The sequence below is a fragment of the Amycolatopsis sp. NPDC051128 genome (assembly GCF_040682715.1).
Lineage (GTDB): Bacteria > Actinomycetota > Actinomycetes > Mycobacteriales > Pseudonocardiaceae > Amycolatopsis.
Window position 1 is genome coordinate 1 of the sequence record NZ_JBFBBN010000072.1, and the last position, 40546, is coordinate 40546.

A 40546-nucleotide genomic window follows, 5' to 3' on the forward strand; every position below is an offset into this window, starting at 1 on the left:
CGGCCGAGCGCATGTCGACCGAGGTGCCGTCGTAGGCGGCGAAGCTGACCGGCGAGATGTCGCGCAGGTACGAGACCTGCGTGTGCGTGCGTAGGCGGTCGCCCTGCTCCGTGAGGCCCCAGGTGTCGAGGCCGGGCAGGAAGCCGACGCTGGCGCCGGTGATGTCGCCGCGCTCGTGGAGCTCGCGCAGGTCCCGGCCGACGCTGGTGTTCGGGATGTCGAGCTCGTAGGACAGGCCGCCGGAGTCCGCGGACAGGCGGAGTGTGCCGGAGGACTGGCGGCCGAGCAGGTGGTCCGGGTTGTGGTTCCACAGCGCGGCCGTCAGCTGCTCGGCGATGACGTCGTCGAAGCTGCCCTCGGCGAACTGCTCGCGCCAGTTCTCGCCGGTCTTGTCGCTGACCTGGCCGAACACCGCGGCGTAGCCCTCGAAGGTGTTCCCCCGGATTTCGGACTCCAGCGACACCATGGCGCGCTGCAGCAGACCGGGCTGCGCGCGGTAGGCCAGCGCGCCGCGGGACACCAGGGCCCCTGCCCGGCCGCCCACGGACGCCGCCGTGACCTTGCGCCCGTGCTTCCTGCCAGCGGTGACCACCGGGCGCGCGGCCGCGCGGTTGATCACCGGCGCCGGCGCCTTCGCGCGGCCGGCGTACCGGAACTCGCCGCGGGCCGCGCGTTCCTCGAGGTCCTGTTCGGACGGGGCCGCGGCGTTGCCGTGGCGGCCGGGCAGCGCGACGTCGGCGAGCCCGGCCGCGACCGCCTCGCTCGGCGCGTACCAGGACTCGGCGCGCATCTTGCCGCGCCACGCCTCGGCGGTGCCGCCGGCCTTGTCCGCGTACAGCTCGGCGCCGATCTGCGAGATCGAGTCGATGACGTCGGCCTCCGCGCGCAGGTCGTCGGCGTTGCCGATCGCCACGGTCCAGGCGTCGTGGATCATGAGCTGCGAGGCCGGGCTCATCTCGATGGTGTCGCCGACCATGCTGATGATCGACGCGGCCGACGCGGCGAGCCCGTCGACCGTGACGGTGATCTGGCCGGGGTGGCGCGAGAGCAGGTTGTAGATCGCGAACCCTTCGAAGGCGTCGCCGCCCGGCGAGTTGATCCGGAGCCGGAGGTCGCCGGTGTGGCCGGCGATCGCTTCGGCGACCATGGCCGCGCTGACGCCGCCGAACCAGAACGATGCACCGATGCGACCGGAGAGAATCAGCTCCAGCTCGTCGCCGTTCTCCGCCGTCTCGACCGTGGCGTCTTCCTCGAAGCCGTCGTCCTCCGCGTCGGCTCGCCGGGCCCGGGAGGCCAGTGCGGCGGTCACCTGCTCCATCACGGCGGCGCTGAGCTGGTAACGGGTGCGCGTCATGCGGCAACTCCCAACGAGTCAGGGGTCGGTTCGGTGGCCGGCGGCGGAGCCCCCGCGCCAGCCGGGATGCGCAGGACGTCGCCGCCCTCGACCTTCGGGAGGTTCAGCCGGGCCCGGCCTTCGTTCGGGGTGATCAGCCCGGCGTTGACCTGGGCGATGATCAGGTTCACGTTGTCCTCGGGGGACGGCGCGATGAAGTCGCTGTAGTCGAACTTCGCGGTGCGGCGCGGGTTCGCGACCAGCCGGGAGAGACGCTGCTCGATGCGCTGCGTCCAGGGCTGCAGCGTGTACCGGGCCAGGCCGCGGTTCTGCTCGGCGATGCCCTGGCCCCAGCTGGTCGACTTCTCGGTCAGGCCGAGCAGGTGCGGCGGCACGCCGAACCAGCGGCCGACCTCGTCGACGCTGAAGGTGCGGGACTCCAGGAACTGCGCGTCCTTGGAGTTCATCTGCCAGGCCTGGAACTTCAGGCGCCGGTTGATGACCGGGATGTCGCCCGCGTTGTCCGGGCCGAGCATCTTCCGGTTGATCATCTCCTTGACCTGCTTGGCCTCGTCCTCTTCGATGTCCTCGTCACCGTCGGGCGTGACCATGCCGGCGATCATCGCGCCGTTGGAGAACTGCCGGTTGGCTGAGCGCTCCCCGGCCAGAGCCGTGCTGAGGGACAGTCGGGCGGCGCCGATCGCCGAGATGCCGCGGAGCCCGTCGAGGGTGAGGCCCATGAGCTGCGTCATCGAGGACGGATCGAGCGTCGCGGTCTGCGATTTCCGGCCCTCGGCGGCCGGGATCGTGACCTCGAACCGCTTACCGCCTGGGCGGGTGTCATCCCAGAAGACCGAGACGTTCTCCGGCAGTACCGGATTCAGCCACGTGATCTGGCCGACCGCGTTGCGCATGTGCTGAAGGAAGATCTCCCCGCGGATCAGCAGCGAGATCATGACGATCTCGGTCCACTCGAACGGCGTGTAGTACTCGCCGCCCGGGTTGTCCAGGAAGGACGCCACCGGGACCCGCTGGTCGGAGTCCCGGGCCTGCTCGATGGTGCGCAGCGTCAGCGACGCGATCGAACCGGACACAATGGACACCGCGCGGTAGACCGAGGACAGCGTGAGCGCCGTGGCCGGCGAGACGTCCAGGCCGGTCGTCGAGGTGTAGCCGAGCATCATCGCGAGCACGGGGTCGCCGATCGAGTACGACGCTGCGCGCTCCTCGACCTTGCGTTTCCGCCACCACCATGCCGCCACGGGCATATGCTAGCTCAGAAATATGCGAACCTGTGCACATGAGCATGTGTGCAGCTGTCGCGGCCGCGCTGGCCGGCGTCCAGCTCGCCCCCGCCGACGCCGCCGCCGTCGCGCTCGCCCAGCAGTACGCAGCCGCCATCGACGCCGCCGCGAAGGAGCCCAGCGAGGCCTCCGCCGCGGCCGAGAACGACGGGCGCGTCCGCGACCCGCTCGCCACCTACGGCCCCAAGCTGCTCGCCGTCCTCGACGCCCTCGGTCTCACCCCAAGGGGACGAGCGGCTTCCCCGCCGTTGAGGGGAGGCCAGCGTGACGGCACCGGACCAGCCGGCGAACCCGTTGATCCCCTCGACGAGCTCCGACAGCTCCGCGATACTCGGGCGCACCGAGCCGCGGCTGTGGACACCACCACTGCGTGAGCTGACGCCCGACACCTCCTACGGCTTCGAGCTCATCACCTTCGCCCGCGACGTCCTCAACACGCCGTTCGACCCGTGGCAGGAGTGGCTCTCCATCCACGCCGGCGAGCTCCTGCCGGACGGCCGGCCGCGGTTCCGGGTCCTGCTCGTGCTCGTCGCGCGCCAAAACGGCAAGAGCATCTGGGGACACGCCCTCCTCAAGTACTGGCTCTTCGTCGACCGCGCCGAGCTGGTCCTCGGCACCTCAACCGACCGGTCCTACGCGAAAAAGGCCTGGGCCAAGATCTGCGAGGAGGTCAAGGCCAACCCCTTCCTCGCGCGCAAGCTCGGCCCCGACGCGCAGCGCCTCACCATCGGCGAAGAAGCGCTCACCACGCTCGACGGGGCCCAGTACTACTTCGCCGCCAACAACGGGCGTGCCGCCCGCTCAGCCACCCTGCACCGGTGGCTGTGCGACGAGGTCCGCGAGCACCGCACCCGCGACGCCTGGAACTCCGCCTCGAACGCCATGAACGCCGTCGCCGACGCACAGATCGTCGGCATCAGCAACCAGGGCGACGCGACCTCGGTCCTTATCGACTCGCTCCGCGACCCGGCCATGGCCTACATCGAGACCGGCGAGGGCGACTCGCGGATCGGGCTCTTCGAGTGGTCCTCTCCGCCCGGATCCGAGCCGACCGACGTCGGCGCGCTCGCCATGGCCAACCCGAACTTCGGCCGGCGCCTCGACCGGGACGCGCTGATCGCCGCCGGCCAGCGCGCGGCGGAGGCCGGCGGCGAGGAACTCACCGGCTACCAGACCGAAGCGATGTGCATGCGCGTCGCCGCGCTCAACCCCGCGATCAACCCGGTCCGCTGGGACGCCCTGGCCGTCCCGGACGACGAGGCCGTCGACCTCGCCGAGCACCGCAACCGGCTCGCGCTCTGCCTCGACGTCTCCCTCGACGGCACCCACGCCACGCTCGTCGGCGCCGCGCTGCTGCCCGACCTCGACGACGACGGCGAGGTCACCGGCGCGCGCGTCCACCTCGAGGTAATCGAGTCCTGGAGCGGGGCCGGGTGCCTCAAGGCCCTGCGCGCCGACCTGCCGACGATCGTGCGCCGGGTGAAGCCGCGCGTCCTCGGCTGGTTCCCCGCGGGCCCGGCCGCCGGCGTCGCCGCGGCGCTCGCCGCCCGGAAGGGCCCGCAGGCCGAGCGGTGGCCGCCGCGCGGAGTGGTGCTGGAGCCGCTGACCGCCGAGACGACCGCGGTGTGCATGGGCCTGGCCGAGCAGGTCGACGCCGGCGAGATCGTGCACCCCGAGGACGAGCTGCTGCAGGCACACCTGAAGTCCGCGCAGAAGTTGAAGAGGGGCGACGCGTGGGTGTTCGGCCGGCAGGGCGCCGGACCGATCGACGGGTCTTACGCGGCCGCGGGCGCGGTGCACCTGGCCCGGACCCTGCCGCCGCCGAAGTCGCCGCTGACGGCCGTGTGAGCGGCCCGGCCGGAACACGGCCGAGCGTCAGCGCAGGTCCGCCTTGCGCCAGCAGCCGCGCAAAAAAAAGACAGGGCCGGGGTGTCCTGGAGCGCCGGGGAGCCCGAACTTTTTCGGGTCCCCCTCCTCCTACGGTCTCCAGGCCTCGTCGTAGTTGGGGTGGTTGGCGAATCGGGCCGCGGCCTGGCGGATCGGCGCGCACGGGTAGGTGCCAGGGCACCCGCTGACGCACGAGTAGGTGCCGGTCGGCTGGTCCAGCACGCCGTAGTGCTTGAGGATGGCGATCTCCTCGAGCTTCTCGGCGTCGGCGCGGCTGACCTCGGCGGCACGTGCGACGAGGAACGCCACGATCGGGTGTCCCTGCGGCAGGCCTGTGCTCAAGGCCGGAAGTCCTCGGTGTAGTCGGGGTGGTCGGCGTAGACGGTCGCCAGGTGTTTGATCACGGTGCGCGTCACCTCGCAGATGACCTTTCGGGCGGGGTTGTCGAGGTCGGCGCAGTGGCGCGCGTAGTCGTCGAGGATCGCGCGCTTCGCATGGACGTCCGGGGAGTCGGCCTGTTCGTCGAGCCTGGCCCAGTAGAACGCGAGCAGCGGGTCGACCGGGCCGGGCAGCTCGTGGCCTTCGCCGTCGAAGTAGGTGACGGTGCGCGTCACCTGGTGCTGGTCAGCCATGCCCCGAATGTAGGCCGCGGTGCCCGCCGAGCGCGACCCGGCGGGCACCACGATTGGGGCCTACCACTTGCTGAGCTTCTTGGGTTGGGCGTGCTGTCCGGGTTTGCCGATGTGCTGGTTGCAGGCTCGGCATGCGGCGACCATGTGCTTGGGGTCGTCGCCGGTGATGGCGCGGCCTTGGGTGTGGTGGACGCAGTCGGCTGTGCCGGTGCAGACGCCTGGGATGGCGAGGGTGCAGCGTCCGTCGTTGTCGCGTTGGTTGGCTTCGAGGATGGCTGCTCGGATCCTGCGCCAGGCCCTCGTGCTGCCCTTGTCCCAGGCGCCCACGGTCAGCCCAGGCCTGGCCAGGGTGAGGTGATCGGCACGGTGGTGTCCCGCGCGGCGATCGTGCCGTGCTTCTGCTTGATCCCGCCGTTCTCGTCCCGCTCGACCGTGGTGAAGGTGGCGTTGCCCTCGTGGATCCTGATGTGCGCGGGCATCAGGACGTCGTTGGGGTTGACGCCGTGGGACTTGATCCATTCGCGGATCAGCTCGAACTGTGGGTGCTTGAAGGTCACGGTGTGGACGATCGGGTGCTTGCCAGCGTTGATCACGCGCACGGCAGCGTCGTCGACGAACGCGGTGACGTTGCTGGGTGCGTGGGGCGTGAGTTCGTGGATGGCGTGGATCAGGGGGCGGAAGGCTGTCGCCTGGTCAACGTCGTCGGGGAGCTCGTACTCGACGAGCAGGGCCCATTGCCTCATCAGGGGTTTCTCCTAGCCGTGGTAGTCGGGCGGGTGGGACCGTCGAGTCCGATGTGGATGCGGGCGCCGATGGCGTCGCAGTAGCGGCGGACCTTCCCCACGGTGGGGTCGTGCATGCCGAGTTCGAGGCGCCTGACCACGGACTCGTGGACGTGCAGGCGTCTGGCGACTTCGGCGACGGTGAGGCCGCGCTCCTTGCGCAGCTGACGGAGCCGGACCCCGACGCCGGCGTCCTTCCGACGCGGGGGCTCCGCAGCTGCGGTCACCGCGGTCTCCGGAGCACGCGGTCGAGGGCGCGCCGCCACCGGGGCGGTCCGGGCCGGGTGGCGCGTTCCCAGGCGTCGGCCGAGATCCACGGGCCCTTGATCGCGTCGGCGAGCGGGGCCTGGCGGCGGTTTTCGGCGTGGGCTTCGTCGACCGCGTCGGGTCGCGGTCCGGCGGTGACGTGCTGCTCGGCGAGCTGCGTGAGCTGGTCGCCGGTCAGGTCGGCGACGTTCGGCCGCGGAGTCGGGCGCAGCAGGCCGCGTTGTTCGAGGGTCTCGATCAGCGTCTGGTAGGTGAGCGGGTCGGCCGGCTGTTCCGGCGGCGGGGTGTCGTTGACGACGGCTCGGAGCAGCGCGGCGACGAACTCTTCGTCGAGGCCTCCGTGGGTGTTGAGGTCGTCGGCCATGGCGATCAGCTCGACGGCGGGCGGGATCTTGATGCCCCAGCTGCGGGCCTCGGCGATGCTGACGATGCCGAACCCGGGCTTGGTGACGTCGACGGCCGGCGGGTCTGGCGGGGTGAGGAGGTCGCGGGGGACGTCGAAGGCCTCGGCCACGGCGGCGACGGTGGCGTCGCGCTCGTCGTCGTAGGCGCGGGCGGGGACGCTGACCGGCTGCTCGTCGTCGGCGAGCTGGCCGATGGAGCGGAGGTTGCCGGTCTTCGGCCAGCCCGCGGCCGGGCGGGTCCGCGGGCGAGGTTGCCAGGGCTCGGCCGCCGGGATCACGCTGTCGAGGTCCGGGTGTGCGGACCAGCGGCGGACGGGCGGGCTGGTGGGTTGCTGCTCGGTCATGCCGGGATCTCCAGGGTGAGCGGTCCGACGTCGGCCGGGCGGATGGGGGTGGTGTCGCGGATGGTGATCCGGCAGCCGGTCGGCTCGCCGAGTTCGGCGATGCGTTTGGTGGCGTGGACGTCGATGGCGGCGGAGTCGTCGGTCCAGACGCCGGCGGAGGTGATGGCGTCGAAGACGGCGCGGACGAGCTTGTCGAGGTCGGGTTTCTTGATCGCGGCCGGGGTGGCGCGGGTCTTCGGCGTGCCGACCGGCCGCTTCACGACGAAGGCGAGCTCGACCGCGACGGGCCCGTCGAACCGGGCGATCGGCTGGCCGTGCGGGTCGGTGAGGGCGTCGCGGATGTCGCTGCGCCACGGCTTCACGGCCTTCGAGGACTCGGTCTGGGCGACTTTGCCGGTGAACTCGCGGGTGTCGCCCTTGCCGCGGTAGATCGGGCGTGCGCGCTTCGAGCCTTGGGGTGCAGGGGATCCGGGGATGAACCGGGTCAGCTCAGCCACGGCTGGCCTCCTTGGGTGGGAGTTGGTCGAGCCAGCGGAGGACGGCGACGAGGTGGTCGAGGTCGAGGGCGCCGGTCCGTTCGAAGCGGGACATCGTGCTGGGGCAGACGCCGATCGCGCGGGCGACGGCGCGCTGGCTGAGGCGTCGCTGTTCGCGGGTTTCGCGGACGAGACTGGGGAGCTTGACGAGCAGCTCGGCCAGCTCGCCGTATGCCGTCGGTCGGTCAGCCACGGGTGCTCACCAGACCTTCCGGAGCTTCGATCCCGGCCGCGGGCCGTGGTCGCGGCAGTAGGTTCGCCGCGTGCGGCCGACCCACATCGACCAGCCGAGCGGTCGGGCGAGCCCTTCGAGTGCCTTCGTGCCTTCGAAGTAGCTCACCGGCTCCGGCAGCTCGATGATCTGGCCGCACCCACGGGCGTCGCAGCGAGCGCCCTCGAGGACGCGGTAGATCAGCTCAGCCACGGTCGTCCCCCGGGTCCGCGCTGGGGCGGCGGAGGACGGTCTTCTCGCCGTCGCACTGGTCGCACGGGACCGGCTTCACGAGCCCGGCCTTGACGGCAAGGTCGGACCCGGGCGGGAGGTTCTCCCAGGCGGTCCAAGGCTCGCGGTCGTCCGTGTCGGCGAGCTGCCCGCAGCCTTCGCAGCGCGGACACGGCACCGGCACCAGCCGGTCATCGTGCGGCGGGGCCTCGGCCGCCGCGCGCCGCTGACGGAGCTGGTCCTGCTCTTGGAGGCTCAGATCCTCGTGCAGCAGCTCGTCGAGCGCCTCGGCAACGGCCAGCATCGCGTAGCCGGTGCCGATCGTCGCGTCGAGCCCGATGGCCTGCTCCGGCGTGAGGTCGTACGTCTGCTTGAGCCCGACTCGCGCACTGGCGAGCAGCTCCGTGGCTCGGCTGAAGTGGCTCTGGGTCACGGGTTTTCCTGCTTTCGGCTGGGGTGGTAGCTCGGCTTGTGGTTGTGGTCGCGGAGTTCGGTGCGACCGGTGCCTGTGCGTCGGCTGGGGCGGGTGCAGGGCTGGCGTGGTGCGGCGCCGCATGCCGAGCAGGCGCGGAGCAGCGGGCTGGCTTCCTCCTCGAACCGAAGCTCGTGCGCGGGGACGTACTGCTGCTCGGCGGTGTCCTGCCAGAGGCCTTGGCGGAGGTTCGCCCGGTCCTTGTGGCGGGTCACCCGACGGCTCGCTGTTCGGGCAGCGGCCGGTGGTCGCACGGGCCGACGGTGCCGCGGTGTCGGCCGGCTGGGTCCCAGCGTCGGCCGTCGGCGTCGCACAGCTGGCAGGTGCGGGTTTCGGCGGTGCGGTCGCGGTCGAAGGCCTCGCCGGCACGGCGGGCCTCGGCGCAGGCGCCGCACGGCGGCGGCTGTTCGGTGTTCGCGTGTTCGGGGCATCGGTTTGAGGGGCGTTCGCGAGCCCGCGCGGTGCCTTGGTGACCTCCCCCTCCCAACTCCTCACCGGGGGTGAGGGTGTGGGTGAGGGTGAGGGAGTCGTGAACGTTCGCCGTTGGTTCGGACGACGTTCGGTCCGACGTTCGCCGTTCGTTCGGGCGAACACTGCCGGACCGGATGCGGGTCATCCTGTCCTTGGCCTTGCGTTTGTCGTCCTCAATGGACGCCGCGGACCGTTGTTTGTCGAGCCAGTCGTGGAACTGGTAGCCGGGCAGCCCGTGGCGGTGCTCCTCGCGCCAAAGACCCACTTGGACGAGTCGAGAAGCGAGCCTTTTTCCGTTCGGCCAGCTCTGCACGTAGTGCAGCGGGACCCATCCATCGGTGAGGTGCGCGGGGTTCATGCAATAGGCCCCGCCCATCGCCCAGACGCCCAGGGCGGCGGGCCCGGCGGCGCGCATCTTGGCGTGTTCGGCGGCCGTGTCGGCGACTCGGAAGTCGGGCATCAGGCAGCCCCTTTCGTGCTTGTGGGGTGCGCCGCAAGTCCGAGACGGGCTCGGATGCGACCGGTCGTGTAGGTGGTCATGGAGGTGTGCTGCGCGATTTCGACGTCGGTCCATCCGAGGCGCCAGAACCAGCGCACGAGGCGCGCGCGGTCGGCCGCGCTGAGGAGCTCGGCAGGTTCGTCTCCGCGCCGGCACGCCGCGATCAGCCGCGCCCGAGCGAGGGGCGCGGTGTCGGGGCGTCCGATGTGGATGGCCATGGTCACCTCCTCGTCGTTGGGTGCTCCGCCCCGGGCTGGCGAGCACACGGTCCGGGGCTGAGCGGTCGGGGTGCCGCTCGCCCGGCGCCGTGGCGGGAACCGGGCGGCCGGGGCGAGCGGCGGAGTGCGGGCCTGGTGGTCGGCCCGCGCGGGTCAGGTGATGTCGGCAGCGAGCAAGCCCAGATCGCCGGCGTCCGGCCAGGTGCTGTCCATGTCGGACTCTCCGATGAGGTCGTCGAGCTCAGCGAGCACGGCGCGCGTGACCGTCTTGACCTCGTGCTCGGTGGCGGCGGGCGCGGCTCGCCGGGCGGCGTCGAGCAGGCGGGTGACTTCGTCGCTCACTTGTCGTCTCCCTCGGTCTCGCCCTCGGCGTCCTCGTCGACGAGCTGAGCGTCCTCGGGCGACTTCAGCCCGGCGATCGCGGTGAGCACCGCGTCGAGCTGCTCGGGCCCGACGAGGACCTGGCGGCCGCGGAGGACACCGCTGGCAGGGCTGACGACACCGAGCCGGGACAGGTCCTCGAGGAGGCCTTCCGCGCGCTTGGAGTTGATCCGGAGCCCGCGCATCAGCAGCGTCGGGAGCGCGGACTGACCGGACACCACGATGTCCGCGGCGCGACCGAGGACGCGGGTGTCGCGGTGCAGCGCCGGGAATCCGGTGATGACGCCGGTGGCGTCCTTGACGCCGTCGGGGGTGAACAGCCGGGCAGGGTTGATGGTGCGGTTCGGCGCCGGCGGCAGGTCGGGGGCGTTGACGTCGGCCGACGGTTCCTCGCCCTCGATGAGCGAGACGTCGAGGTCCCAGCGGACCGGCGCGATCGCGCCGCGGTAGTGCTCGCCGATCTGGACGAGGAGGTACCTGTTCTGGTGGGTGCGGAACAGCTGGATCGGCGCGCCGAGCTTGGCGGCGACCTTGGTGAACGGGGCGAGTCGGGCGGCGCCGAGGTCGGTCCGGTTGGCCGCGGGGATGTGGCGGCCGTCGGTCGAGAGGTAGGCGTCGACGTCCACGTGGGCCAGGACGTGCCAGAGGCGGCGGGGGAAGTCGTCGACGGGCGCCTCGTGGAAACTCAGGCGCACGCCGTCGTCGTACAGGTTCGGGTCTTCGGAGACGGTGACCTGCCCGAGGTCGACGTCGACGAGCACCTGGTGACCCTCGTCGTCCTTGCTGCGCTTCGCCTTGCTCTTGAAGGTGGCGACGACGGCCTTGACGTCGTCGATGCCCCACAAGGTGGGGCGGGCGAGTTGGCCGTAGGCGACGACGTTGGTGTGGCCGGTCGCGAACCGGTCCGTGGACGTGCCGACGAGGAGGTCCTGGCGGCCGGGTTCGGAGCCGCGTTCGCCGCGTGCGGTGTGGAGCAGGATGCCGGCGGTGACGCCGTCCTCACGGTCGCTGCTGGCGGTGTGCTCAAGCAGCTGCAGGAGGTCGATCAGGTCGGCCGTTTCGACTCGGATGCTCAAGAGCGGTGTCCTTTCTGGACGGTTTGAATCGTGGGGAAGCCAGTCAGGACCTGGTCTTCGGGGAGCCGGTGGTGCAGGCCGCGGCCTCCACTCGCGCGGCCAGCGTTTCGCCGGTGATCACCGGGAACGCGTCGCTGTCGACATCGCAGACGAGCGGCTCGAAGATTTCCCGCAGCTGGTCGAGGTCGGCGTCGGGGATCATGCGTCCTCCGTCCATCACGGCTCACCGCCGATCTTCTCCAGCAAGTTGGGGCCGCCGTGCTGGGCGAGCAGCTCGAGCGCGGCCTGGCCGCCGCTGTGCCGGGCGACCTGACGGGCGAGCTTCTGCCCGACGTCGAGCTGCTCGATGACCGCCTGGCCGCCGTTGAGGAGGTTCAGCATCCGGGAGACGTCGTGCGTGCCGGTGACGACGAGCACGACGACCGGGTCGGGGCCGAAGCCTTCGTCGTTGGCCCTGTCGTAGGCGCGGGACTCGTACATCAGGCGTCACCGCCGAGGATGCCGCGTTCGTAGCCGACCGCCACCGCGTGCGCCCGGTCGCCGACCCCAAACTTCCGGAACAGCGTCCGGGCGTGCGACTTCACGGTGTCCTCAGCCAGGTACAGGGCCCGGCCGATATCGGCGTTCGACTGGCCGTGCGCCATGCCGTTGAGGACCTGCAGCTCCCGCTCGGTCAGCAGCGGGCTGACGACGTAGCGGGGCACCTCCGACGGTCCGACGCGGTCCAGGCGCACGGCCAGTGCGGCGCGGTGCAGCGCCGCCCGGACGGCCTGGTCGGCGTCCTTGGCGACGACGTACACGGCCACGGCCGCGTGGTCTGTCGGCGTTGCGGCGGGCGGGATGGCAGCGTCTACAGCCATTTCGGCCTCCTCTGGGCGGCGATGCGGTGCTCGGTGGCGGCCCACAGGTCGAGCTGCAGGCGCGGCGGGATCTCGGGCTGTTCCGGGCGGCGGCCGATCGCGGCACGGAGCCGATGCGCGAGCTGCCGCCACTGCGCGCGGGTCATGCGGCTTCCCTCGCGTCTCGCTCGAGAACGTCGAGCAGGTACCGGTACGCGGCCACGGCCTGGTGCTTGACCACGCCGTTGCCGGCGAGCTTGAGCTGCTGGGCGCGGGTGAGCCCGGGAACGGCGGTGATCCAGCCGTCGGGCAGACCCATCATCCACTCGGGAAGCGCGGGGTTCAGAACGCGCCCGCCTCGGGCTCCCAAAACGGTAGGGACGGGTGCGGGTCGTCCGAGGATGGCTTCCCACCGGCGGATGGCCGATGCGTACCCGGCCCAATCGAGCGCGCCGCGTCCGTCAGCGTCGTCCCGTGGCCCCAGGCCGGGTTCGCTCCGCTCGAGGAGTCTGCGTCCGCCGCGATCGGCGTTGGCAGCAGGGTCGGCGCCAAGCTGTTCAGGGACGGGCGCACCGTCGCCCCTGGCGACGGCGATTGGTTGTTGCCGTATGCCGTCGCTGTCGGCGTCGGCAGTAGATGCACCTCGGTCTCGAGCCGGTTCTTCGGGTTCCCCTCGGCGATCTCCCGCTGCGAGGCGCCGTTCATGCTCGCCAGCGGGGTCGGCAGCAGGAACTCGACCTCGTCGGCGAGCGTCGGCCCGTGACCGCCGGCCTTCCGCTTGTCGGGGTGCTGCGCTCCGCCGTTCACCGCCAGCTGCGCTGTCGGCGTCTTCAGCAACGGCGAGGAGGAAGATCCTCTCGCGGATATGCGGGGCGCCCACGGCGGCAGCGGGGAGGCAACACCACGCGAAGCGATACCCGCACGTGGCCAGGCTGGTCGCGACTCGCTCGAGTTCCCCAGCGGCAACGACAGCTGGGACGTTCTCCAGCAGCAGGTATCGGGGTCGAAGTGCGCGAATGGCTCGCTCGCACTCGGGCCAGAGCGCCCGCTCATCGTCAGCGCCTTTCCGCTTGCCAGCAAGGGAGAACGGCTGGCACGGCCAGCCGAGGGTGAGCACGTAGACCCAAATGAGCTTGGCGACCAGGTCCCAGTCGACCTTCGTGATGTCGCCGAGGTTCGGCACGTCCGGGAAGTGGTGCGCCAGCAGCGCCGCGGCGCCGTCGTCGAGGTCGGCGCACCAGGCCAGCTCGGCGCCGAAGATCTCGGCGGCGGCCATGTCCAGCGCCGCCGTGCCGGTAAACAGCGAGCCCGATCGTGGCGCCGTCACGACGCATCGTCCAAGCGGAGCAGCCCACGCGCGAACGCGAGCGCCAGGACTTCGTAGCTCATGCCGGCACCGCCGTCCGCCTGCGGGCGTACTGCTCGACCTCGCCGAGCACCAGCACGCCGGCGAGCCCGGAGGCGCGCAGCGCGTCGCCGGACGTCTCGACCGTGATCTGGACGACCTCGCCGGTGAGCAGCCGCCCGGACGCCTCGAGGTAGCCGGCCGGGCCGGGCGCGTGCCCGGCGAGGACGACGTCGTCGAGGGAGCGGCACCAGTCGACGAAGAGGTCGAGCTCGTCGTCCGGGAGCGCCAGCCCGGTCCGCACAGCGGACACGACGAGCTGCTTGATCCGCTTCGGGAGGTGCTGGTTGCGGGCGTGCGCCGCGACGTGCGCGACGGTGTCCAAGGTGGTCATTCGATGCCCGCCTTCCGGTTCAGGTGGCGGAGGTGGGCGTTGACGGTCCACGCGCCCGCGCAGAGGAGCGCGAGCACGGCGAGGGTGAACACCTCCGGCCCGGTCATGAGGTCGCCGCCGGGCGGTACTGCTCGATGAGCAGCTGCATCTCGCCGGCCTGCTCGACCAGGTCGAGGTGCCGGAGGATCGAACTGGCCTGCTCGCGGGAGAGCTCCCGGGTCGAGGTCAGGTTCGGGCGCCCGGCGAGCCCGGCGACGATCGCGACGCGGTGCTCTCGCTTCTTCGCGCCGTGCTCGGTCAGGCCGGCGTTCAGCACGGTCAGCTGGCCGCGGGTGGCGCGCTCTCCGGTCGTCGAGCCCATCAGACGTTCAGCCCCTGCGTCAGCGTCTCGACGGCTGCCTTGAGCGCCCGCTGCGTGACCTCCTTGGTGACGCCGGCCTTCGCTTCGATGACGGCCTCGCGCATGTCCTTGGAGATCACTTCGCGCGTGGCCTGCTCGACGAGCTGACGGAGGTTCGCCGGCTGCTGGTTGCCGTAGCGGTCTCGGCTCTCGGTCGTGCCGGACAGGAACGCTTCGAGCTGGGTGCGAACCAGTTCCAGGACCGTGGTCGGCTCGCCCTTCGTCTCGCCCCACGAGGTCATCTGCTGGATCGGCTTGGAGAGCGCCTCGCGGACGATCGCTCGGACCTCGCCGCGGACGGTCGAATCGACGGTCTCGCGGACGCTGCGCTTCGCCTCGTCGCGGACTTCCTTGACGAGCGTCGCGGCGGCGATCGCGACGACCTCGTCGCGGAGCTGGCGGCGACCGACGGGCTCGCCGTCCTCGTCGTACTCCATGCCGAGCAGCTGGTTCAGGTCGAGTTCGAGCTTCATGTGAAAGTCCTTTTCGGTAGCTGCCTGGTGCGCGATCACGGCGCGGTCAGGTCGGGGTCGTTCGGGAGGTAGTCGTTCGGCTCGCCGTCGTCGGGCGTGCTCGCTGCGGCGGCCGCGTCCTTGCCGGCCTTCGCAATCCGCTCGCCGAGCGCGTGGTTGTTCGGCTCCAGCTGGCCCGCCCGCTTGTAGAGAGCCTTCAACGCGGCGACGTCGCCGGCCGCGTTGGCGAGCTCTGCGTCCCAGTCGACCTGTTCCGCCGGGCGGCCCTCGGTCGTCTCGGCGAGCGGCTCCACGACGAAGATCGCGCTCCGGCCCTTCGCGATGAGGAGCGGCACCTGCTTCCGCTTCTTCAGGTGGCTGAGGTGGCTGATGCGGGTGCCGCCAACTGCCTGCCCGCCGAACCGAACATCGGGGTCGCAGTACAGGGTGACGCGGCGGCCGACATACGTTGCGGCGTCGCTCCCCCAGCACGCGACAAGCACGCGCCGCATCGACTTCCCCGGCCGCCACGGGCGCGGGAACTCGGCGAACATGATGTTCACCGGCTGCTCGTCGTTGCCCTCGCTAACCTTCGTGATGGTGAACGTGCGCGGCCCAGGGATCAGGTCGACCGCGTCGAGCTGGTCGCTCTTCGGGGCGATGGTTCCGGAGAGGTCCATCAGATTTTCAGCTCCATGTAAGGGATCCGCTTGGTGGCGGGCAGGCCTTCGGTCTTGGTCTCGTACTCGGCGACCATCGCCGCGGCTGTGGTCTCGAACTGCTTGACGGCGGAGATGATCGCTTCCTGCCACTCCGGGTCCGGGAACAATCGCTTGTGCCACATGGGCATTCCGCCGCTGAACGAGATGAAGTCGAGCCACTTCCGGCCGGTGACGAGCAGCCCGGCCTGGCACTGCGCCATGAACTCCGCGGGCACCTCGCCGGTGAGGATCGTGCGCAGCTGGAACTTCGAGCGGCGCGACTTCACTTCGATCAACCCGTCCGGGTCGACGAGGCCGTCGGGCGAGTAGCCGAGTTGCCAGGTTTCCTCCTGGCGCAACATGAAACCGACCTCGCGGACGGGGCGCTCGTACACCTCGGCGTACAGGTCGCGCGCCCGTGGTTCGTCCTCGATGCCGCGCAGCATGTCGTCCCCGATGTAGGTCGGGTCGGTGTAGCCGGTGATGCGCTCGGCGACGAGCTGCGCGGTGATACCGCGGCTGGTGTCGTTGTCGGCGAGTTTCTTGGTCTTCGGCGTGATGAGCTGTCCGACGACGGACGCGGTGACGATCCCTCGGCGCTGGTCGAGCCACTCGTCGGAGCCCTGGATCACGTCCGGGAATTCGATGAGGCTCACGACGACGACACCGCCGGCTCCCCCGCGTCGGCGACCTCGCGCGCGTGCGGCGTCTTCGACCAGTGCTCGGCCTCGGCCAGCTGCTCGTCGGTGATCCCGCCGGGCCGCGGCCGCTGGCACTTCGCGAGGGCTTCGACGGGGATGCCGCTGAGGTTCTTGTCCTCGGCGAACGCCTCGTCGATCGCGGCCGTCTCGGCGGACTCCGTGATCACGACGAGCTCGATGTGCGAGCCGCCGTTGACCTGGCCGGCCCCGTGGATGTGCCAGTCGTCCCTGACCCGGCGCGCGGAGACCGTGGCGGCGCCGATGCTGTCGAGCCACGGGAGAAGCGCGCCGATCGCGCTCGTGCCCCTCTCGTAAAGCTGGACGCGGAGTTTGCCCCTGGTCGGTCCGACGTCGCCGACGCTGTCGAGCTCCTCGAATGCGTCCATGTGCTCGGCGAGCTGGTGCAGGAGCATCGCGGTGGTCGGCTCGGCGTAGCGCGCGGTGTCGCCGTCGACGACGTGGCGGGTGCCGACGGTGTCCTCGATGAGCAGCGCAGTCGAGCTGCTCATGCCGAACGGCCGGACGTACACGCCCGTGACTTCGACCGGGTCGAGGCCGTCGACCATCATGCTGTTGCCGGTGATCTTGGTGCCGGGCTTGAAGTTCTGCATCATCGTCCAGTCCTCTTGTCGTTTGCGCTGGGAAGCGCGGGAGTGTCGTTCTTGGACTGCGCGGCGGGCTTCGACCCGGCATCGCGCAGGGGCGGCATGACCTCGTCGAGCGCGCGCACGGCCTCGACGATCTCCGTTACCCGACGGCCGCCGATGACCTTGCGGACGATCCCCATCAGGCGCACACCTCGACTCGGATGTCCCGGTCGGAGCGGGACTGGTGTCCGGCCTTCCAGATCGGTCCGTACGGGTGCAGCGCGCACCGCTGGCAGACCTCTTTCTCGACGAGCGCGTCGTCGACGTCCGGGACCGCGGTCTCGTCGCCGTACACGCGGACCGACGTCGTGCCCTGCCCGCAGTCGCAGTCCTCGGGCACGAAGTGCGTGTCGATCGACACGTGCACGAAGCGGAAGGCCAGCTCCAGCTGTGCGATCCGCTCGTCGACGGGCGCGAGCAGCGCGCGTGGCTCCGGGATCCCCGCGAGCGTCGACGCCAGCGGCCGGGTGATGCGGCGGAAGAGGACGCTCACCGGCCCACCTGCCAAAGCAGGAAGACCACGCCGGTGCCGGCCAGCACGACGAACGACAGGCCGCCGAGAACGAGCCGCGCGATCGTGCGATCGTGCTCCAGCTCCCACCGCGCCGACCACCGGACCGTCATCGCGACCTCGTCGACCAACCAGGTCACGAACGACACCAGCCAGTACCAGGGCGTCAGCAGGCGCTCCCGCAGCGACGGCCGGAGCCGATCGAGCACCCAGGCCGGGTCGGCGTCCTCGCCGTCGATGCCGAACACGATCGCGTCGGCCAAGCCAGCCGCGTAGTCCGGACCGATCTCGTCGACGACGTCGACCGCGCCGAAGACCTCGGTCGTCTCGACCGCGACGAGATCGCCGGAGTCCGGCCAGCTCGGCGCGAGCCGAGCCGGGACGTCCTGCTCCACCTCGGGCACGGCCGCGATCAGCTCGGTCGGTGCCTCGTCCCGCGCGGGCGGCAGCGGCAGCAGATCCGCCGGCACCTCGACCCTCACCGGCTCGGGCACCGCGGCCTGGTCGTCGCCGAGGAGGCGGTGCCGGGCACCGGTCTCCATCGGCCGGGCGGTGTCGGCGACGATCGAGACGCGCTCGCCGTCGGCCTGCTCGAGCAGGACCGCGGTCGCGCCGGTCCCCCAGTGCTCGATGTACGCGCCGATGACGAGGTCCTCGGCGCCCCAGCGGCGGCCGATGACGGTCTGGCCCGGCCGGAACCGCAGCGCGGCGTTCCGCGCCCGGCTCCCGCTAGACTGCTGATCGATCATGAGAGGTACCTCTCTCTGGTCAAGCCCGCTCCGACGCCCTGCACGGCGAAGGGGCGGGCATTTCTTCTTCTGGGCTGGTCAGGCGGCCTGATCGGCGGCGGCCTGCGCTGGCCGGGTGAGCGGCAGCAGCCGGCGGAGCTCCTCGGCCTCTTCGGGGGTGGGCTGGCCAGACGCGGCGAGCAGACGAGCGAAGAACTCGTCGTCGGGCTCCCCCGGCCGCGCCTGGATGATCACGACGCGGCCTGGAGCCGGTCGGGCGCCTCGTTCCGCTTGGGAGCGGTGCGCTTCTCGGTGTCCTTCCGCGTCGGCGGAGCCTTGGGGCCGCCAGCGGGCTGGGTCGGCGGGTCGCTGGGGTCGCCGGTGGGCTTGGCCATGACGATGTCCTCGACGGCCAGGCCGAGGGCGCGGGAGAGGCGGTGAACGATCCGCATCGACGGGTTGTTGACGCCGCTCACGATGTTGACGAGGTAGTTCGGGGAGACTTCGGCCTTGGCCGCGAGGTCCCCGTTGGAGAGGTCGAGCTCGTCCCGCTTGCTGCGGAGGAGTTCGTGGTTGACGGCTGGCATATGCAAGACAATGCCAGACTTCGCAAGAGTGGACAACAAGGAATTCGTAGAGTGTCCACCCCGTTACCTCGGATGGCCCTGTTGAAGCCTTGGAAACTCTGTCAAACTCTTGCCATGCATCGACTGTGGAGCGGGGGAGCTCCCGCTGGTAGGCGGGTGGTTACCTGCAAAAGTCTTGGATACTCTTGGGTCGTGGACACGCGACGCGCAGAGGTTGGCCGCCAGATCAAGAGTCACCGCCGACTCGCCAAATTCCGGAGCCAGCGTGCGTTCGCGGAGGCGCTGGGGATCGGCGAGAGCAGCGTCGCCAACGCCGAAAGCGGCAGTGACCGCATCGGCGACGGACCGGTCTACGAAGCCATCGAGACACACTTCGGCTGGCCCGTCGGCAGCATCACCGCCTACATCGCCGGCACCGGCCCCGCTCCTTGGGGAGCACATGCCGACACGGCCGAGCCCGCCCCCACCGAACCGGTCGTGGCCGAGCAGAGCAAAGAGGACGGCGACGACTGGACGCCGGAAGAGGTCAAACGGGCACAGGGGATGACGGTCGAGGAGATCCAGGCCGAGGGTCGGATGATCGGGAAGTTCAGTGGCGAAGAGGCCCAGATCCGCTACCTGACGAAGGCGCTGGCCGTGCGCCTGGAGAAGATTCGCGCTCGGGGAACCGTATAGTGCATTTGCATCAGTCCTTTAGGGACATTCCCCAAAGGAGCAACGAAGCGCGTCACCGTAGTAGAAGTGATGCCCAAAGTGAACCCCGTACCGATCTGCAACCTCGGCGTGATCTGGATCTTCGGCCGTCCGGGGTAAATCCCGAAAACATCGCTGAGGTCGCCTAACGAACGGTCACGCGGTGCAGATATCTCTCGTGCAACCGGGTCATCCCGATGCCCCTAAAGGAGGTAACCGCCCGTGAGCAACCAGACGCAGGTGCAGGTTCAAACCCCAGCCGTGCCGCAAACGATCCATATCTGGATGTTCGCAGCCGCCACCATCAGCACCGTCTTCGTGGTGCCACACGCGATCTTGGCGTTCAAGTGGCATTGGCCGTCTACCCTCGCCAACCTGCACATGCTGATTACCCTGGGGTTTTGGCTCGCCGGTGTAGTTTTTGTCACCCGCAAGTCCAACGCAGACGCACCGGAATCGAATTCGTCGATATCCGAAGAGTTGGTCCTCACGAACAGGCAGCGCGAGCAGCTTTCCGAGGTCGACAGGCTCGAAGTGTGGCTCAACATGATCGACAAGGAACGCTGAACGGGGCCGGCCGCTCCCCCGGCCGCGCCGCTCCGCAGCACCCGCAGCAAAGCCGTGACCAACTCAACTGTCCGGCCGGAAAAACCGAGTCCTGTCACGCACCTGAATCGGCTCTCGCCGCCGCCCCGGCCCGATCTGCAGCACCTGCAGCTGCCCCAGCCCCAACGTCCCCACCGGTGTCGGGGTCAGCACGATCCGCGCCAGCGCACGCTGCGCGTCGAACCCGATACCCGGGTACTCCGACCGCACCGTCGGGCCCGGCGTGATCAACCCCGCCAGCCGAGACGGCGTCCGCAGCTTCTGCTCCCGCTGCTCAAGCTCCTCGATCCGGTCCTCGAGGTCAGCGACCATCGTCGCCAACGTCCCGGTCCGCTTCCCTGCTTGCCGGCGTTCCCGCACCAGCGCCGCTGTCTCGTCGCGTTCGGCGCGCGCGTCGGCGAGCTGGGCGGTGACGTCGTCGAGCTCGCCGTCTATGGCCTCGTCGACGAGCAGGTGTTCGGACAGCTTCTCGAGGTACTGCTGCACCCGTTCGTGGGCGTAGTCCTCCAGCTCGGTCTTGTCGATCGAGACGCAGCCGTTGGTGATGCACACGTACCGCCAGTACTTCTTCTGCTTGAGGTTGACGCGCAGCAGCTCGCCGCACTTCCCGCACGCGGCGATCCCGGAGAGCAGGTGCACGACGGCGCCCGGCCGGCCGTTCGTTCGGCGGCCCGGGTCGCGGAGGATCCGCTTCACCCCGAGGAACGTGGCCTTCGCCACCAGCGGCTCCCAGACGCCCTCGGTCACCTTCGCCTCCGGAGTCATCGGCTGGTATGCCGACTTCCGGTTCGGGTCGTGGACGCGAACGCCCGTGTAGACCTCGCGGAGCAGCATCAGCGCGATGTTCTGCGGGACCCAGTCGCCGCCGCCGCGCCGCTTGAGGCCGCGGGCGTTGAGGTCCCGCGCGATCGCCTTGAGGGTGTGGCCGGCCAGGACACGGTCGTACATCTCGCGGACGATCGGCGCCTCGACGGGGTCGGGTTCCTGGCGGAGCAGCTTGCGGGTCCGCTCGTCGTAGATCCGGCGGTACCCGAACGGGATCCGGCCGTGGGGCAGGCCCTTGCGCGCGGACGCCTTCGTCGTGCGCCGGATGTTCTGGCTCATCTCGGCGACGTCGAGCTCAGCCTTCGAGGCGTCGTCGATGAGCTGCTTGCGGTCGCGTGGTTTGCGGGGGTCCAGGATGCGGTCGTACTGCTCGACCCAGAACACGACGTCGCGCTTGGTGCAGAGGTTGATCAGTTCCAGCCACTCTTCCATCTGGCGGCTGCCGCGGTTGCTGGCGTAGAGCAGCAGCACGCGGGCGGTGAACCGGCCAGCCTTGAGGTCGGCGATCAGCCGGTCGAACGCGGCGCGCGCCTTCCGCTGGTACTTCGACGCCGAGCCGACCTCGCGGTAGGTCGGGGTCTGGAGACGCCAGCCGAACCGTTCGCACGTTTCGATGTGCCCGTCGTGTTGCTCTTCCGGCGATCTCTCGACGCCGGACTCGTCTTTCGAGACCCGCTCGTAGGCGGCGACGTCTACCCCGGTGAGCTCCATCGGAGTATGGTACCTCTAAGAAGGCTTCTCGAACGAGAGGTACCCGTAGAGGGCACTCACGGGAGAGTCTCTGACCTGGGCCTTCTGGCAATCGTAGCCAGCGGGCCCATCGCCGGGACGGCAGACGGTCCCCCGCTCCCACCGAAGGGGAGCACCCATGCCCGATCTCGACGACACCAGCCGCTGCCCGCTCGGCCGCCGCTGCGCGACCTGCAGCACCGAAGACGACCTCGCCATCGGCACCGCCGTCACCCCGGTCGGCGTCTTCTGCATCACCCTCTGCGGGACCTGCGCGGAGAAGGGCGACACCCCTAGCATCGGCTACCCCGCCGCCGCGATGCAGGTGATGGTGCACTGCTCCCACCTCGACATCGACCTCGACGAGATGGCCGCCGCCCTCGCCGCTGAACGCGTCCAGGCGGTGGCCCGGTGAACCGCCTCGCCATCTTCCGGGTGCTGTCCCGCCAAGCGCTGATCGTCGCGGCCGTGGCCGCCGGGATCCTGAACGGCTCGGTTCTGGCCGCGCCGATCCTGATCTTCATGGTCTACCTCCTGTGCGTCCTGGTCCGGCTCGGCCGCCAGGCCGAGACCCTGTACTGGGACGAGCGGTACCGCCGGGCCACGGACCGCCGGGCGCTCACGCCGCAACCGAGGACGTAACGCGCGCGCTGATCGTGACGACCTGACCGGGTGACGCCACCGACCACTGGAGAGCCCCGTCATGCCCATGACCCCCAAGCAGCGCGCCGCACTCAGCATCGCAGGCAATGGCCTGTTCCTCCTCATCGTCGGCGGCGGGGTGCTGTGGATCGCGGTCGGTGCTGCAGCTGCAGCGCCGGCACTCGCGATCATCGTGCTGCTGGCCATCATCGCGTTCCTGATCTGGCGCCGCACCAGCCGACAGCCGCGGTGACGACGACACTTGGTCGCCAGTCTCCGAGCACGACGACGCCCCCAGCACCGCACGGGTATGCCGGGGGCGTCGTGCTGTGCGGCTACGCCTGGCGGAGCCGGGCGATCGCGGCGCGCCAGGCCGTCGGCGCGACTTCGAGCTGGCCGCCTCGGCGGTCCTTGGTGTCGCGCACGCCGACTTCGTGCTCGCCGAGGGCAACCTCGACGCAGTTGTTGCCTTCCTGGCTATAACTGGAAATCCGCCAGGTCTCGCTACCTCCCGGTATGATCATCCTGTCCTCATCTCGTTGCGACGGGCGGCGTTAGCCCGTCGATGACGCTGGCGATGAGCTCGGCCGATTCCTCCGGGCTCATCGCCTCCTGCAGGACGAGCTCGACCGCGTCGCGGTACGCAGCCACGTCCTCTTCTCGGTGCAGGATCAGGCCGGACCGGCGGGTCTCCAGGAATACGATCGCGGGTGTCCCCGCGGTCCGGGGTTCGATCAGCGTGAAGGCGCCCTCCAGATCCGGTCCCCAGCCTTCGCTGGCCGTGATCCGGAGGTCGACGTTTTCCCACTTGCCCACCTTCAGCAGGTGCCTCAGCTGCTTGACCATGACGTCGCGGCCACCAATCACCCGGCGGATCGCCGGCTCCCCGATCAGGGCGACAAGCCTCGCCGGCTCCGCGCGTTCGTCCGGGTCGATGACAGCGCGACGACCGAGCCGGGTCGCGACACGCGTGCTGATCTGCTCGGGCGGGACGGTGCCGCCGGAGGACATGATCGCCCGGGTGTAGTCGCCGGTTCGCATGATGCCGGGGATCAGCAGCGGGCCGTTCTCGACGATCTGGGCGGCGTTCTGCTCGAAGTCGACGTACGCCGCGTGCTGGCGTGCCTGGTCGGCGAGGCTGGTGGCGACCCATTGGGCGGCGTCAGCGCCGTCAAGGAGGCCGACGATCTCGGAGTAGCGGGCGCCGGTCACGTTGAGGCGAGTCAGGATGGTGCCGAGCTCGTGTTCCTTCGGGACGGCGTGGCCATTCTCGATGTTCGAGAGCCGACTCTTGGCCATGCCGATGGTGCGCGCGAACTCGCTCAAGCTCACGCCCGTGGCGCTGCGTTCCTGTCGGATTGCTGCGCCGAGGCGCAGCGCCTTCGAGCTTGTCGCGTTGTCGTTCTCGGGCATGCAACGAGCATAGGACACACATCGGCACCCTCAGGGGTCACCCAATCAGGCCCTTGCGCGCGAATCGTTTCGTGCGTTCCAATGTTTCAAGAACGGCCGGAACGTTCAGAACGACGCAACCGGCGGAGCGACTCTACCGCGGGGGCGGCTATGGACTTTGAAGGACGCGGCTGGAGCAAGGAGCACGTCGTGGTGCTGATCGACCTGGCCACCGGCCAGGAGGTACCCGTCTACACCGGTCTCACCCGGGACCCGCACTCGGATGACGGACGCCTGGTCGACGTTTTCGCGGTCGAGGGGGGCCCGACGCTCAGGCTCGGTCAGGCCGCCGGCCAGCTCCGGGTCAACATCGCGTCGACCGAGCAGGACAGCAAGGCCGCGCGACGGGCAGGCCGATGATCGTGGATACCACCTCGGACGCCGTCCAGGCCCGCGCTCGGCTCTGGAACCTGATGCTGGGCGGCGCCGAGGCCTACGAGCACGACCGGTGGCTGCTGAGCCGGCTAACCGCGGCCGTTCCCGGCTTCGACTGGATCGCCCGGCACGAACGGGACTTCGTCACGCGTTTCTGGCGGTTCGCTGCCGGCGATCGTGGGATCCGGCAGTTCGTGCACATCGGAGCGCCGCTGCCCGCGCAGATGCCGCCACACCTCCGGCTGCCCGATCCCGGCCGGGTCGTGTACGTCGAGAGCGACGAGCTGCTGTACCGCAAAGGCAGCGTGTGGATGTCCACGGACAGCGTCGACGTCGTGAGCACCAGCCCTGAAGATGGCTCCGCACCCAGCCTGCTCGGCGTTCTCGACGTGGCCGCGGTCATCGACGCGATCGGGGGCCGAATCGACTGGCTGGAGCCCGTCGCCGTGATCGTGCCCAACCTGCTGTCCTGGGCGGACGAGGGCGTCGCGCGAGCCTGGGTCACGCAGGTTGTCGGGGAGCTGGCGGCAGGGTCGCTGGTCGCGACGACGCACTTCTTCGACCCCGAGCTGCCGGACAGCGTGGTGCCGATCGAGCAGGTGCTGCACCACCTCGGCGTCGAGATCGGCAGCGGGTACTTCCGACGTCGCGCCGACCTCGAGCGCATGTTCTCCGGGCTCACGCTGGAGACCCCGGGCGTGACGCTGGCGCGGGAGTGGTGGCCGAACGGGCCGTTGCCGCCCAGTCAGCTGCTGGTCGACGAGCTCCTGGCCGTGGCCGTGGTGGTCGCAGACTCCCCCTGATCAGCCCGGTCGGCGCGCCCTCCCCCCTCGTGCGCGTCGGCCGGGTGTCGCGCCCCGCGGCGGGCGCGGCACGCTGCCGGGCTCGCGCCCCTCGAGGGCCCGGCAGCACTCCAAGCTCCGCCCGTCCCCTCCCCCGAGAGGCCCTCCCGACCATGGCCGGGGTCTCGCACCGGGGGCGGGCGGACCAGACCGCGCCCCGTCGCGCACGGGCGGGCGCGGAGCCGGACCCTCGGCCCCTCCGCCGGGGGTCCGGTCTACAACTTCACGCCGGCCGCGCCGACACCCCGCCAGCCCCCGCGGCGGTGTTCCCCGGGCAGCGGCGGCACCCCGCGCACCGGTCCCGCACACCGGCGCGCCGCCCCGGCCCCCGTCTGCAGCGGGGGCCGGGCCCGTTCACAAGGAGCTCGTCGTGACGCCGGAAGAGCTGCGGAAACGCTATGAGGCCGGAGCGTCGACTGCAGAACTGGAAGCCGAGACCGGCTTGAACCACCGCCGGATGCTGGCCGCATTGCGGCAGGCAGGCACGGTGATGCGCGAGCCGAAGCCGCGGATGCCGCCGGCGCCGCCGGGCATGGTCGAGGCCTATGTCCTCCAGCGGAAGCCCCTGGCGACCGTCGGAGAGCCGTGGGGAATCAAGCGGGATCAGGCGAAACGGATGCTGGAGGACGCGGGAGTCCCGATCCGGGGCCGTGGTCGGCCACCGAAGCCGCGGACGGACTGGTGGGACGAGTAGCCAGGGAGGCGCATTGTGACGCCGGAGGACACCGCCAACCTGCGTCGCTGGTACGAGGACGGTTCCACCATCGAAGCGCTGGTCGACGTCACTCCGTTCAGCTATCGGGCCATTCGTAAGGCGCTTCTGGCCGCCGGAGTGACCCTGCGGCCGCCGAAGATTCCGGTGCCGCCGTGCCCGCCAGGCATGGTGCGCGCGTACGAGGACGGCGATGCCTCCATCCGGCAGCTCGCCGTCCGGTACGGCCATTCCTACAACCAGACCCGCAACATGCTCCTCGCCGCCGGGGTGACGCTGCGCCGACGCGGTCAGCCGTCTTGAACGCTGGCGTCCGCGGGTTCACCGTCGGGGGTGTCGTAGAACGGGCCGAGCGGGTCCCGCCCGTTCGGGCCGGGATGTGGCATCCCGGAGCCCCAGTACGGGATCGGCTCGTCGTCGACGATGTCCCATTCGGACTGGTCGAGGCCGGGTTCGCCGCCGTGGCGGAACCAGCGGTCGCACGCCGTCCTCGTGGCCCAGACGCGGCGTTCGCGGGTGACCTGATGGTGGGCGACGCACGGCATGGCGGTGGTCCTCCCAGACGGCAAGGTGGAGCATGCCGCCCGGCCGCGCTCTCCTCTGGAGTGTTCGACGCTCTGGGTTGCGTGGCCGGTGCGGCATGCTGTGTCGGGTCGGGCGGGGCCTTCCCCGCCTCGCCCGACCCGACTCCCACACGATAGAACACCCGTTCGACTGAGCGCAACGCACCGTCAGCCGTCGAGGCCCGGCAACTCCGGCAGGCTCGTCACGACCGGCGTGCCGTCGCGACTGGTGCCGTAGCTCGGCGGCCGGTTCGAGCCCAGCAGCAGTCTCGTCGCCCACGCCGGCAACTTCGCTTCGACCGCGCGCAGCAGCGGGTACACCGTGGCGAGCGCGGCCGGCAGCAGCACCAGCTGGCCGAGCCCGTCGACGGCAGACGTGACGCTCTCCGGCAGGCCAAGGCCGGCGAGCCACGCGATCGCCGCGGCCCAGAGGCTGGGCACGATCGTGCGCAGCCACGAAACGAGCCGGTCGCCGAGCGGGGTGTCTTCAGGCATCGGTCGCCTCCGTGATGTCCACGAAGTACGCCCTGCCGATCTCGAACCGGTCGGCCAGGTCGCCCTTCAGCGAGATGCTGAGGCTGGCCGCCGGCGTGTAGCGGGCCCACGCCTCGTTCTCGGGTCCGCCGACGGCGTTGAACTGGACCTGTACCTGTCGGTTGTCTGCCGCCCCGGTCTCGGTCTTCGAGTGCGGGACGAGCTTTGCTCGCAGTGCCATGTTCTTCCTTCCTGGGTTCGTTCCTGGCCCCGTCCTTTCTGGACGGCTGAGGTCAGGCCTTGAGCGCCTTGACGGCGCTGATCAGGTCGTCGAACTTGTTGTTCAGCGCGTCCAGCTTCTTGTTCGTCGCCTCGAGCTTCGTCTGCATGTCGATCTGGCTGCCGGTCTGCTGCTGCCAGTCGTTGACCGACGAGCGGCCCGGCTTACCGGTCGCCGGATCGGTGTAGGGGAACCAGAAAAAGTCCTTGAGCGCCTGGAGGTTGCCGTCGTGGACGGCGGCGGTCACTTCGTCCTTGGTGGCCATGTCGATCCAATCTCCTTGTGAGTTGATCTTTTTGAGCACAGCGGCGCAGCGGGCTTCCGAGACGCCGTCGTTGATCTCGAAGTGCATGCCGTCCCGGCGGCCCGTGTAATCCCCGCCCCACCGCACGCACCCTTCGGTGCGCGCGAGGATGGCGTGGATCCGGTCGATCTCCTGCTGCGTGAAGTTGCGGTGCGGGTCGGTCCCCAGCGGGTGCGCGGTCGCGTTCAGGTCGACGGCCGTGCCACTCGCATGGTTCGAGAGCGTCGTCGTACTGCCGCGGATGGTTCGCGGCGCGTAGCCCCAGTCGTCGAGGATCCCCTGCTCGATGTCCTCCACCAGGTCGTCGAACTGGCCGGCCACCCAGAGCAATAGGTCACCCGACGGCCCGATGCGGACGGTCAGGTTGCGCGTGGTGCCGGGGACGCGGCGGCTCGACACCAGGCGCGGGTCGTTGGCCGGGTAGCCGTTCTGGCTTGTGGGCACGGTCAGCCTCCGAGGGGTAGTGGCGGGTCGGTGCTCGGCGGCGCCGAGCGGGTGCACGTGTAGCGGGGTGCGGCCGGGTCGAAGTCCGGCGCACGGGAGCACGTCCCGGTCGAGCCGTCCGCGTAGGAGGTCGTCCACCCGGCGGGTGGCTGGCCGTCCGCACCGCGGCACTGGCCCGGCTCGGCCACGCACTCCGGCGGGTCGCCTTTCTCGCCCTTGGCGCCGCGGCACGGCTCGTCGGCCTGCCCGCAGTACGCCGCGACCAGCGCCGCGTAGTTCGGTGTCGGCGCGTCGCGGCCATCGCGCGGTGCCGGGATCTTCGCGACGACCGCGTCGACAATCAGGTCGAAGTTCGGGCTCTGCCCGTCGGTCCCGCGGCAGCCGTTGCGGATGGCGCAGTAGGCCGCAACCTCGGCGCGTGCGGCCTGCCGAAGTGCGGCTGGATCGGGCTGAGGTGTCGCCTGCGCGACCGGCGGCTGGTCGTTGACCTCCGCGGCCTTCGCGCACGCCGGGCCGAGCTGCTGCGCGACTGGGCCGCCTTTCGCGCACGCCTCGCTGACCTGGTCGGCCAGGCTCTTCGCCTGCGACTGGACGGCGGCGGCGTCCTGCTTGACGACGATCGGGCCGACGGTCGCCCACACCGACGCGGCGAGCGCGACCGCGGACAGGATGAACGCGATGATCGCGATCCGGCTACGCATCTACGTCACCGCCCTTCCTGCGCCTGAGCTGAGCGAGCTTCTCCTCCGCGGCACGCCGTTTCGCGGTCTCCTCGTCCAGTCGGGTGCGTTCGGTGTGCAGCTGCGTCGCGAGCGCATCGGCGCGGCGCTCCGCCTTGACCCACAGTCGCAACAGGACGATGAGGACGATGAGGAAGACGGTCGACGGGCCAGCGGACGGAAGCAGGGAGGCAAAGTCACCCACCGTCACCCCTTTCGTGTACTAAGTGGACAGTCCGACTGCTGTGCCGAGGCTGGTCGAAGACCCAGCCAATCGTCAGTTCGGCCCCGGAACGGGGTTGTACTGTGCAGCGAACTCCTCAGCGGTGCACAAGCTCGGCCATCCGGTGCCGACCAGAACATCCCCTGGACTGAGCACGAGCGGCGTACCGAACCGGTTGACGTGCAGCTCGCCTCCCACGACGGTGAAGGTGAAGTTCTCGCCCATGGACGAGGCGTACGTATCCTCGAACTCGGACAAGTTGCTGCCGGTCCACTGGACGTATGCCGCCTTCTGGTAGCAGTACTTCATCGATTTCCCTTTCCTAGCTCACATGCCGTAGACAGTAAGCCCCAACTTGGTTGTCGGGGCCGCGAAAAGCGCCGTACCGAGGTTGTCCTTTCGGGCCTGAAGCTTGATCGTGTGCGAACCCGCCACAGCAAGAGTCGTCCTGATGCGTAACATATCTCCGCCGCGGTCCTCAACAGACTGCTTCACCTGCACACTCTGGTCAGCGTGCCGGGTCCCGTCGATCGCCACCGCCCCGTAGCAGTAACCCGTGTTGTTTGCGACAATCCTCAGGTCGAAGTGCGCATAAATCACCACGACAGCATTAGGAACGACAGTGGTAAACGTGATCGACGCACCAGGAATGTCCGCATAGGAGGTAGTCAGGGTGTAGTCGCTTGTGGACCCCTGTTCCAGCTCGGTCGGGCAAGCGCGGTTGAGATCGGAGGCCCGGATCTTCTGTCCCGCAGTAAATACGCTCATGATCTTCTCCTACTGCGCGAGCACCGGCAGGTGCCAGACGGACACGGACAGGCCGGCCGCGCGCGCCACGGGCAGCGCGTCAACGGTGAAGGTCTGGGGCGAGCTGGACCCAGTGCACGCGGTGGCACGCACCTGGATTCCGCCGACGTCGAGGTACAACGGGTAGTCATCGGCCGTAGTTGTCCACAAGGGACCTGACGGCGTTGCCACGGACAGGCTCGTGGCTCCGGCGTTGGCCAGCGTGTTCACCGTGCTTCCATCGGTGTCGGCTCGCATCAGCCACGGGTTGGTGTCGCCAGTGTCGGCCGCCATCTCGGCCACGGTGTAGGGCAGCGCCGGAGCGCAGACGAGCTCAAGAGTGTGGTGCTTTCCTCCGAAGGTGCGCCGGTAGCCGTAGACGATCTGGGAAATCGTGCTGGCGATGTGCGTTGCCTTCGGGTGGGCGATCTCCACCCGGTCGCCGGCCCACACACCGAGCAGATCCAGATACAGCTGTGTGCTCACGCGCGCCAGCTTCGACACATCGGCATTGAGGCTGGGGTACCGGGACTCGTTGATGGTGCCGACGTGTACGACCCAGCTGGCCATGTCCGGTAAGTAGATATCGCTGGGCAGGGTGTAGGACTCGGAATCGTTGTACCGGCCCACGCCGCGGCCTGACGTCGGCGATGTGAGCGCCAGCGGCCCAGTGGTGCGCGTGACCCGAGCCGAGCCACCGTCCACACGGGATGCAGTGAAGTCGTTGATGATCAGCTGATCGTCGTCAGCCGCCTTGAACGGCGGCTGCACCTGGCCCGCCGCGTAGTCGAGCGTGAGGAAGGCATCCCGGTTGTACAGCGCTCGCATGGTGAACATCACCAAGCCGACGATGTCCCGGGATTCCAGCAGGAATCCCATATCAGCCTTGGCCGCTTCGTCCATCAGAGTGAGGAATGTGGCCTGCTGCTGCTTGCCCAGCACTACCTGATCGTTGATCGTCGACCGGGTGCGGCAGAAGTTGACGCCGTCGTTCTCAGAGCACAGCCGACTCATCCGCACACGGAGCCCTTCGCCGTTGTAGGCGTTCAGCGCACCGAAGTTGGTGAAGACGCTGATGATGTTGTTACGCAGGGCAACGTGGCCGATGGCTGTGTTGGTCACGTCGCTGTGCGGAGAGATGTACAGCCGGTACGGGGAGCCGAAGGTGTACCCCGTGACGGTACCGCCGGTGACAACACCGCCGCTGTCGCCCGGCTTGATGAACGCCAGTGCGTAAGCGATGTCCGATCCGCTTTGCGTGAACTCCAGCGAAACCTGAAGTGGCGTTCCCTTGAGCGGTCCGGCGGCCAGTCCGGTGCCGAAGGCCACACTGGTGTGGACCAGCGTGCCGACCCGATCGTAGAACTTGAGACGCAGTCCCCCGTTACCGCTTCCTGCTGCCGCATCCCAGTAGCAGTCAATGATTTCCGCCGTGCCTGTGCACCGCAGCTGCACGAACGCGACCTGGTCGGTCTCCCCGCCCGAGGGGACCGACAGCAGGAAAATCGCCTGCATAAACCCGGTGGCCGCTACCGAGATATCCGGCGTGACCCACGAGGAGTTGTTCACCCTGGCAATCGGCGCAGAACCGGGGGCGAAGTCCGAATTGGACGAGTACTGCGGTGACCCATAGATAGTCATCGGTGCCGCGTCAGGGAAACCGGACGCTATCGACCCTGCCTGAGTGCCGTCCTCAACCGGGTAGTACAGCAGGTGCGCAGGGCTCGTGTTGACGTTGGCGCGTGTGTAGGTGGACGGCAGGATGGCCGCCCCCTGAGACAGCCGACGCCGTAGCCCGGCCGCTTCGACCCGGCCGTAGACATCCCTGCCGGAGACGTCCCACTCGGTCGGCCATGAAGTTGCTTCGCCGTGGAACTGGTTGATCCTGGCCTCGAAGTCGTCCACGGCAAGGGCGAATGTCACGTTGGTCTGCCCGGTCCCGGTGGCGGCGTAGATGCCGACCCACCCCTTGCCGCGGTCGGCGTACGGCGTGCCCTCGGTCGTGCCCTCCACATAGGACCCGTCGACCAGCCACGCGTACGGCTCTGGGCTGGCGGCCGGCCATACCTTGGCACGCAGCTGCTGCCCAGACAGCTGCGCCTTGATCCGAATCTTCTGTCCGGTGTAGGCGAAGCTGCTCACGGCGACGGCCGGAACGACGTTGTCGATCGTGCTGGCAGTGACGTGCACGACGTCGAGCGTCATCGCTTCGGAGGTGTCGATGTTCAGGCGGGCCACGAAATAGTCGGTGGTCGAGATCCCGTTGAGCACGATGCCGCACGCCAGGTTGCCGCCGGTGATGTTGCTGAAGGGGTAGGTAAACGACGCGGCCACTTCGATATCCCGGTACAGCTGTCCCGCCTGGTAGGCCATGAGGGTCTGCGCTGCCGCGGTGAAGGACATTGAGCCAGCGCCGCTGCCTTCGGAGTACCGGCTCGCCGTCCCGGTCACGGTCCACGCGCCGCCCCGCTCGGGTAGGGCCCACCCGTTCGAGGCAGTGCCCGAAAAGCTCGACTTCGCCACCCGGGATGCCAGGCGTATCGGGGTGTTCTGCCCGATCGAGCCATAGAAGGCGCCGAGCGGGTTCTTCGGGCTGTAGTTACCCGACCGATTGTTGATCGTGAATTCGCACTGCGATGGAGCGGGCGTCGGCGACCGGGTCACCGACGAGTACCCGCCGGATACCGTGATGGCTGAGCCTTGAGCCAGCCGGATATCCTTCGAAATGCTCGTCCACGCGGTGACGCCGGTGGCCGCTGTGGTCACGAAGATTTCGGCCGCCACGTCCTCGGGGACAGCAGGGAACGTCATCGCCGGATCACCTCTGTCCTAACGCGACCTGGACGTTGCCGCCACCATCAACCCGGATCCGGTCCTTCAGCCAGTCCAGGATCCGCCGGTCGGCACCGCTCAGGTCAAGCGAGAGCTGCACGATCTGCGCTCCCACCGACGGCACCCCGCCGGCCGCTGCGGCCGCGCTCAGGGGCTGCCGAGGGGCGACTGGCTTGCCGCTGTTGATCGCGTGCAGTAGATCGAGGTTTTGTGCGGTCGACTTGGCGTTGACGATGAACTCGCCGTTGGACACCCGAGCCAGGATCGAGTCCGTGCGCGGACCGCCCGCCCCCTGGATCTGGCCGCCGGCGGGGAACCCCGCCAGACCACCATCGGCGAACGCCTGCCGGCGTCCGGTCAGGTTGGTGGGGCTCGTGACGTCCCGGAACGACGTTGTCACTGTCACCGTCTTGCCGTGCAGCAGGTCGATCGAGCGCTGCAGCCCGGCCACCTTGTCGGCTTCCTGGTTCGCGTTCGTGCGGATGGTGGCGTCGTAGATCCCCGGGATCAAGCGCAGCGAATCGGCGAGCCGCGTCGCGTCGCCCTTCGTCAGGCCCATCTGCGTCGCCACGCGGATGAAGGCGTTTCGAGCTTCGTCGACCTTGCCAGCCACCTGGCTCTGCGTGGCACCGTTCTGCACCATCGCCTCGGCCTCGGAGAGCGCCGCCTTCGCGATCCCGTCGAGTGCCGCCTGGTTGTCGCGCCCCTTCTGCGTGTGAATGTCGAGCGTCTGGCCGTTCTCCTTGAACGCCGCGTCCGCGTCGGCCACGGCCTGCTGGAACTGCCGCTGCGCATCCCGGTCGCCCAGCAGCGCGCCGGCAGCCTTGTCCGCCGCCTCGACCAGCTTGTCCAGGCTGGCCACCTGCTGCCCGATGGCTGACGTGTTGTCGCGCGTGGCATCCGCCGACTTCCCCTGCGCATCAGCGGCGTTGCCGGTCGACGCCGACGCGACCTCCTGCGCCGCAGCGTATCCAGGAAGCGCACGCTTCAGGTCTTCGACGGACGCAACACCCTTGTCGGCCAGCGTCTGGAAGATCTGTGCAGCCTGGTCGGCGTGGCCGTTGCGCACCATGTCCGACAGCGCCTGGTCGATCGCTTGGACGCGCTGGGCGCCCTTGGCGAACGACGTGTCCAGGGACTGCGTGCCGGGCACGAGCTCCGCAATGCCGCCCAGGAACTTCGCGACGCCGCCGGCGTTTGCCTGCTCGAACGCCGTCTTCAGCAAGTCGACATCGCCGCCGAGGACGCGCGCCGCCTCGCCTGACAGGTTTGCCCCACCCGCCCACTTCGACAGCCCGATGCCGAGCGCGTCCACCTGTGGGTTGAGCTCGCTCATCTTGCTGATCAGCGAGTCCGCCGCCACTACCAACGCCGTGATGCCCAACGCCTTCACCGACGTCCGGCCCACCGCCGACATGTTCTTGTACGAGCCGATCACCGACTGGACGCCGTCCTTGAGCTTCCCGAATGCCGCGATAGCGACCGGAACGCCCAGCGCGATCGCGCCGATGGCGGTCACGGCATCCTGAGAAGGACCAGGCAGCAACGAAAATCCCGACGCGAGGAACCCGGCGGCATCACCGGTAGCCGTGAGCGCCGGCACGACGACACCGCCAAGGAAACCGACGATGTTGGCTTCCAACGTGCGCTTGAACGTCGTCAGCTTGGTTTCGGCGTTGTCGTTCAGCGTCTGCCCAAACCGGTCAGCCGCACCGGCCACGTCGCCCAGCGCACCCTTCGAGCTGGCGAGCTGAGCAATGAACTTGGGGATTTCCTGAGTGCTCAAGTCTTCCAGCGGCGTGCCGAACAGAGCCAGCGCAGCCTGCGATTGCTTCGCCGGGTCCTTGATGTTCTGCAGCCCGCTGATGATGGTGGTGAACGCGTCGCGTGCGGTGTCGCCACCGGCCAGCAGCCGCTTCGTCATGTCCTGAGTGGACAGTCCTAGCGTGTCGTACGCAGCTTCGGTGGTCGTCGACATGTCCGTGGCGCGGATCGTGAATTCCTTGATCGCGTCACCGGTTTTGTCGATGCCGTACATGCCCTTTTCGGCGCCCTTGACGAGCAGCTCCATCGCCTGCGCGCCGTTCAGCCCGACGGCGTGCAGGAACGGGCCGTACTCGTCGAAGGCGTCCAGCAGGTCTTCACGAACCGCAGTCGGCACCCGTTGCATGGAAGCCGTGAGCAGGTCCATGGCTTCCGTGCCGTCCTTGGCCAGCCCGGTTGTGATGAGCTGGCCGGCGACCTGTGCCGCTCGCGCGGTGTCGACACCGAACGCTGTCGCGAGGTTGAGCGTCTTCGCCGTCAGCGACTCCACAGCTTCCGCGCTGGCGCCCCGCATGCCGTCGATCGACGACACCACCGCATCCACCGCATCGGACACCTCGCCGATGCTCTCGCCGTACGCACCCGCGTAGAGCTTGCCGGCCACCCCGCCGATGCGCTGGGATTCCGACTCGGTCAGCCCGAGCTGGGCCGACAGTTTCGCCTGCGCCGAGTCCAGCGACAGCGCCTGCGCGAACTCGGCGGCGAACGTCGCGCCGACCGCCAGGCCCGCGCCGGCAGCCAGCGCGGTCGCCTGCGTCCCGAACTCGGAGATCTTCCCGCCGGCCTTGCCCGCCGACTCACCGACCTTGTTGAACGTCTCGGACGCGCGGTCGCGGGCGAAGATGTCGAACGACAGCGTGCTGCCCATCGGCCCGCCTCCCTAGCGATTCTGTGCGCGTTCCTCAAGTACGTCTTGGTAAGTAGCGATGGTGCGTTCGTCCATTTCGAGAAAGTCGAAAAAGGACAGACCGGTGACGATGCTCAGCTCGACGAAGGTTCGGGTTGCGGTACCCGCTTCGTAGGGTCCTCGGGCAGCTGTGCCTCCGGATCCTGGACGTTCTCGACCTCGTCGATCATGCCCAGGAACGTGTCGAAGTCGGCAGGCTCCTTGCCGGCGAAGTGCAGCCCGGCCCACGCCAGGTAGTAGTAGTACTGCTGGTGCATGTCCGCGCCAGCGCGGTTGATCGAGGTGCCGAACTGCCGTTCGAATTCCACCTCGGCTTTCGGGCTCACCGACGATTGGACGACGCGCCCATCGGAGTAGGTGACATTCACCTTCATGCGTGCCATTTCAGCTCTCCTCGATTTTCCTCGCGACCGTGTCCATCGCCGCCGTGAGGTCCTTGCGGACCTCCGGCGCCCCGGCCTCCAGCGGATCCGTGAACCATCCCTTGCGCACGTCCTGCAGCACCCACGGCTTGTGTCCGTAGGTCAGGTGCCGGACCCGACCGCGGTCGATGCGCAGCGGGTCCTTCACCGCGTTCGTCTGCGCTTCGATGCGGATCCCGACGTCCCTGCCGGTGTTCTTTCGCTTGTGCCGCAACGTCGTTTTCGACACCTGCTTGGCCAGCCCGCCCTGCTGGGGTAGCCGGTCGCGTGCGGACTTCTTGGCCGACTTCTTCAGCGGGGCCACCGCCTTGGTGACCGCCTTGGTCAGCTCGCTGCGCAGTTCCTTCGGCGCCCCTTTGAGACGCTTGGCCAGCGCAGCGAGCTTCTCCGCACCTTCCTCAGCACTCACGGCAACTTCTTGATCGCTGACGCTGCCGACCACGACGCGGACATGGCCACCGCGCCGCTCACGTCCGCGTCGATCTTCAGGTCCGGCAGGATGGTGCCGAAGAAGTACTGCGCCGGCGTCGCGAGGTTCGGGTACAGGTAGAACTTCCGCGGCAGGCCGTCGGTGGCCGCGGTGTACGTCTGGTTGGTGGCGTCGTCGTAGAAGCCGGAGAAGTCTCCCGAGGCGTCCGGCAGGCCGCCAAGGTAGGTCTTGTTCTTGTCCTCCAGCGCCGTCACTTCGATCTTGTCGGTCGCGAAGTTGATCGACCACTTCGCGACGAACGGCAGCGGCTCGGCGGTCGCGGTGTCGTCGGCGATGCCGAGGTAGATGCGGCCGCGACGCCCGGCGATACGGGACATGGCTTACTCCTTTGTGGACAGCAGCTGCATCAGCTCGGCTGCTCGGTTGACGAAAGTGCGATCGGCGATGGCCATGCGGGCTTGCGCCGCCAGCTCCTGCCGCTCGGCCGGGTGGCCGAGCCAGTAGTGGAGCTGCTCCGACGCTCCCTCAACGGTTGTGAAGGTGGGCAGCATCGGAAGAACGTCGTCCCCCTCAGGTCGGGGATCGCGGAGGAAGAACATGCCGCACGCGGCCATCTCGACTTCGCGCGGCCCCATCGCCCACCCGGCCGCGAGGTGCGCGGCCTCGGCTTCCCGCCGGTACAGGTTCAGGCCGACCGCGGCGGAGCGGTACACCTGGGCAGTCTGCTCGTTGTCCAGGCACTCGTCCGGCTCGTGTGCCACCGCGGCCCGCAGCGGCGAGTCCTCGTCGAGCTGCTGCCAGTTGCCGGCCAGCAGCACGTCCAACCCGGACAGGTCCATCTCCTCGAGGAACGCGATCCGGGAGGCGTAGCCGGTGCCGACGAACGCGAGGTCCGCGGCGAGGTCGGGGGCTCCCGGCCCGGGGTGGTGGATCGTGGGCCGGTAGCTGTGCGGCACGTACACCGTCGGCGCGACCCGGCGGAAGTCGTCGATGTTCGTCGGGTCGTTGATCAGGTTCAGGTCAGCGTGCGCCGCGATCGTGAGCTGCCTGCCGTCCTCGTACGGCGACTCGGTGTGCAGCAGCACCACCTTCGTGCCGTAGGAACGGGCCAAGTCGAGCAGCTCGGGCGTGTAGAAGAACGCACTGACCGCGAACAGCACGTCCGGCCGCGTCTTGTACAGCGCGGCGTACAGGCCGTTCACCGCGAGCTGCTGCGCCTGTTCGGTGGACACCGCCTTGAGGATCTGCTTGTCGTGTGTCTCCAGCAGCGCGGCGTCGTAGAAGGTGAGCCGCTCGGCGAGGTTGAACTCGATTACCTGCTGGCCGAGCTCGCGCAGCGCCTCGACCCAGCCGACGTAGACGTCGTGCACGGAGAAGTTCGGCCCTGGGTGCGCGGCAAGGATCTTCATCCGGCCACCGCCACATTGACCACGAACCGCGCCGCGTAGTAGGAGACGTCGCCGATCTTCGCGATGCCCACGTCTCCGACGGACGCGACCTCGGCGAACATCGCCGCCCCGCCCAGCGTCGGGTCCGCTTCGACGGCGGCCTTGACGCTCTTCGGTCCGGACCCGGCGAGGTAGGCCCACAGCGCCCGCTGGCCGGCGCGCTCCGACGAGAGCGACGTGAACACGTGCACGTGCACTTCGAGATCGTCCGACCCGCGGGCCATCGCCGTGTCGTAGGTCAGCTCCTCGAGCGACAGCACCGCGGCTGGCGGCTGGATCGTGCCCGGCAGCTCCTCACGCACGCGCAGGCCGTCGATCGTCTCCAGCCGGGCCCCCAGCCCCGCGAACACCGTCTCGATGTCAGCCACGGTCCACCGCCGGCGCAAAGGCCACGCAGCGCACGTCTTCGCCGAGCTGGTCTACCGTGACGTCCTCGAACCCCAGCGCCACCAGCTCGTCTTCGAGTTCGTCCGGATCGATGTTGCCGTAGTGCTCGCCGGGGCGCAGCTCGGGCCCACCGTCCATTGCGGAGTGCGGCGCCCGTCCGGGACCCGCCATCGTGGCAATGAACTGGCCGCCTGGCTCCAGCACCACGGCGACTGTCAGGCAGATCTCGCGCCAGACCGGCGTGTGCTCGAACACCTCCGCGCACACCACGGCGTCGAACCGTTCGTCCGGACGCCACGTAGCCGCGTCGGCCACGATGTCCACGCCGGCGTCCTCGACGATGTCCAGCACGACGTACTCGGTGGCCCCGGGGAACCGGTCCCGGATGGTGCCGTTGATGTTCCGGCCGCCGATGTCGAGCACGCGGGCGGCATCCGCATCGGCATGCCGGTCGACCCACTCGTAAGCCTGCTGGTGCATCAGACCGCTCCCCACCAACGTCGGTAAGAACTGACCATCTTCTGAACGTCCGGGTCGAGCTTGGCCAGCAGCCGGAGCTCGGATCCGGTGTCCGGGGACCCGGCGACGCCGAACGGAGAGTTGCGACGTGCGAGCAGGCGCGAGCCCTGCAGCAGCGTCGCCTGCTTGATCGTGGCGGGCACGGCGGACCAGCCGAAGGTTCCGTGCACCTGGATCGCCCCGTCGGCGCCGCCGGGAGTCACCGCCGACGACGACAGCACCTCGAGCTCGGTCCACGGCTTGCCCTCGGCCGCCGCGTTGCGCGGCAGCTTCCGGTAGGCCGTGATCGTCGAGCTGAAGGTGTCGTCGCCGGCCGAGTCGTACTTGACCGTGAGGTCCGCGGTCGTCATGAGGTCGTCGATCCGGATGATCCAGCGGCTCCGCTTGCGGTCCCATTCCGCGGTGTAGAACCGATCCTCCGGCGCGGCGGACTGGCCGAACTGCCGGTTGCACGCCAGGTCGACCGCGCGGGAGGAAGCCGTGACCGCGAGCGCCACTTCCACGTCGTCGTCGGTGTCGCCGATGTGGACGTAGTTCTTCAGCTCCTCGGCAGTGCAGTAGTCCGGCGCCCAGGTCACGGCTTCCTCCTCTCCGCGGTCAGACGGCGCGCGGAAGCGCCAGGACGGTCGCCTGGGCGACGAAGGTGTCCGTGGCGCCAGTGCTGGTGACGCGGCAGCGGAGCCACGGCCGGCCCGCCTGCACCCGGACGCCGGCGACGGCGTACTGGTCGCCGGTGCCGCCGGTGAGCGTGCCGGAGGTGACCGCGGTCGCCGGCGTGCCGATGCTCCCGGCGCTGTCCGGCGCGTCCTGGACGCTGAAGGACACCGTGTCCGTGGTGCCCGCGGTGGACGCGTCGAAGACGACGAGCAGCCGGTCACCGGCGCGGTAGCCGTTGCCCGGCGCGCCGGCCGCGGCGCCCAGCTTGATGTCGTTCGGCGTGCCGAAGTCGAACGCGGTCGTGGTCGCCGAGTTGATGGTGACCTTCGCCTTCGCGATCACCCGCGCTTCGGTGATGAGGTCCCGAACCGTCATGCCTGCTTCCTCTCGAACGTGGCCGTCAGCACGGCCTGAGCCGCGGCACACCAGGCGGCGGCCACGTCCGTCTTCTCGGCGGCCAGGGCGTCCCAGGCCGGCAGCTCGTCGCCGCCGACGGACTGGCCGTCGACGGCCTCGCAGTACGCCTCGTAGGCGATGCGGCCCAGCGCCGCCCCGGCCAGCTCGGCGGGGGCGACCGACTCCTCCTCGACGGCGGCCGCGTGCTCGGCGGCCGGCTTGGCCGTCGAGCCGCGGCGGGCAGCGGCCGCCATCACGCCTCGCCGGTGAGCGCGACGTAGGCGTTGGTGTTCTGCTGCGTCGCGTCCATCCGCGCCCAGGCGGTGTACTCGACCTGCCGGTTGGACATCCGGTTGTACGGGTTGACGAGGACCTCGTACTGCTTGACGGTGCGCCGGACGTAGCCCTCGACGAGGTCGCCGAACACGCCCCAGTTGACCGTGTTGTCGGCCGCGGAGATGTTCGGGAACGCCTGGTCGATGGTGACCGGGTAGTTCAGCAGGACGCCGACGGAGCCGCCCTGCGCGCTGGTGCCCATGTTCGCGTCGGCCGGCCGGAAGATCGGGTCGCCGTGGCTGTCCTTGATCTTCTCGATCGTGGCCAGCGAGGTGTCGTTGAACGCCCACCGCGCGTTCGCGCGGTAGGCCGGGTCGACCGAGTGGATGAAGTTGATCAGGTCGTCGTAGGTGACGCCCGCCGTGTCCGCCAGGAGCTCGATGCCGGTGAGGCCAGTCGCGATGCCGAGCGGCTGCTTGACGCCGGTGCCGGTGACCAGGTGCGTCGCCTGCATGCGGGCGATGCGCTCGCCGAGCTTCCGCGAGACCAGCCCCTCGACGTCGAACGCGGCGTCCTGGATCAGCTCGAGCGACACGCGCAGTGGCAGGGAGCTGCCGCCGCCGGCCATGTACGAGTAGGCGCCCAGGCCCGCGGTGCCGAACACGATGTCCGCGCCGGAGGTGAAGGTACCGCCCTCGTCGACGACCTCGCCGACGTTGCCCGTGTCGTCGACGGTCGGCCACGGCAGGTTGCGGCCGTCCGTGGTTTCGAGGTTCTCGACGGCGTTGGCGATCCCGCCGAAGGCCTTGATCCGCTCGACGAGCTTGTTGCGGAAGCCCTCCGGCACGAGGTAGCCGCCCTCGCTGCCGGTGCCCTCGCTCTGCGCGCGGAGCTCGACGAGGTCGTCGTTCTCCTTGCCGGTCCGCAGGTAGTGGTTGAACGCGCGGTCGAGCGTGTCGTCGGTCTTCGCGGTGGTGACGTTGACCAGCGGCGCGGTGACGTCCATCTTGTACGCCGCGTGCCGCTTCGCGATCTCGTCGTGCCGCTGCAGGCCCTTCATGCGGGTCTCCAGCTGCTCGTAGCGGCCGATCTCCTCGTCGGTGAGGTTGCGGCCCTCGGCGTCGGCGGACGCGATGAGCTCGTCCATGGCCGCCATGAACTCGTCCACGGTGGACAGCTCGGCGTCGGTGGTGGTGTCCCGGGCCTTCGTTTCCTTGGCCTCGGGCGCGAGGGTCTTGCTCAACGTGTTCACCTCTTCTTCGGAAGGGCACGGTTGCGCGCCCGGACCAGTTGGTCACCCCGGCCGGACGGCCGGGAGCTGAGAACGCCGGCGGCCGAGCGCATGTCGACCGAGGTGCCGTCGTAGGCGGCGAAGCTGACCGGCGAGATGTCGCGCAGGTACGAGACCTGCGTGTGCGTGCGTAGG

Annotated in this window: 66 protein-coding genes and 1 pseudogene; 11 read left to right on the forward strand and 56 right to left on the reverse strand. The window is 69.3% G+C overall.

Going from position 1 to position 40546, the window contains the following annotated elements:
- Together AB0M82_RS42395 and AB0M82_RS42400 are read right to left on the reverse strand one after the other, a co-directional pair.
- On the reverse strand, positions 1-1354 hold a 1354-nt coding region (locus AB0M82_RS42395; protein WP_364734864.1), incomplete at its 3' end, for a head maturation protease, ClpP-related.
- Complete coding sequence (locus AB0M82_RS42400) at positions 1351-2595, reverse strand: phage portal protein (RefSeq protein ID WP_364734866.1); 1245 nt, start codon at positions 2593-2595, stop codon at positions 1351-1353. The genes AB0M82_RS42395 and AB0M82_RS42400, both read right to left, overlap by 4 nt.
- A gap of 38 nt (positions 2596-2633) precedes the next feature.
- Between AB0M82_RS42400 and AB0M82_RS42405 the strand changes: the two genes are divergently transcribed.
- Together AB0M82_RS42405 and AB0M82_RS42410 are read left to right on the forward strand one after the other, a co-directional pair.
- Positions 2634-3011 (forward strand): hypothetical protein, encoded by a 378-nt coding sequence (locus AB0M82_RS42405; RefSeq protein WP_364734868.1) that lies wholly within the window; start codon positions 2634-2636, stop codon positions 3009-3011.
- On the forward strand, positions 2902-4485 hold the full coding sequence (locus AB0M82_RS42410) for a terminase (protein ID WP_364734870.1): 1584 nt from the start codon (positions 2902-2904) through the stop codon (positions 4483-4485). The genes AB0M82_RS42405 and AB0M82_RS42410 overlap by 110 nt, the downstream gene beginning before the upstream one ends.
- Before the next feature lie 129 nt (positions 4486-4614).
- On the opposite strand, the gene AB0M82_RS42415 is transcribed toward AB0M82_RS42410, so the two are convergent.
- The 31 genes and pseudogenes from AB0M82_RS42415 to AB0M82_RS42565 form a co-directional block, all read right to left on the reverse strand.
- Complete coding sequence (locus AB0M82_RS42415) at positions 4615-4866, reverse strand: hypothetical protein (RefSeq protein WP_364734872.1); 252 nt, start codon at positions 4864-4866, stop codon at positions 4615-4617.
- On the reverse strand, positions 4863-5156 hold the full coding sequence (locus AB0M82_RS42420) for a DUF6221 family protein (protein WP_364734874.1): 294 nt from the start codon (positions 5154-5156) through the stop codon (positions 4863-4865). Before AB0M82_RS42420 ends, AB0M82_RS42415 begins: the two co-directional genes overlap by 4 nt.
- Positions 5157-5216: 60 nt before the next feature.
- Entirely contained in the window at positions 5217-5483 is a 267-nt protein-coding gene (locus AB0M82_RS42425) for a hypothetical protein (RefSeq protein WP_364734876.1), read from the reverse strand.
- A gap of 2 nt (positions 5484-5485) precedes the next feature.
- On the reverse strand, positions 5486-5899 hold the full coding sequence (locus AB0M82_RS42430) for a hypothetical protein (protein ID WP_364734878.1): 414 nt from the start codon (positions 5897-5899) through the stop codon (positions 5486-5488).
- Entirely contained in the window at positions 5899-6165 is a 267-nt protein-coding gene (locus AB0M82_RS42435; RefSeq protein ID WP_364734880.1) for a helix-turn-helix transcriptional regulator, read from the reverse strand. The genes AB0M82_RS42430 and AB0M82_RS42435 overlap by 1 nt, the downstream gene beginning before the upstream one ends.
- Entirely contained in the window at positions 6162-6953 is a 792-nt protein-coding gene (locus AB0M82_RS42440) for a hypothetical protein (RefSeq protein WP_364734882.1), read from the reverse strand. The genes AB0M82_RS42435 and AB0M82_RS42440 overlap by 4 nt, the downstream gene beginning before the upstream one ends.
- Positions 6950-7450, reverse strand: coding sequence for a RusA family crossover junction endodeoxyribonuclease (locus AB0M82_RS42445; RefSeq protein WP_364734884.1), 501 nt, complete (start codon positions 7448-7450; stop codon positions 6950-6952). Before AB0M82_RS42445 ends, AB0M82_RS42440 begins: the two co-directional genes overlap by 4 nt.
- On the reverse strand, positions 7443-7682 hold the full coding sequence (locus AB0M82_RS42450; RefSeq protein ID WP_364734886.1) for a helix-turn-helix transcriptional regulator: 240 nt from the start codon (positions 7680-7682) through the stop codon (positions 7443-7445). Before AB0M82_RS42450 ends, AB0M82_RS42445 begins: the two co-directional genes overlap by 8 nt.
- Before the next feature lie 6 nt (positions 7683-7688).
- Entirely contained in the window at positions 7689-7913 is a 225-nt protein-coding gene (locus AB0M82_RS42455; protein ID WP_364734888.1) for a hypothetical protein, read from the reverse strand.
- The gene (locus tag AB0M82_RS42460; RefSeq protein ID WP_364734890.1) at positions 7906-8364 is read right to left on the reverse strand and encodes a hypothetical protein; all 459 of its coding nucleotides are present in this window, start codon (positions 8362-8364) and stop codon (positions 7906-7908) included. The genes AB0M82_RS42455 and AB0M82_RS42460 overlap by 8 nt, the downstream gene beginning before the upstream one ends.
- The gene (locus AB0M82_RS42465; protein ID WP_364734892.1) at positions 8361-8618 is read right to left on the reverse strand and encodes a hypothetical protein; all 258 of its coding nucleotides are present in this window, start codon (positions 8616-8618) and stop codon (positions 8361-8363) included. Before AB0M82_RS42465 ends, AB0M82_RS42460 begins: the two co-directional genes overlap by 4 nt.
- A complete protein-coding gene (locus AB0M82_RS42470; RefSeq protein WP_364734894.1) occupies positions 8615-9334 on the reverse strand; it encodes a hypothetical protein in 720 nt (239 codons plus the stop codon). Before AB0M82_RS42470 ends, AB0M82_RS42465 begins: the two co-directional genes overlap by 4 nt.
- Positions 9334-9591, reverse strand: coding sequence for a hypothetical protein (locus AB0M82_RS42475; protein WP_364734896.1), 258 nt, complete (start codon positions 9589-9591; stop codon positions 9334-9336). Before AB0M82_RS42475 ends, AB0M82_RS42470 begins: the two co-directional genes overlap by 1 nt.
- A 153-nt stretch (positions 9592-9744) precedes the next feature.
- Positions 9745-9933 (reverse strand): hypothetical protein, encoded by a 189-nt coding sequence (locus AB0M82_RS42480; protein ID WP_364734898.1) that lies wholly within the window; start codon positions 9931-9933, stop codon positions 9745-9747.
- Positions 9930-11048 carry a hypothetical protein gene (locus AB0M82_RS42485; protein WP_364734900.1) on the reverse strand — a complete coding sequence of 373 codons (1119 nt, stop codon included), beginning with the start codon at positions 11046-11048 and terminating at the stop codon, positions 9930-9932. Before AB0M82_RS42485 ends, AB0M82_RS42480 begins: the two co-directional genes overlap by 4 nt.
- A 43-nt stretch (positions 11049-11091) precedes the next feature.
- On the reverse strand, positions 11092-11250 hold the full coding sequence (locus tag AB0M82_RS42490) for a hypothetical protein (RefSeq protein WP_364734902.1): 159 nt from the start codon (positions 11248-11250) through the stop codon (positions 11092-11094).
- 14 nt (positions 11251-11264) lie between these two features.
- Positions 11265-11528, reverse strand: a complete 264-nt coding sequence (locus AB0M82_RS42495; RefSeq protein WP_364734904.1) for a hypothetical protein — start codon at positions 11526-11528, stop codon at positions 11265-11267.
- Positions 11528-11734: pseudogene (locus tag AB0M82_RS42500) on the reverse strand (helix-turn-helix transcriptional regulator); the annotation flags it as partial. The pseudogene AB0M82_RS42500 and the gene AB0M82_RS42495, both read right to left, overlap by 1 nt.
- A 164-nt stretch (positions 11735-11898) precedes the next feature.
- Positions 11899-12054, reverse strand: a complete 156-nt coding sequence (locus AB0M82_RS42505) for a hypothetical protein (protein ID WP_364734906.1) — start codon at positions 12052-12054, stop codon at positions 11899-11901.
- Complete coding sequence (locus AB0M82_RS42510; RefSeq protein WP_364734908.1) at positions 12051-13214, reverse strand: DNA cytosine methyltransferase; 1164 nt, start codon at positions 13212-13214, stop codon at positions 12051-12053. The genes AB0M82_RS42505 and AB0M82_RS42510 overlap by 4 nt, the downstream gene beginning before the upstream one ends.
- Positions 13215-13272: 58 nt before the next feature.
- Complete coding sequence (locus tag AB0M82_RS42515; protein ID WP_364734910.1) at positions 13273-13626, reverse strand: hypothetical protein; 354 nt, start codon at positions 13624-13626, stop codon at positions 13273-13275.
- 103 nt (positions 13627-13729) lie between these two features.
- The gene (locus tag AB0M82_RS42520; protein ID WP_364734912.1) at positions 13730-13987 is read right to left on the reverse strand and encodes a hypothetical protein; all 258 of its coding nucleotides are present in this window, start codon (positions 13985-13987) and stop codon (positions 13730-13732) included.
- Positions 13987-14499: a hypothetical protein gene (locus AB0M82_RS42525; RefSeq protein WP_364734914.1), complete on the reverse strand. Its 513-nt coding sequence runs from the start codon at positions 14497-14499 to the stop codon at positions 13987-13989. Before AB0M82_RS42525 ends, AB0M82_RS42520 begins: the two co-directional genes overlap by 1 nt.
- A 35-nt stretch (positions 14500-14534) precedes the next feature.
- Positions 14535-15158, reverse strand: a complete 624-nt coding sequence (locus AB0M82_RS42530; protein ID WP_364734916.1) for a hypothetical protein — start codon at positions 15156-15158, stop codon at positions 14535-14537.
- Positions 15158-15835, reverse strand: a complete 678-nt coding sequence (locus AB0M82_RS42535; protein WP_364734918.1) for a lambda exonuclease family protein — start codon at positions 15833-15835, stop codon at positions 15158-15160. The genes AB0M82_RS42530 and AB0M82_RS42535 overlap by 1 nt, the downstream gene beginning before the upstream one ends.
- The gene (locus tag AB0M82_RS42540) at positions 15832-16494 is read right to left on the reverse strand and encodes a hypothetical protein (protein ID WP_364734920.1); all 663 of its coding nucleotides are present in this window, start codon (positions 16492-16494) and stop codon (positions 15832-15834) included. Before AB0M82_RS42540 ends, AB0M82_RS42535 begins: the two co-directional genes overlap by 4 nt.
- The gene (locus AB0M82_RS42545; RefSeq protein ID WP_364734922.1) at positions 16491-16667 is read right to left on the reverse strand and encodes a hypothetical protein; all 177 of its coding nucleotides are present in this window, start codon (positions 16665-16667) and stop codon (positions 16491-16493) included. The genes AB0M82_RS42540 and AB0M82_RS42545 overlap by 4 nt, the downstream gene beginning before the upstream one ends.
- Positions 16667-17020 carry a hypothetical protein gene (locus AB0M82_RS42550; protein WP_364734924.1) on the reverse strand — a complete coding sequence of 118 codons (354 nt, stop codon included), beginning with the start codon at positions 17018-17020 and terminating at the stop codon, positions 16667-16669. The genes AB0M82_RS42545 and AB0M82_RS42550 overlap by 1 nt, the downstream gene beginning before the upstream one ends.
- Positions 17017-17787, reverse strand: a complete 771-nt coding sequence (locus AB0M82_RS42555) for a hypothetical protein (RefSeq protein WP_364734926.1) — start codon at positions 17785-17787, stop codon at positions 17017-17019. Before AB0M82_RS42555 ends, AB0M82_RS42550 begins: the two co-directional genes overlap by 4 nt.
- A 78-nt stretch (positions 17788-17865) precedes the next feature.
- Positions 17866-18021 (reverse strand): hypothetical protein, encoded by a 156-nt coding sequence (locus AB0M82_RS42560; RefSeq protein ID WP_364734928.1) that lies wholly within the window; start codon positions 18019-18021, stop codon positions 17866-17868.
- The gene (locus AB0M82_RS42565; protein ID WP_364734930.1) at positions 18018-18353 is read right to left on the reverse strand and encodes a helix-turn-helix transcriptional regulator; all 336 of its coding nucleotides are present in this window, start codon (positions 18351-18353) and stop codon (positions 18018-18020) included. The genes AB0M82_RS42560 and AB0M82_RS42565 overlap by 4 nt, the downstream gene beginning before the upstream one ends.
- A 192-nt stretch (positions 18354-18545) precedes the next feature.
- Between AB0M82_RS42565 and AB0M82_RS42570 the strand changes: the two genes are divergently transcribed.
- On the forward strand, positions 18546-19028 hold the full coding sequence (locus AB0M82_RS42570) for a helix-turn-helix transcriptional regulator (protein ID WP_364734932.1): 483 nt from the start codon (positions 18546-18548) through the stop codon (positions 19026-19028).
- A gap of 240 nt (positions 19029-19268) precedes the next feature.
- On the forward strand, positions 19269-19613 hold the full coding sequence (locus tag AB0M82_RS42575) for a hypothetical protein (RefSeq protein WP_364734934.1): 345 nt from the start codon (positions 19269-19271) through the stop codon (positions 19611-19613).
- Between the two features lie 63 nt (positions 19614-19676).
- Here AB0M82_RS42575 and AB0M82_RS42580 read toward each other — a convergent pair whose 3' ends face one another.
- The gene (locus AB0M82_RS42580; protein WP_364734936.1) at positions 19677-21188 is read right to left on the reverse strand and encodes a recombinase family protein; all 1512 of its coding nucleotides are present in this window, start codon (positions 21186-21188) and stop codon (positions 19677-19679) included.
- A 157-nt stretch (positions 21189-21345) separates the two neighbouring features.
- Between AB0M82_RS42580 and AB0M82_RS42585 the strand changes: the two genes are divergently transcribed.
- From AB0M82_RS42585 to AB0M82_RS42595, 3 genes are all read left to right on the forward strand, one after another.
- Positions 21346-21621 carry a hypothetical protein gene (locus AB0M82_RS42585; protein ID WP_364734938.1) on the forward strand — a complete coding sequence of 92 codons (276 nt, stop codon included), beginning with the start codon at positions 21346-21348 and terminating at the stop codon, positions 21619-21621.
- The gene (locus AB0M82_RS42590; protein WP_364734940.1) at positions 21618-21848 is read left to right on the forward strand and encodes a hypothetical protein; all 231 of its coding nucleotides are present in this window, start codon (positions 21618-21620) and stop codon (positions 21846-21848) included. Before AB0M82_RS42585 ends, AB0M82_RS42590 begins: the two co-directional genes overlap by 4 nt.
- Positions 21849-21915: 67 nt before the next feature.
- Positions 21916-22101, forward strand: coding sequence for a hypothetical protein (locus tag AB0M82_RS42595; RefSeq protein ID WP_364734942.1), 186 nt, complete (start codon positions 21916-21918; stop codon positions 22099-22101).
- A gap of 82 nt (positions 22102-22183) precedes the next feature.
- Here AB0M82_RS42595 and AB0M82_RS42600 read toward each other — a convergent pair whose 3' ends face one another.
- Positions 22184-22372, reverse strand: a complete 189-nt coding sequence (locus tag AB0M82_RS42600) for a DUF397 domain-containing protein (protein WP_364734944.1) — start codon at positions 22370-22372, stop codon at positions 22184-22186.
- A gap of 7 nt (positions 22373-22379) precedes the next feature.
- Entirely contained in the window at positions 22380-23261 is an 882-nt protein-coding gene (locus AB0M82_RS42605; protein WP_364734946.1) for a helix-turn-helix transcriptional regulator, read from the reverse strand.
- A 150-nt stretch (positions 23262-23411) separates the two neighbouring features.
- Between AB0M82_RS42605 and AB0M82_RS42610 the strand changes: the two genes are divergently transcribed.
- The 4 genes from AB0M82_RS42610 to AB0M82_RS42625 all read left to right on the forward strand — a co-directional run bounded on the left by AB0M82_RS42610 (position 23412) and on the right by AB0M82_RS42625 (position 25532).
- Positions 23412-23660 (forward strand): hypothetical protein, encoded by a 249-nt coding sequence (locus tag AB0M82_RS42610; protein ID WP_364734948.1) that lies wholly within the window; start codon positions 23412-23414, stop codon positions 23658-23660.
- 2 nt (positions 23661-23662) lie between these two features.
- Positions 23663-24478, forward strand: a complete 816-nt coding sequence (locus tag AB0M82_RS42615) for an SAM-dependent methyltransferase (RefSeq protein WP_364734950.1) — start codon at positions 23663-23665, stop codon at positions 24476-24478.
- Between the two features lie 409 nt (positions 24479-24887).
- Positions 24888-25211: a hypothetical protein gene (locus AB0M82_RS42620; RefSeq protein WP_364734952.1), complete on the forward strand. Its 324-nt coding sequence runs from the start codon at positions 24888-24890 to the stop codon at positions 25209-25211.
- Between the two features lie 15 nt (positions 25212-25226).
- Positions 25227-25532, forward strand: coding sequence for a hypothetical protein (locus AB0M82_RS42625; protein WP_364734954.1), 306 nt, complete (start codon positions 25227-25229; stop codon positions 25530-25532).
- On the opposite strand, the gene AB0M82_RS42630 is transcribed toward AB0M82_RS42625, so the two are convergent.
- The 20 genes from AB0M82_RS42630 to AB0M82_RS42725 all read right to left on the reverse strand — a co-directional run bounded on the left by AB0M82_RS42630 (position 25520) and on the right by AB0M82_RS42725 (position 40363).
- On the reverse strand, positions 25520-25774 hold the full coding sequence (locus AB0M82_RS42630) for a hypothetical protein (protein ID WP_364734956.1): 255 nt from the start codon (positions 25772-25774) through the stop codon (positions 25520-25522). The two genes, AB0M82_RS42625 and AB0M82_RS42630, sit on opposite strands and share 13 nt — an antisense overlap.
- 186 nt (positions 25775-25960) lie before the next feature.
- Positions 25961-26287, reverse strand: coding sequence for a hypothetical protein (locus AB0M82_RS42635; protein WP_364734958.1), 327 nt, complete (start codon positions 26285-26287; stop codon positions 25961-25963).
- Positions 26280-26507 carry a hypothetical protein gene (locus AB0M82_RS42640; RefSeq protein ID WP_364734960.1) on the reverse strand — a complete coding sequence of 76 codons (228 nt, stop codon included), beginning with the start codon at positions 26505-26507 and terminating at the stop codon, positions 26280-26282. The genes AB0M82_RS42635 and AB0M82_RS42640 overlap by 8 nt, the downstream gene beginning before the upstream one ends.
- A 52-nt stretch (positions 26508-26559) precedes the next feature.
- Positions 26560-27294, reverse strand: a complete 735-nt coding sequence (locus AB0M82_RS42645; RefSeq protein WP_364734962.1) for a M15 family metallopeptidase — start codon at positions 27292-27294, stop codon at positions 26560-26562.
- Between the two features lie 2 nt (positions 27295-27296).
- A complete protein-coding gene (locus AB0M82_RS42650) occupies positions 27297-27995 on the reverse strand; it encodes a hypothetical protein (RefSeq protein ID WP_364734964.1) in 699 nt (232 codons plus the stop codon).
- A complete protein-coding gene (locus AB0M82_RS42655) occupies positions 27988-28218 on the reverse strand; it encodes a hypothetical protein (protein ID WP_364734966.1) in 231 nt (76 codons plus the stop codon). The genes AB0M82_RS42650 and AB0M82_RS42655 overlap by 8 nt, the downstream gene beginning before the upstream one ends.
- A 72-nt stretch (positions 28219-28290) precedes the next feature.
- The gene (locus AB0M82_RS42660; protein WP_364734968.1) at positions 28291-28545 is read right to left on the reverse strand and encodes a hypothetical protein; all 255 of its coding nucleotides are present in this window, start codon (positions 28543-28545) and stop codon (positions 28291-28293) included.
- Between the two features lie 18 nt (positions 28546-28563).
- Positions 28564-29004, reverse strand: a complete 441-nt coding sequence (locus AB0M82_RS42665) for a hypothetical protein (protein WP_364734970.1) — start codon at positions 29002-29004, stop codon at positions 28564-28566.
- A 9-nt stretch (positions 29005-29013) separates the two neighbouring features.
- Complete coding sequence (locus tag AB0M82_RS42670; RefSeq protein ID WP_364734972.1) at positions 29014-31833, reverse strand: hypothetical protein; 2820 nt, start codon at positions 31831-31833, stop codon at positions 29014-29016.
- Positions 31834-31840: 7 nt separating this feature from the next.
- Positions 31841-34546, reverse strand: a complete 2706-nt coding sequence (locus tag AB0M82_RS42675; protein ID WP_364734974.1) for a phage tail tape measure protein — start codon at positions 34544-34546, stop codon at positions 31841-31843.
- Positions 34547-34659: 113 nt separating this feature from the next.
- The gene (locus AB0M82_RS42680; protein ID WP_364734976.1) at positions 34660-34968 is read right to left on the reverse strand and encodes a hypothetical protein; all 309 of its coding nucleotides are present in this window, start codon (positions 34966-34968) and stop codon (positions 34660-34662) included.
- Position 34969: 1 nt separating this feature from the next.
- Entirely contained in the window at positions 34970-35416 is a 447-nt protein-coding gene (locus tag AB0M82_RS42685) for a hypothetical protein (protein WP_364734978.1), read from the reverse strand.
- Complete coding sequence (locus AB0M82_RS42690; RefSeq protein WP_364734980.1) at positions 35413-35814, reverse strand: hypothetical protein; 402 nt, start codon at positions 35812-35814, stop codon at positions 35413-35415. Before AB0M82_RS42690 ends, AB0M82_RS42685 begins: the two co-directional genes overlap by 4 nt.
- A gap of 3 nt (positions 35815-35817) precedes the next feature.
- The gene (locus AB0M82_RS42695; RefSeq protein WP_364734982.1) at positions 35818-36846 is read right to left on the reverse strand and encodes a glycosyltransferase; all 1029 of its coding nucleotides are present in this window, start codon (positions 36844-36846) and stop codon (positions 35818-35820) included.
- Complete coding sequence (locus AB0M82_RS42700; RefSeq protein WP_364734984.1) at positions 36843-37253, reverse strand: hypothetical protein; 411 nt, start codon at positions 37251-37253, stop codon at positions 36843-36845. Before AB0M82_RS42700 ends, AB0M82_RS42695 begins: the two co-directional genes overlap by 4 nt.
- On the reverse strand, positions 37246-37752 hold the full coding sequence (locus AB0M82_RS42705; protein ID WP_364734986.1) for a methyltransferase domain-containing protein: 507 nt from the start codon (positions 37750-37752) through the stop codon (positions 37246-37248). Before AB0M82_RS42705 ends, AB0M82_RS42700 begins: the two co-directional genes overlap by 8 nt.
- Positions 37752-38369, reverse strand: coding sequence for a hypothetical protein (locus AB0M82_RS42710; protein WP_364734988.1), 618 nt, complete (start codon positions 38367-38369; stop codon positions 37752-37754). Before AB0M82_RS42710 ends, AB0M82_RS42705 begins: the two co-directional genes overlap by 1 nt.
- Positions 38370-38388: 19 nt before the next feature.
- The gene (locus tag AB0M82_RS42715) at positions 38389-38823 is read right to left on the reverse strand and encodes a hypothetical protein (protein ID WP_364734990.1); all 435 of its coding nucleotides are present in this window, start codon (positions 38821-38823) and stop codon (positions 38389-38391) included.
- Positions 38820-39098: a hypothetical protein gene (locus tag AB0M82_RS42720; RefSeq protein WP_364734991.1), complete on the reverse strand. Its 279-nt coding sequence runs from the start codon at positions 39096-39098 to the stop codon at positions 38820-38822. The genes AB0M82_RS42715 and AB0M82_RS42720 overlap by 4 nt, the downstream gene beginning before the upstream one ends.
- Positions 39098-40363 carry a phage major capsid protein gene (locus AB0M82_RS42725; protein WP_364734993.1) on the reverse strand — a complete coding sequence of 422 codons (1266 nt, stop codon included), beginning with the start codon at positions 40361-40363 and terminating at the stop codon, positions 39098-39100. The genes AB0M82_RS42720 and AB0M82_RS42725 overlap by 1 nt, the downstream gene beginning before the upstream one ends.
- Positions 40364-40546 lie beyond the last annotated feature (183 nt).

Excerpts from the sequence above, each read along its gene's own strand:
- AB0M82_RS42650 (WP_364734964.1), bottom strand. The coding sequence starts at position 27,995 with ATGCGTAGCCGGATCGCGATCATCGCGTTCATCCTGTCCGCGGTCGCG.
- AB0M82_RS42600 (WP_364734944.1), bottom strand. The coding sequence starts at position 22,372 with ATGATCATACCGGGAGGTAGCGAGACCTGGCGGATTTCCAGTTATAGC.
- AB0M82_RS42545 (WP_364734922.1), bottom strand. The coding sequence starts at position 16,667 with ATGGGGATCGTCCGCAAGGTCATCGGCGGCCGTCGGGTAACGGAGATC.
- AB0M82_RS42475 (WP_364734896.1), bottom strand. The coding sequence starts at position 9,591 with ATGGCCATCCACATCGGACGCCCCGACACCGCGCCCCTCGCTCGGGCG.
- AB0M82_RS42580 (WP_364734936.1), bottom strand. The coding sequence starts at position 21,188 with ATGGAGCTCACCGGGGTAGACGTCGCCGCCTACGAGCGGGTCTCGAAA.
- AB0M82_RS42470 (WP_364734894.1), bottom strand. The coding sequence starts at position 9,334 with ATGCCCGACTTCCGAGTCGCCGACACGGCCGCCGAACACGCCAAGATG.
- AB0M82_RS42610 (WP_364734948.1), top strand. The coding sequence starts at position 23,412 with ATGGACTTTGAAGGACGCGGCTGGAGCAAGGAGCACGTCGTGGTGCTG.
- AB0M82_RS42705 (WP_364734986.1), bottom strand. The coding sequence starts at position 37,752 with ATGCACCAGCAGGCTTACGAGTGGGTCGACCGGCATGCCGATGCGGAT.
- AB0M82_RS42420 (WP_364734874.1), bottom strand. The coding sequence starts at position 5,156 with ATGGCTGACCAGCACCAGGTGACGCGCACCGTCACCTACTTCGACGGC.
- AB0M82_RS42690 (WP_364734980.1), bottom strand. The coding sequence starts at position 35,814 with ATGTCCCGTATCGCCGGGCGTCGCGGCCGCATCTACCTCGGCATCGCC.
- AB0M82_RS42660 (WP_364734968.1), bottom strand. The coding sequence starts at position 28,545 with ATGAAGTACTGCTACCAGAAGGCGGCATACGTCCAGTGGACCGGCAGC.
- AB0M82_RS42695 (WP_364734982.1), bottom strand. The coding sequence starts at position 36,846 with ATGAAGATCCTTGCCGCGCACCCAGGGCCGAACTTCTCCGTGCACGAC.
- AB0M82_RS42595 (WP_364734942.1), top strand. The coding sequence starts at position 21,916 with ATGACCCCCAAGCAGCGCGCCGCACTCAGCATCGCAGGCAATGGCCTG.
- AB0M82_RS42635 (WP_364734958.1), bottom strand. The coding sequence starts at position 26,287 with ATGCCTGAAGACACCCCGCTCGGCGACCGGCTCGTTTCGTGGCTGCGC.
- AB0M82_RS42520 (WP_364734912.1), bottom strand. The coding sequence starts at position 13,987 with ATGGGCTCGACGACCGGAGAGCGCGCCACCCGCGGCCAGCTGACCGTG.
- AB0M82_RS42530 (WP_364734916.1), bottom strand. The coding sequence starts at position 15,158 with ATGGACCTCTCCGGAACCATCGCCCCGAAGAGCGACCAGCTCGACGCG.
- AB0M82_RS42675 (WP_364734974.1), bottom strand. The coding sequence starts at position 34,546 with ATGGGCAGCACGCTGTCGTTCGACATCTTCGCCCGCGACCGCGCGTCC.
- AB0M82_RS42495 (WP_364734904.1), bottom strand. The coding sequence starts at position 11,528 with ATGTACGAGTCCCGCGCCTACGACAGGGCCAACGACGAAGGCTTCGGC.
- AB0M82_RS42665 (WP_364734970.1), bottom strand. The coding sequence starts at position 29,004 with ATGAGCGTATTTACTGCGGGACAGAAGATCCGGGCCTCCGATCTCAAC.
- AB0M82_RS42605 (WP_364734946.1), bottom strand. The coding sequence starts at position 23,261 with ATGCCCGAGAACGACAACGCGACAAGCTCGAAGGCGCTGCGCCTCGGC.
- AB0M82_RS42505 (WP_364734906.1), bottom strand. The coding sequence starts at position 12,054 with ATGACCCGCGCGCAGTGGCGGCAGCTCGCGCATCGGCTCCGTGCCGCG.
- AB0M82_RS42680 (WP_364734976.1), bottom strand. The coding sequence starts at position 34,968 with ATGGCACGCATGAAGGTGAATGTCACCTACTCCGATGGGCGCGTCGTC.
- AB0M82_RS42515 (WP_364734910.1), bottom strand. The coding sequence starts at position 13,626 with ATGACCACCTTGGACACCGTCGCGCACGTCGCGGCGCACGCCCGCAAC.
- AB0M82_RS42405 (WP_364734868.1), top strand. The coding sequence starts at position 2,634 with ATGAGCATGTGTGCAGCTGTCGCGGCCGCGCTGGCCGGCGTCCAGCTC.
- AB0M82_RS42585 (WP_364734938.1), top strand. The coding sequence starts at position 21,346 with ATGCCCGATCTCGACGACACCAGCCGCTGCCCGCTCGGCCGCCGCTGC.
- AB0M82_RS42720 (WP_364734991.1), bottom strand. The coding sequence starts at position 39,098 with ATGGCGGCCGCTGCCCGCCGCGGCTCGACGGCCAAGCCGGCCGCCGAG.
- AB0M82_RS42440 (WP_364734882.1), bottom strand. The coding sequence starts at position 6,953 with ATGACCGAGCAGCAACCCACCAGCCCGCCCGTCCGCCGCTGGTCCGCA.
- AB0M82_RS42565 (WP_364734930.1), bottom strand. The coding sequence starts at position 18,353 with ATGCCAGCCGTCAACCACGAACTCCTCCGCAGCAAGCGGGACGAGCTC.
- AB0M82_RS42525 (WP_364734914.1), bottom strand. The coding sequence starts at position 14,499 with ATGAAGCTCGAACTCGACCTGAACCAGCTGCTCGGCATGGAGTACGAC.
- AB0M82_RS42555 (WP_364734926.1), bottom strand. The coding sequence starts at position 17,787 with ATGATCGATCAGCAGTCTAGCGGGAGCCGGGCGCGGAACGCCGCGCTG.
- AB0M82_RS42670 (WP_364734972.1), bottom strand. The coding sequence starts at position 31,833 with ATGACGTTCCCTGCTGTCCCCGAGGACGTGGCGGCCGAAATCTTCGTG.
- AB0M82_RS42490 (WP_364734902.1), bottom strand. The coding sequence starts at position 11,250 with ATGATCCCCGACGCCGACCTCGACCAGCTGCGGGAAATCTTCGAGCCG.
- AB0M82_RS42630 (WP_364734956.1), bottom strand. The coding sequence starts at position 25,774 with ATGCCGTGCGTCGCCCACCATCAGGTCACCCGCGAACGCCGCGTCTGG.
- AB0M82_RS42540 (WP_364734920.1), bottom strand. The coding sequence starts at position 16,494 with ATGATGCAGAACTTCAAGCCCGGCACCAAGATCACCGGCAACAGCATG.
- AB0M82_RS42715 (WP_364734990.1), bottom strand. The coding sequence starts at position 38,823 with ATGACGGTTCGGGACCTCATCACCGAAGCGCGGGTGATCGCGAAGGCG.
- AB0M82_RS42640 (WP_364734960.1), bottom strand. The coding sequence starts at position 26,507 with ATGGCACTGCGAGCAAAGCTCGTCCCGCACTCGAAGACCGAGACCGGG.
- AB0M82_RS42430 (WP_364734878.1), bottom strand. The coding sequence starts at position 5,899 with ATGAGGCAATGGGCCCTGCTCGTCGAGTACGAGCTCCCCGACGACGTT.